Origin of the sequence: Modicisalibacter xianhensis (assembly GCF_900113605.1) — a bacterium.
GTDB classification, from domain to species: Bacteria; Pseudomonadota; Gammaproteobacteria; order Pseudomonadales; family Halomonadaceae; genus Modicisalibacter; species Modicisalibacter xianhensis.
Map to the genome: position 1 here is coordinate 1 of NZ_FOPY01000018.1, position 57,671 is coordinate 57,671.

The 57,671-nt window shown below is 62.0% G+C and carries 51 protein-coding genes and 1 tRNA gene (1 of these 52 running past the window's edge); 18 read left to right on the plus strand and 34 right to left on the minus strand.

Annotation, left to right across the window (positions count from 1 at the left end; all coding sequences use genetic code 11):
* Nucleotides 1-628: 628 nt before the first annotated feature.
* Complete coding sequence (gene pssA / locus BM194_RS17720) at nucleotides 629-1,495, minus strand: CDP-diacylglycerol--serine O-phosphatidyltransferase (protein ID WP_092849598.1); 867 nt, start codon at nucleotides 1,493-1,495, stop codon at nucleotides 629-631.
* A 157-nt stretch (nucleotides 1,496-1,652) separates the two neighbouring features.
* On the minus strand, nucleotides 1,653-2,669 hold the full coding sequence (ilvC, locus tag BM194_RS17725) for a ketol-acid reductoisomerase (protein ID WP_092849600.1): 1,017 nt from the start codon (nucleotides 2,667-2,669) through the stop codon (nucleotides 1,653-1,655).
* 158 nt (nucleotides 2,670-2,827) lie between these two features.
* Between ilvC and ilvY the strand changes: the two genes are divergently transcribed.
* On the plus strand, nucleotides 2,828-3,712 hold the full coding sequence (gene ilvY / locus BM194_RS17730) for an HTH-type transcriptional activator IlvY (protein WP_092849603.1): 885 nt from the start codon (nucleotides 2,828-2,830) through the stop codon (nucleotides 3,710-3,712).
* 61 nt (nucleotides 3,713-3,773) lie between these two features.
* Here the strand turns inward: ilvY and ilvN are convergent, their stop codons facing one another.
* Nucleotides 3,774-4,265, minus strand: a complete 492-nt coding sequence (gene ilvN / locus BM194_RS17735) for an acetolactate synthase small subunit (RefSeq protein WP_092849606.1) — start codon at nucleotides 4,263-4,265, stop codon at nucleotides 3,774-3,776.
* Nucleotides 4,265-5,989 carry an acetolactate synthase 3 large subunit gene (locus tag BM194_RS17740; protein ID WP_092849608.1) on the minus strand — a complete coding sequence of 575 codons (1,725 nt, stop codon included), beginning with the start codon at nucleotides 5,987-5,989 and terminating at the stop codon, nucleotides 4,265-4,267. Before BM194_RS17740 ends, ilvN begins: the two co-directional genes overlap by 1 nt.
* Before the next feature lie 486 nt (nucleotides 5,990-6,475).
* Here BM194_RS17740 and treF point away from each other — a divergent pair, with 486 nt between their 5' ends.
* Nucleotides 6,476-8,161, plus strand: coding sequence for an alpha,alpha-trehalase TreF (gene treF, locus BM194_RS17745; RefSeq protein ID WP_092849610.1), 1,686 nt, complete (start codon nucleotides 6,476-6,478; stop codon nucleotides 8,159-8,161).
* Nucleotides 8,162-8,393: 232 nt separating this feature from the next.
* Entirely contained in the window at nucleotides 8,394-9,767 is a 1,374-nt protein-coding gene (locus BM194_RS17750; protein WP_092849613.1) for a sugar porter family MFS transporter, read from the plus strand.
* 72 nt (nucleotides 9,768-9,839) lie between these two features.
* Here the strand turns inward: BM194_RS17750 and clpB are convergent, their stop codons facing one another.
* The 3 genes from clpB to rluD form a co-directional block, all read right to left on the minus strand.
* Nucleotides 9,840-12,428, minus strand: coding sequence for an ATP-dependent chaperone ClpB (clpB, locus tag BM194_RS17755; protein ID WP_092849615.1), 2,589 nt, complete (start codon nucleotides 12,426-12,428; stop codon nucleotides 9,840-9,842).
* A 166-nt stretch (nucleotides 12,429-12,594) separates the two neighbouring features.
* Nucleotides 12,595-13,350 (minus strand): peptidoglycan editing factor PgeF, encoded by a 756-nt coding sequence (gene pgeF / locus BM194_RS17760; RefSeq protein WP_092849617.1) that lies wholly within the window; start codon nucleotides 13,348-13,350, stop codon nucleotides 12,595-12,597.
* Nucleotides 13,347-14,306, minus strand: coding sequence for a 23S rRNA pseudouridine(1911/1915/1917) synthase RluD (gene rluD, locus BM194_RS17765; RefSeq protein ID WP_092849620.1), 960 nt, complete (start codon nucleotides 14,304-14,306; stop codon nucleotides 13,347-13,349). Before rluD ends, pgeF begins: the two co-directional genes overlap by 4 nt.
* A gap of 250 nt (nucleotides 14,307-14,556) precedes the next feature.
* Between rluD and BM194_RS17770 the strand changes: the two genes are divergently transcribed.
* Nucleotides 14,557-15,348: an outer membrane protein assembly factor BamD gene (locus tag BM194_RS17770; protein ID WP_092849713.1), complete on the plus strand. Its 792-nt coding sequence runs from the start codon at nucleotides 14,557-14,559 to the stop codon at nucleotides 15,346-15,348.
* A gap of 49 nt (nucleotides 15,349-15,397) precedes the next feature.
* Here the strand turns inward: BM194_RS17770 and BM194_RS17775 are convergent, their stop codons facing one another.
* Nucleotides 15,398-17,029 (minus strand): NAD+ synthase, encoded by a 1,632-nt coding sequence (locus tag BM194_RS17775; RefSeq protein WP_092849623.1) that lies wholly within the window; start codon nucleotides 17,027-17,029, stop codon nucleotides 15,398-15,400.
* A gap of 132 nt (nucleotides 17,030-17,161) precedes the next feature.
* Here BM194_RS17775 and BM194_RS17780 point away from each other — a divergent pair, with 132 nt between their 5' ends.
* The gene (locus tag BM194_RS17780) at nucleotides 17,162-17,422 is read left to right on the plus strand and encodes a PP0621 family protein (protein WP_092849627.1); all 261 of its coding nucleotides are present in this window, start codon (nucleotides 17,162-17,164) and stop codon (nucleotides 17,420-17,422) included.
* 24 nt (nucleotides 17,423-17,446) lie between these two features.
* Here the strand turns inward: BM194_RS17780 and thiO are convergent, their stop codons facing one another.
* Nucleotides 17,447-18,532 carry a glycine oxidase ThiO gene (gene thiO / locus BM194_RS17785; protein ID WP_092849630.1) on the minus strand — a complete coding sequence of 362 codons (1,086 nt, stop codon included), beginning with the start codon at nucleotides 18,530-18,532 and terminating at the stop codon, nucleotides 17,447-17,449.
* A gap of 104 nt (nucleotides 18,533-18,636) precedes the next feature.
* On the opposite strand from thiO, the gene BM194_RS17790 reads away from it, so the two are divergent.
* On the plus strand, nucleotides 18,637-19,164 hold the full coding sequence (locus BM194_RS17790) for a GspH/FimT family pseudopilin (RefSeq protein WP_177223462.1): 528 nt from the start codon (nucleotides 18,637-18,639) through the stop codon (nucleotides 19,162-19,164).
* An 8-nt stretch (nucleotides 19,165-19,172) separates the two neighbouring features.
* Here the strand turns inward: BM194_RS17790 and BM194_RS17795 are convergent, their stop codons facing one another.
* The 16 genes from BM194_RS17795 to rplU all read right to left on the minus strand — a co-directional run bounded on the left by BM194_RS17795 (nucleotide 19,173) and on the right by rplU (nucleotide 33,587).
* A complete protein-coding gene (locus tag BM194_RS17795; protein ID WP_143097622.1) occupies nucleotides 19,173-20,282 on the minus strand; it encodes a pilus assembly PilX family protein in 1,110 nt (369 codons plus the stop codon).
* A gap of 16 nt (nucleotides 20,283-20,298) precedes the next feature.
* Entirely contained in the window at nucleotides 20,299-20,874 is a 576-nt protein-coding gene (locus BM194_RS17800) for a PilW family protein (RefSeq protein WP_218155424.1), read from the minus strand.
* Nucleotides 20,871-21,299, minus strand: coding sequence for a type IV pilus modification PilV family protein (locus BM194_RS17805; protein WP_244891004.1), 429 nt, complete (start codon nucleotides 21,297-21,299; stop codon nucleotides 20,871-20,873). Before BM194_RS17805 ends, BM194_RS17800 begins: the two co-directional genes overlap by 4 nt.
* Complete coding sequence (locus BM194_RS17810; RefSeq protein WP_092849636.1) at nucleotides 21,292-21,798, minus strand: GspH/FimT family pseudopilin; 507 nt, start codon at nucleotides 21,796-21,798, stop codon at nucleotides 21,292-21,294. The genes BM194_RS17805 and BM194_RS17810 overlap by 8 nt, the downstream gene beginning before the upstream one ends.
* Entirely contained in the window at nucleotides 21,782-22,159 is a 378-nt protein-coding gene (locus BM194_RS17815) for a type IV pilin protein (RefSeq protein WP_092849722.1), read from the minus strand. Before BM194_RS17815 ends, BM194_RS17810 begins: the two co-directional genes overlap by 17 nt.
* 123 nt (nucleotides 22,160-22,282) lie before the next feature.
* Entirely contained in the window at nucleotides 22,283-23,236 is a 954-nt protein-coding gene (gene ispH / locus BM194_RS17820; RefSeq protein WP_092849638.1) for a 4-hydroxy-3-methylbut-2-enyl diphosphate reductase, read from the minus strand.
* A 49-nt stretch (nucleotides 23,237-23,285) separates the two neighbouring features.
* Nucleotides 23,286-23,732 (minus strand): FKBP-type peptidyl-prolyl cis-trans isomerase, encoded by a 447-nt coding sequence (gene fkpB / locus BM194_RS17825; protein ID WP_092849641.1) that lies wholly within the window; start codon nucleotides 23,730-23,732, stop codon nucleotides 23,286-23,288.
* Between the two features lie 22 nt (nucleotides 23,733-23,754).
* Nucleotides 23,755-24,273, minus strand: a complete 519-nt coding sequence (gene lspA, locus BM194_RS17830) for a signal peptidase II (protein WP_092849643.1) — start codon at nucleotides 24,271-24,273, stop codon at nucleotides 23,755-23,757.
* Nucleotides 24,266-27,118, minus strand: a complete 2,853-nt coding sequence (gene ileS / locus BM194_RS17835) for an isoleucine--tRNA ligase (protein WP_092849646.1) — start codon at nucleotides 27,116-27,118, stop codon at nucleotides 24,266-24,268. Before ileS ends, lspA begins: the two co-directional genes overlap by 8 nt.
* A complete protein-coding gene (ribF, locus tag BM194_RS17840; protein ID WP_092849651.1) occupies nucleotides 27,115-28,188 on the minus strand; it encodes a bifunctional riboflavin kinase/FAD synthetase in 1,074 nt (357 codons plus the stop codon). The genes ileS and ribF overlap by 4 nt, the downstream gene beginning before the upstream one ends.
* 78 nt (nucleotides 28,189-28,266) lie before the next feature.
* Nucleotides 28,267-29,790 (minus strand): murein biosynthesis integral membrane protein MurJ, encoded by a 1,524-nt coding sequence (gene murJ / locus BM194_RS17845; RefSeq protein ID WP_177223464.1) that lies wholly within the window; start codon nucleotides 29,788-29,790, stop codon nucleotides 28,267-28,269.
* Nucleotides 29,791-30,087: 297 nt separating this feature from the next.
* Nucleotides 30,088-30,354 (minus strand): 30S ribosomal protein S20, encoded by a 267-nt coding sequence (gene rpsT / locus BM194_RS17850; RefSeq protein ID WP_092849656.1) that lies wholly within the window; start codon nucleotides 30,352-30,354, stop codon nucleotides 30,088-30,090.
* 162 nt (nucleotides 30,355-30,516) lie between these two features.
* Nucleotides 30,517-31,656, minus strand: coding sequence for a glutamate 5-kinase (gene proB, locus BM194_RS17855; protein ID WP_092849659.1), 1,140 nt, complete (start codon nucleotides 31,654-31,656; stop codon nucleotides 30,517-30,519).
* A gap of 8 nt (nucleotides 31,657-31,664) precedes the next feature.
* Entirely contained in the window at nucleotides 31,665-32,852 is a 1,188-nt protein-coding gene (cgtA, locus tag BM194_RS17860) for an Obg family GTPase CgtA (protein WP_092849661.1), read from the minus strand.
* 130 nt (nucleotides 32,853-32,982) lie between these two features.
* Nucleotides 32,983-33,240: a 50S ribosomal protein L27 gene (rpmA, locus tag BM194_RS17865; RefSeq protein WP_092849663.1), complete on the minus strand. Its 258-nt coding sequence runs from the start codon at nucleotides 33,238-33,240 to the stop codon at nucleotides 32,983-32,985.
* A gap of 35 nt (nucleotides 33,241-33,275) precedes the next feature.
* Nucleotides 33,276-33,587, minus strand: coding sequence for a 50S ribosomal protein L21 (gene rplU / locus BM194_RS17870; RefSeq protein ID WP_092849665.1), 312 nt, complete (start codon nucleotides 33,585-33,587; stop codon nucleotides 33,276-33,278).
* Nucleotides 33,588-33,853: 266 nt separating this feature from the next.
* Between rplU and ispB the strand changes: the two genes are divergently transcribed.
* Nucleotides 33,854-34,828: an octaprenyl diphosphate synthase gene (ispB, locus tag BM194_RS17875; RefSeq protein WP_092849668.1), complete on the plus strand. Its 975-nt coding sequence runs from the start codon at nucleotides 33,854-33,856 to the stop codon at nucleotides 34,826-34,828.
* Nucleotides 34,829-34,903: 75 nt separating this feature from the next.
* Nucleotides 34,904-34,980: transfer RNA gene (locus BM194_RS17880), tRNA-Pro, on the plus strand.
* Nucleotides 34,981-35,044: 64 nt separating this feature from the next.
* Here BM194_RS17880 and BM194_RS17885 read toward each other — a convergent pair.
* Entirely contained in the window at nucleotides 35,045-36,292 is a 1,248-nt protein-coding gene (locus BM194_RS17885) for a cation:proton antiporter (protein WP_092849670.1), read from the minus strand.
* Nucleotides 36,293-36,526: 234 nt separating this feature from the next.
* Here BM194_RS17885 and BM194_RS17890 point away from each other — a divergent pair, with 234 nt between their 5' ends.
* Nucleotides 36,527-36,946, plus strand: coding sequence for a VOC family protein (locus tag BM194_RS17890; protein WP_218155425.1), 420 nt, complete (start codon nucleotides 36,527-36,529; stop codon nucleotides 36,944-36,946).
* Nucleotides 36,947-36,950: 4 nt separating this feature from the next.
* Here the strand turns inward: BM194_RS17890 and BM194_RS17895 are convergent, their stop codons facing one another.
* Nucleotides 36,951-37,196: a hypothetical protein gene (locus BM194_RS17895; protein WP_092849674.1), complete on the minus strand. Its 246-nt coding sequence runs from the start codon at nucleotides 37,194-37,196 to the stop codon at nucleotides 36,951-36,953.
* Nucleotides 37,197-37,328: 132 nt separating this feature from the next.
* Between BM194_RS17895 and BM194_RS17900 the strand changes: the two genes are divergently transcribed.
* Both BM194_RS17900 and rapA read left to right on the plus strand, forming a co-directional pair.
* Entirely contained in the window at nucleotides 37,329-38,126 is a 798-nt protein-coding gene (locus BM194_RS17900; protein WP_092849677.1) for a TlpA disulfide reductase family protein, read from the plus strand.
* Nucleotides 38,127-38,274: 148 nt separating this feature from the next.
* On the plus strand, nucleotides 38,275-41,211 hold the full coding sequence (rapA, locus tag BM194_RS17905; protein ID WP_092849679.1) for an RNA polymerase-associated protein RapA: 2,937 nt from the start codon (nucleotides 38,275-38,277) through the stop codon (nucleotides 41,209-41,211).
* Nucleotides 41,212-41,214: 3 nt separating this feature from the next.
* Here the strand turns inward: rapA and BM194_RS17910 are convergent, their stop codons facing one another.
* Nucleotides 41,215-42,111 (minus strand): TIGR01777 family oxidoreductase, encoded by an 897-nt coding sequence (locus BM194_RS17910; protein ID WP_092849681.1) that lies wholly within the window; start codon nucleotides 42,109-42,111, stop codon nucleotides 41,215-41,217.
* Between the two features lie 303 nt (nucleotides 42,112-42,414).
* On the opposite strand from BM194_RS17910, the gene BM194_RS17915 reads away from it, so the two are divergent.
* Entirely contained in the window at nucleotides 42,415-43,329 is a 915-nt protein-coding gene (locus BM194_RS17915; protein ID WP_092849684.1) for a MerR family transcriptional regulator, read from the plus strand.
* Between the two features lie 28 nt (nucleotides 43,330-43,357).
* A complete protein-coding gene (phrB, locus tag BM194_RS17920; protein ID WP_092849686.1) occupies nucleotides 43,358-44,794 on the plus strand; it encodes a deoxyribodipyrimidine photo-lyase in 1,437 nt (478 codons plus the stop codon).
* On the opposite strand, the gene BM194_RS17925 is transcribed toward phrB, so the two are convergent.
* Complete coding sequence (locus BM194_RS17925) at nucleotides 44,787-46,619, minus strand: putative bifunctional diguanylate cyclase/phosphodiesterase (protein WP_092849688.1); 1,833 nt, start codon at nucleotides 46,617-46,619, stop codon at nucleotides 44,787-44,789. The genes phrB and BM194_RS17925 overlap by 8 nt on opposite strands.
* 267 nt (nucleotides 46,620-46,886) lie before the next feature.
* On the opposite strand from BM194_RS17925, the gene fabA reads away from it, so the two are divergent.
* Together fabA and fabB are read left to right on the plus strand one after the other, a co-directional pair.
* A complete protein-coding gene (gene fabA, locus BM194_RS17930) occupies nucleotides 46,887-47,402 on the plus strand; it encodes a 3-hydroxyacyl-[acyl-carrier-protein] dehydratase FabA (RefSeq protein ID WP_092849689.1) in 516 nt (171 codons plus the stop codon).
* A gap of 13 nt (nucleotides 47,403-47,415) precedes the next feature.
* Nucleotides 47,416-48,630, plus strand: coding sequence for a beta-ketoacyl-ACP synthase I (fabB, locus tag BM194_RS17935; protein ID WP_092849692.1), 1,215 nt, complete (start codon nucleotides 47,416-47,418; stop codon nucleotides 48,628-48,630).
* Between the two features lie 81 nt (nucleotides 48,631-48,711).
* Here fabB and BM194_RS17940 read toward each other — a convergent pair whose 3' ends face one another.
* Together BM194_RS17940 and BM194_RS17945 are read right to left on the minus strand one after the other, a co-directional pair.
* The gene (locus tag BM194_RS17940; protein ID WP_092849694.1) at nucleotides 48,712-49,470 is read right to left on the minus strand and encodes a lysophospholipid acyltransferase family protein; all 759 of its coding nucleotides are present in this window, start codon (nucleotides 49,468-49,470) and stop codon (nucleotides 48,712-48,714) included.
* Nucleotides 49,467-50,342 (minus strand): sugar nucleotide-binding protein, encoded by an 876-nt coding sequence (locus BM194_RS17945; protein WP_092849696.1) that lies wholly within the window; start codon nucleotides 50,340-50,342, stop codon nucleotides 49,467-49,469. Before BM194_RS17945 ends, BM194_RS17940 begins: the two co-directional genes overlap by 4 nt.
* 178 nt (nucleotides 50,343-50,520) lie before the next feature.
* On the opposite strand from BM194_RS17945, the gene BM194_RS17950 reads away from it, so the two are divergent.
* Both BM194_RS17950 and BM194_RS17955 read left to right on the plus strand, forming a co-directional pair.
* Nucleotides 50,521-51,381, plus strand: coding sequence for an SMP-30/gluconolactonase/LRE family protein (locus BM194_RS17950; protein ID WP_092849700.1), 861 nt, complete (start codon nucleotides 50,521-50,523; stop codon nucleotides 51,379-51,381).
* A complete protein-coding gene (locus tag BM194_RS17955; protein ID WP_092849703.1) occupies nucleotides 51,374-51,961 on the plus strand; it encodes a DNA-3-methyladenine glycosylase in 588 nt (195 codons plus the stop codon). Before BM194_RS17950 ends, BM194_RS17955 begins: the two co-directional genes overlap by 8 nt.
* Before the next feature lie 3 nt (nucleotides 51,962-51,964).
* Here the strand turns inward: BM194_RS17955 and BM194_RS17960 are convergent, their stop codons facing one another.
* The 3 genes from BM194_RS17960 to BM194_RS17970 form a co-directional block, all read right to left on the minus strand.
* Nucleotides 51,965-52,429 carry a YqhA family protein gene (locus BM194_RS17960; RefSeq protein ID WP_166671114.1) on the minus strand — a complete coding sequence of 155 codons (465 nt, stop codon included), beginning with the start codon at nucleotides 52,427-52,429 and terminating at the stop codon, nucleotides 51,965-51,967.
* Between the two features lie 141 nt (nucleotides 52,430-52,570).
* Nucleotides 52,571-53,143, minus strand: coding sequence for a single-stranded DNA-binding protein (gene ssb, locus BM194_RS17965; protein WP_092849707.1), 573 nt, complete (start codon nucleotides 53,141-53,143; stop codon nucleotides 52,571-52,573).
* Nucleotides 53,144-53,230: 87 nt separating this feature from the next.
* Nucleotides 53,231-54,613 carry an MFS transporter gene (locus tag BM194_RS17970; RefSeq protein WP_177223463.1) on the minus strand — a complete coding sequence of 461 codons (1,383 nt, stop codon included), beginning with the start codon at nucleotides 54,611-54,613 and terminating at the stop codon, nucleotides 53,231-53,233.
* Nucleotides 54,614-54,838: 225 nt separating this feature from the next.
* Between BM194_RS17970 and uvrA the strand changes: the two genes are divergently transcribed.
* A protein-coding gene (gene uvrA / locus BM194_RS17975; protein ID WP_092849710.1) for an excinuclease ABC subunit UvrA crosses the window boundary here: on the plus strand, nucleotides 54,839-57,671 show its 5' portion. The gene runs 17 nt beyond the window's last position; 2,833 of the gene's 2,850 nt are visible here — the first part of the coding sequence; its start codon is at nucleotides 54,839-54,841; the stop codon falls past the right edge of the window.

The following is a 57,671-nucleotide window of genomic DNA, read 5'->3' on the forward strand; positions in this document are numbered from 1 at the left end:
ACCAAACTTGGCTCAAGGTTCAAACGTCTCTTTGACGAGTCGCTTGCCTTGATGATCGGTGACTGGTCACCGCCTCATCGACAAGCGCCCACATGAATTACCTGATCGATTGTTAAAGAGCGGCTCCGGGCTCTTATAAAGAGTGGAGCGTCGCAACCAAAGCGAGTCACTTGACTTTCGCTTCTCGCCCTGTCAGGGCGGCCTCGCTGCGAGAGAGGCGTATTCTACCGATCCGGGCCGCGCTGTCAAGCGCCGTGTTCGCCGTCATTTGCCAGCCTCAACCGGCCTGCCAGGCGAACCCCGTGTCGTGGCGGCGCAGTCTATCAGACCGGGCGTTTCCGTCAACCCGCGATCGTCACCGATGCGAGAAAAACCCCAACGAAAACAGCGCCTTGCGCCACTTTCACCGCCAGCGACGTGTGCCCGTCGTCAGCAGCGGATGCGTACTCTACGCGTCCCGATCGGGCCTGACAAGCCCTGTGTCATAAAAATTTGTCGGACGCGTCATGCGCCGGTCATCTTTCCGCCCGCCACGTTATCCACACCCCACTCGGCAGCCACGAGCCAAGACCGGCTGTGGATAACAAAACGCCCGCGCGAGGCGGGCGTCAACTGGAAGGTTAACCGTTCATTCACTCGGCTTTTCGGAAGCCACCTGATCGGGTGCTGGCTTGCCCTTGAGCTTGCGCATCGTCGCCATCACCGGGCCGGACGCCACATAGCAGCCGAAGAGAATCAGCAACATCACCGAGGGCTCCAGGGAGATCACCACGAAGCCCAGCACGATGGCAAGCAACGCAACAAAGGGTACAGGGCCCTTCAGGTCGATCTCCTTGAAGCTGTAATAGCGAATATTGCTAACCATCAATATCCCTGCGGCAGCCACGACCAACGTCATCAGCAGTTTGAAGGCAAACGCCTCGGCATCGAAATTATGAAACACCCAGACACAGCCAGCCACCAGCGCCGCTGCCGATGGGCTCGGTAGACCAATGAACCATTTCTTGTCAGTGGAGCCGATTTGCACGTTGAAGCGCGCCAGACGCAAGGCGGCACAGGCCACATAGACAAAAGCGGCAATCCAGCCAACCTTACCGACATCCTGAAGTATCCAGGTGAACGCGACCAACGCCGGAGCCACGCCGAATGAGAGCATATCCGCCAGACTGTCATATTCAGCCCCGAAAGCACTCTGGGTATTGGTCATCCGCGCCACGCGCCCGTCCAGGCCATCGAGCACCATCGAGACAAACACCGCGACAGCAGCGGCGGTGAAATCGCCATTGATAGCTGCAACCACCGCAAAGAAACCGGAAAACAAGGCCGAGGTCGTGAACAGGTTGGGCAGCAGGTAAATGCCTCGGCGCCGTATCTTCTTACCATTCTCCACCGTTTCCTCGACGACATCGGTTTCCCGAGCGAATTCAGAGAACTCGGAACTGAACTGATGATGCGCGGAGGAATCGGATTCGGGGTGCTTGCTGTCCTGGGTCATAAGGCCTCGTGGTCCGTTGCCATACTCGAGCATGAATTTGCATTCTACACTCTGCCGTCCCTAACGATAGGCGCTGACACGTTCCTTATGCCAACCTGAAACGATAAAGGCGCGGAAAATCCGCGCCTTTATCAGAGGTTGCCCAGCGAGTTTTCGCTCAGTTCTTGCTCTTGTCGACCAGCTGGTTGGCAGCGATCCAAGGCATCATGGAACGCAGCTTCTCGCCTACCTGCTCGATGGGATGCTCGGCGTTGAGACGACGACGGGCATGCATCGACGGATAGTTGGTGTTGCCTTCCTGGATGAACATCTTAGCGTATTCGCCAGTCTGGATGCGCTTGAGAGCATTGCGCATCGCGGCGCGAGATTCGTCATTGATGACCTCGGGACCAGTCACGTACTCGCCATACTCCGCATTGTTGGAGATGGAGTAGTTCATGTTGGCGATACCGCCTTCATACATCAGGTCGACGATCAGCTTGAGCTCATGCAGGCATTCGAAATAAGCCATTTCCGGCGCGTAGCCTGCTTCGGTCAGGGTCTCGAAACCGGCCTTGACCAGTTCGACCGCACCGCCGCACAACACGGCCTGTTCGCCGAACAGGTCGGTTTCGGTCTCATCCTTGAAGGTGGTCTCGATGATACCGGTACGCCCACCACCGATCGCCGCCGCGTAGGACAGGGCAATTTCCTTGGCCTGACCGGAGGCATCCTGCTGGATGGCAATCAGGTCGGGGATACCGCCACCCTTGGCGAACTCGGAGCGCACAGTGTGGCCCGGTGCCTTGGGAGCGATCATAATCACGTCGAGATCACTGCGTGGTACGATCTGGTTGTAGTGGATATTGAACCCGTGCGCGAAGGCCAGTGTCGCACCCTGCTTCAGGTTGGGCTCGATCTCGTTTTCGTAGATGGCCTTCTGATTCTCGTCGGGCGCCAGCACCATGACGACATCCGCCTCACGGCTGGCGTCGGCAACCGTGGCGACCTTGAGACCAGCGGCTTCGGCCTTGTTGGCGGAAGACGATCCGGCACGCAGGGCGACGGTCACGTCAACACCGGATTCCTTGAGGTTGTTGGCATGGGCATGGCCCTGGGAACCGTAACCGACGATCGCCACCTTCTTGGCCTGGATGAGCGAGAGGTCACAATCCTTATCGTAGTAAACGCGCATGTCTGGACTCCAATCGGCTAAGTGGGAAACGTGTCAGCGTTGATGGCCGCGCCGTCTTGTGCAGCGCTGGTGTTTTCATTGGCAGCCACGATACGCCAGGCACGGCATTGCGTAAAACGCTATATTTGCAATGCAACGATTCATAAAGTGAAATACAAATGGACATTCGCCCGTTACGCCACTTTCTGACGCTGGCCGATACGCTGCATTTCGGACGTGCCAGCGATGCCTGCCACGTCAGCCCATCCACGCTCAGCCGAACCGTTCAACAACTGGAGGATAGCTTGGGTGTGCGGCTTTTCGAGCGTGACAACCGGACGGTGCACTTGACGCGTGAAGGCCGCCTGTTCCAGCAGTACGCGCGCGATGCTCTCGAGCAATGGGAATTGCTGCGTCATTCCCTGATGGTGGAAGCCGGCGAGCTCGCCGGCGAGATCAGCATTTACTGCTCGGTCACTGCAAGCTACAGCTTTCTGTACGAGTTATTGAGCGAGTTTCGCCTGCGCTATCCGCGTATCGAACTTAAGTTGCATACCGGTGATCCTGCCGACGCCATAGGCCGCGTCCTGGGCGGTGAGGAGGATATGGCCATCACGGCGCGTCCCGAGACTCTGCCCGCCCAGCTCGCCTTCAAGCCCATCGCCGTATCGCCTCTGGTCTTCATCGCGCCCAGCGAAGCCGCCGACTGGCTACCGGCCTCGACGGCCCGCCCCAGCGCGGAGGAGTGGGCGCGTGCCCCAATGATACTCTCGGAATCGGGGTTGGCGCGCGAGCGTGCCGATGCCTGGTTTCGCCAGTTGGGTGTCAAGCCGCGTATCTATGCCCAGGTTGCTGGCAACGAGGCGATCGTCAGCATGGTAGGCCTGGGGTTCGGCATCGGCGTGGTTCCCAAGATCGTGCTCGACAACAGCCCCTTGGCCGATCGTGTGCGCCTGCTCGACGTCCAGCCGGAGTTGCCACCCTATGATGTGGGCCTGTGCGTCACCGAAAAGAAGTTGCGCAACCCCCTGATACGCGCCCTGTGGGAGCAGACGGCCGCCTGAACCGACGGGCACGAAAAAGCCGCCCCGAAGAGCGGCTTGAAGCTTGAAACAGGCATTGTCCTCAGAGGCTGAGGATCTTGTCGCCTCGCGATATCCCCGACACACCGGTACGTGCCACTTCGAGGATACCGATGGGAGCCATCGCCTGCAGGAAGGCATCCAGCTTGCCCGCATCGCCCGTGATCTGGACGGTATAGACACTCGGCGTAACGTCGACGATCTGGGCGCGAAAGATATCCGCCGTGCGCTTGACCTCGTCACGCTGTGCTCCCAGCGCCTTGACCTTGACCAGCATCAGCTCGCGCTCGATGTGGTTGCCTTCGGTCAGGTCGACCAACTTGACCACATCGATCAGCTTGTTGAGCTGCTTGGTGATCTGCTCGATGACCCGGTCGTCGCCTACCGTGGTCACGGTCAAACGCGATAGCGTACTGTCTTCCGTGGGTGCCACGTTCAGCGATTCGATGTTGAAGTTGCGTTGGGAGAACAGCCCCACCACGCGGGACAGGGCGCCAGGTTCGTTCTCCATCAGGATCGAGATGATATGGCGCATCAGGTCCGCTCCGTCTTCGAAAGCAGCATGTCACGCATGGAGCCCAGGGGCACCTGCATCGGATAGACGTGTTCGCGCGGGTCGACATAGATGTCGAGGAACACCAGCTCGTCCTTGTTGGCGAAAGCCCGCTCGAGCGCCGGCTCGAGATCCTCGGGACGCTCTACCTTCAGCGCGGTGAATCCGTAGGCCTCGATCAACTTCTGGAAGTCCGGCAACGACTCCATGTAGGAGTGGGCGTGTCGGGACTTGTAGTTCAAGTCCTGCCACTGGCGCACCATGCCCAGCGAACCGTTGTTGAGATTGACGATCTTCACGCCGACACCGAACTGCTTACAGGTCGACAGTTCCTGCATCATCATCTGGAAACTGCCTTCACCGGTAATACAGACCACGTCATCATCCGGATAACTGAGTTTGATGCCCATGGCCGCCGGGAAGCCGAAGCCCATGGTGCCCAGCCCGCCAGAAGTAATGAAGCGATTGGGCTTGTCGAACTTGTAGTATTGGGCCGCGAACATCTGGTGCTGACCGACATCCGTGGTCACGAACGCTTCGCCGCGGGTCATCCGACAGATCGTCTCGATCACCTGCTGGGGCTTGAGCGGCTCGCCGGGTTCGGCCGGCTCGTAGAGCTTGCCGCGCCGATCCTCGCGCCAGCCCTCGATCTTGTCCCACCATTCGCCGAGTGCCTCGGGATTGGCCGGCTCCCGCCCCTGTACGAGGCTGATCATCTCGTCGATGACGCTGCCCGCTGGACCAACGATGGGCACATCGGCGCGCACGGTCTTGGAAATCGAACTGGGGTCGATATCGACGTGAATGATCTTGGCGGTCGGACAGAACTTCGAGGTGTTGTTGGTGACGCGATCGTCGAAGCGCGCGCCAATGGCGATGATCAGGTCAGCATGGTGCATTGCCATGTTCGATTCGAACGAGCCATGCATGCCCAGCCAGCCCAGCGATTGACGGTCATTCTGTGGATAGGCACCAATGCCCATCAGCGTCGTGGTGATCGGGTACCCCAGGCGCTGCACGAGGTCGGTCAACCCTTCGCAGGCCTGCCCCGTTACCACGCCGCCACCGGTATAGAAGACCGGGCGACGCGCCTTGAGCATCATGTCCACGGCTTTCTTGATCTGGCCGGTATGACCGCGGGTGACCGGATTGTACGAGCGCAGCTTGACCTTCTTGGGATAGACGTACTCGTAGCGCTCGGTAGGGGCAGTCATGTCCTTGGGAATGTCGACTACCACCGGCCCGGGACGCCCCGATGCGGCCAAGTAGTATGCCTTCTTGAGGACCGTCGGGATTTCCGACGGGTGGCGAATCGAGAAGCTGTGCTTCACGATCGGCCGGGTCACCCCGATGATGTCGGTTTCCTGAAAGGCGTCTTCGCCGATCAGGTGGCTGGCGACCTGGCCACACAACACGACCATCGGAATCGAGTCCATGTAGGCCGTGGCAATCCCGGTCACGGCATTGGTCGCGCCGGGACCGGACGTCACCAGTACGGTGCCGGGCTTGCCCGAGGCCCGGGCATAGCCGTCCGCAGCATGGGTCGCAGCCTGTTCATGACGTACGAGGATATGTTTAACATCGTCCTGACGAAACAGCGCATCGTAGATATGCAACGCCGCTCCGCCCGGATAGCCGTAGATATATTCCACGCCCTCATCCTTCAGGAAGCGGGCGATCATATCGGCGCCGGAAAGCAGTTCCACAGTTGGTATCTCCCCTGGAGGTCTCGAGTGCCAATTCGCCCCCTGGCGCGGTGGCGAATATCGAGTGCGGCGGTACGCCGCTGCCGGCCCAATGCCGGCACCTGATGCCAAACCCTGGCGTTGTCCGACCCGGATAGGGCCTGCACTCTTCATCGCGACGGATCGCCGCGTCGGGGGTTAGGCCAGGCCAGGCGGTTAGCCCGGGCCCGGAAAGTCCTTAACAGGCGGGTAAAGGTCGACGGACCTACCCTTCACGCGGCATTCGGGGATCGCCCGTCAGCGCCACGCCCATGAATCAGGAACCGACAAGATTCCAATAGCCCCCGGCCAGTGTCAACCGCGAATCCATGGCCAGGCGTACAAAGCCTGGCCTTATCGGGGCATTGAATATGAACATTTCGCCATAAGCTTGAAGGCCAAACGGTCTTTCTCATATGTTGTCAGATATCACTTAGACGAAAGTCGAAACCCGAAGGGAGGTAAGTGATGCGGGGTGCGATGCAGAATCGGTGGCCACTCCAGACATTCGAAGCACCTCATGGCGGCACGGCCTGCATGCCGGGCCACCCTCAGGATGGCAGTGCCTGCGTCAAGCCCTTGGAGAGCCTCGCGGCACCTCTCGAGGCGCATATCACGCTCCCCCCCAACCTGCTGTGGGGCGAGTTGTTCTATGCTGTCCAGGAGTGCCAGATCTATTCGGACAGCAAAACTTTCGTGGATCTCGTCCCCAACAACACGCCCGAAGTGATTCTCGATGAGTTTCATCGGCTCAAGGGGGATCCCAGCTTCGATGATGCCGCCCTCAAGGCATTCGTCGATACGCACTTCACCTCGGATGCGCTGCCCGAAGAAGCCTACTGCGCCGAGCCGGGGCGCGCCATCGAAACGCATATCGATGCCTTGTGGTCGTCATTGACCCGCCATCCCCGGCGCGAGGCACCGCCGCTATCCTCACGCTTGCGCCTGCGCTACCCCTATCTGATCCCTGGTGGGCGATTCAACGAGATCTACTACTGGGACTCGTATTTCATCATGCTGGGTCTCGAGGAGAGTGGACGGCACGACCTGGCCTGCAACTTGGTGCACAACCTCGCGCACCTGATCCGGGAGTACGGTCATGTGCCTAATGGCAACCGCACCTACTACCTGACCCGCTCGCAGCCGCCCATGTTCGCGAGCATGGTCAAGCGCCTTGCCGAACGCCATGATCGCCACGCCTATCAGCGCTTTCTGCCGGAAATGGAACGGGAGTACGCCTATTGGATGGATGGCGAGGACAGCCTGGCACCCGGCCAGGCTCACCGGCGCCTGGTCAGGCTGGCCGACGGCACGTTGCTCAACCGCTACTGGGATGATCTGTGCATTCCCCGCCAGGAATCCCATCATGAAGACATCGGCACTGCCGAGGCCGGTACATGTCCGCATATCGACGTCTGGCGTAACTTGCGAGCCGGCGCGGAAAGTGGCTGGGACTATTCCTCGCGCTGGCTGGCTGACGATGCCGAACTGAGCACGATCCGTACGGTCGACATCTTGCCGGTGGATCTCAATACCTTGCTGCACCACCTCGAGACGACCCTGGCCCAGGCTTATACGCTAAACGGTCAACATGACCGTGCACGCCACTATCGTGACCGGGCCGACGCTCGCCGCGAGGCCATTCATGCCTATTGCTGGGACGAGGCCCAGGCACGTTTTGGCGATTACCTATGGCATGAAGGTGGCCTGACCCCCAGTATCCATGGTGCCATCGCCTTCCCGCTGTATTACGGGATTGCCACGCCCCATCAGGCAGAGCTGACGGCCAGGCTACTCGAGCGCGAACTGCTCCAGGCCGGGGGCCTGGCAGCGACAAACCGACATACCGGCCAGCAATGGGATGCGCCCAACGGCTGGGCCCCGCTGCAGTGGGTCGCCATCAACGGCCTGCGCGACTATGGCGAACACGCCCTGGCGCGGACCATCGCCGAACGCTGGATCGCCACCAACCTGCAGCGCTATACCCTGGAGCACAAGCTGCTCGAGAAATACGACGTCTTTACCAACCGCCACGCTGGCGGCGGTGAATATCCCGCCCAGGACGGGTTCGGCTGGACCAACGGCGTGCTGCGCAAGCTGATGGCGCTTTATCCCCAGACGCAGACGATCCCCGACCCCATCTTGCTCGCCTAGTGCCAACCGGAGCGAAGCCAGCCTTGGGCTTCGCCTTCTTTCTGCTCCGATCCTCTTGGAACTCCTGACTAAAGTCTAAGGAATTGGGTTCGCATCCCGTTCGGGTTACTGCTGTAATCAGGTGGGTGACACGATTCATCTAACACAAACAAGCACTAGGCCCCGCGGAGGGGCTTTTACAGCAGCACACGGTGACACGATTCACTTAAAACAATACATACGGGGGATACCCATGTCTCGCATCATACAATGGTCGATTACGGTTGCATTGGCCGGCTTTCTATTCGGCTTCGATACCGCCGTGATCTCGGGAGCCGACAAGCCCATCCAGACCCTATGGGGTCTTAGCGATTTTCAGCACGGCCTGATCATCATGTCGATGGCCTTATGGGGGACAGTCATTGGCGCCATCTTTGGCAACTGGCCTACTGACCGCCTGGGCCGCCGCACCACGCTGCTCCTGATTGGCCTGCTCTACCTGGTTTCGGCCCTGGGCTCGGCCCTGGCCACCGACCCTTACGTATTTTCGTTCTTCCGTTTCATCGGAGGCCTGGGCGTAGGAGCCTCATCCGTGGCAGCGCCAGCCTACATTTCCGAAATCGCCCCCGAAAAACATCGCGGCAAGCTGGTCGGGCTGTACCAGTTCAACATCGTGTTCGGCATCCTGATGGCTTTCGTATCGAATTACTTTATCGGCTTCATGGGCGAAGGAGCCTGGCGGTGGATGCTGGGTATCGAAGCCGTGCCGGCACTGCTTTACACGCTGATGATTGTCCGAGTGCCGCGCAGCCCACGCTGGCTGCTGCTGCAGCGTAACGACGCGGCCGGCGCTGCCGAAATCATTCGCCAGATCGATCCCGAATGCGATGTCGATGAGGCGATTGCCACCATGCGAGCCTCATCAAGTAGTGATCGGCACCAGGCTGCACCCTTGTTTACCATGCGTCATCACCTGCCGATCCTGTTCGCCTTCCTCATCGCCTTCTTCAATCAATTTTCAGGTATCAATTTCATCATTTATTACGCACCTCGTATCCTCGAGTCCGCCGGGCTGGGCAGTAGCGCTGCCCTGCTCTCTTCCGCCGGGATCGGGGTTATCAATCTGATATTCACCCTGCTGGGCATGGCCCTGATCGACCGCCTCGGTCGGCGCACACTGATTTTCATCGGATCGATCGGCTACCTGATCTCACTGACTCTGGTCTCTCGCGCCTTCTTCCTGGAGGACTTTGGTGGGCCGGGTGTACCGATGCTGCTGGGCCTGTTCATCGCGGCCCATGCCATTGGCCAGGGTGCCGTGATCTGGGTATTCATTGCCGAAATATTTCCCAACCACCTACGCGCTCGTGGCCAGTCGTTCGGCAGCTCAGTGCACTGGGTCTGCGCGGCCCTGATTACCTTAGTGATGCCGTGGGTTCTGAGTACCTTCAGCGGCGGGCCGGTGTTCGCCTTTTTCGCGGTAATGATGTTGCTGCAGCTGGTCTTCGTGCTGTTCTTCATGCCCGAAACCAAAGGGGTATCTCTCGAGGCGCTTCAGCAGCGCCTGCTCCAGGGCCCACTTGCCGGGACAGCAATGGCTAAGGCCAGAACACCTGCCGGCGAATGAGCCTGTCACGTAAGCATAAAAAGGCCCGCCATCAGGCGGGCCGAGCAGGTCGTAGGACGCGACCGGAAGGGGTTACTTGGTAAAGACAAGATGGCCGTCTTCGGCTGTCACGCGGATCGTGTCGCCGGGAGCAAACCGCCCTGCCAGCAGATCCTGCGCCAGCGGGTTCTCGATGCGGCTCTGGATTGCTCGCTTGAGCGGACGTGCGCCAAAGACCGGGTCGAAGCCCACCACTGCCAGCTGGGCCATGGCATCGTCGCTAACCTCGAGCTTGAGTTCGCGCTCGGCCAGGCGGGCACGCAAGCGGTCGAGCTGGATGCTGGCGATCGCCTGGATCTGATCCTGTCCCAGGGCATGGAAGACCACCACCTCATCGATGCGGTTGATCAGTTCGGGGCGGAAGTGAGCGCCCACCACCTCCATGACCGCATCCTTCATCCGAGTGTAGTCGCTATCGTCGCCCCCAAAGCGCTGGATGATATCGGAGCCCATGTTCGAGGTCATGACGATTACCGTATTGCGGAAGTCCACGGTGCGTCCCTGACCGTCGGTCAGGCGCCCGTCCTCCAACACTTGCAGCAGGATGTTGAAGACATCCGGATGCGCCTTCTCGACCTCGTCGAGCAGTAGCACCGAATAGGGCTTGCGACGCACGGCCTCGGTCAGGTAACCGCCCTCCTCGTAGCCGACATAGCCCGGCGGCGCCCCGATCAGCCGCGCCACGGAGTGCTTCTCCATGAACTCGGACATGTCGATGCGCACCATGGCCTCCTCGGTATCGAAGAGGAAATTGGCCAGCGACTTGCACAGCTCGGTCTTGCCGACACCGGTCGGGCCGAGGAACAGGAACGAGCCGTTGGGGCGGTTGGGGTCGGCGAGGCCCGCCCGCGAGCGGCGTACCGCGTTGGCCACGGCATTGACCGCCTCGTCCTGGCCAATGACTCGCTCGTGCAGCGCCTCTTCCATGCGCAGCAGTTTCTCGCGCTCGCCCTCGAGCATCTTGGCCACCGGGATGCCGGTCCAGCGTGATACGACTTCGGCAATCTCTTCCTCGGTGACATTGGAACGCAACAGCACGTGCTGCGAGGTATCAGTGGATCCATCGCCTTCACCGGCCTCGGCGATCTTCTTCTCGAGCGAGGGAATCACCCCGTACTGCAGTTCGGACATGCGGCCCAGATCCCCCTGGCGACGTGCCGCCTCGAGGTCGATGCGCGCCTGTTCGAGTTCCGCCTTGTACTGGGCTGCCCCCTGAATGCTGGCTTTCTCGGCCTTCCAGACTTCCTCGAGATCGGCATACTCACGCTCGAGCTCGCCAATCTGCTCCTCGAGCCCTTCGAGTCGCTTGCGCGAGGCCTCGTCGGTCTCCTTCTTGAGCGCCTCGCGCTCCATCTTGAGCTGGATCAGGCGCCGGTCGAGGCGATCCATTTCTTCCGGCTTGGAGTCGAGCTCCATACGAATGCGCGACGCTGCCTCGTCGATCAGATCGATGGCCTTGTCGGGCAACTGGCGGTCGGTGATGTAACGCTGCGACAGCTTGGCAGCGGCAATGATCGCGCCATCGGTGATGTCCACACCATGGTGCACCTCGTAGCGCTCCTTGAGGCCACGCAGGATGGCGATGGTGTCCTCTTCCGTAGGCTCGTCGACCAGCACCTTCTGGAAACGACGCTCCAGCGCGGCATCCTTCTCGATGTACTTGCGGTACTCATCGAGGGTGGTCGCGCCCACGCAGTGCAGTTCGCCGCGCGCCAGCGCCGGCTTGAGCATATTGCCGGCATCCATGGCGCCTTCGGCCTTGCCGGCACCGACCATGGTGTGCAGCTCGTCGATGAATAGAATGACCCGGCCTTCTTCCTTGGCCAGCTCGTTGAGTACCGCCTTCAGGCGTTCCTCGAATTCACCGCGGAACTTGGCCCCGGCCAGCAGCGCGCCCATGTCCAGCGCCAGCACGCGCTTGTCCTTGAGTCCTTCCGGCACTTCGCCGTTGATGATGCGCTGGGCCAAACCCTCGACGATGGCTGTCTTGCCCACCCCGGGCTCGCCGATCAGCACCGGGTTGTTCTTGGTACGCCGCTGCAGTACCTGGATGGTGCGACGGATCTCGTCGTCGCGACCGATGACCGGATCGAGCTTGCCGTCGGCAGCCCGCGCAGTCAGGTCGAGGGTATACTTGTCGAGCGCCTCGCGGTTGTCCTCGGCGCCGGCATCGTCGACCTTGGCGCCACCACGCAGGCTGTCGATGGCAGCGACCACAGCCTTCTTTGTCAGGCCGGCCTGGGTCAGCACCTTGCTGACCGCATGGTTCATTTCCAGCGCCGCGAGTAGGACCAATTCGCTGGCGATGTACTGGTCACCACGCGCCTGGGCTTCGCGATCGGCCAGGTTGAACAGCCGGGCCAGGTCCTGGCTCATGGTCACGTTGCCATCGAACTGGCCTACCTTGGGCAGGTTGTCGAGATACTCGACCAGACCGTCACGCAGGCGCGCGACATCGCCGCCGGCCTTCTGGACGAGCCCCTTGATGCCGCTGTCGCGGGCATCGAGCAGGGCTACCAGTACATGGCCCGGATCGAGCTGATTATGTCCACGGCCTACGGCGAGCGATTGCGCCTCGGCCAGAGCGTTCTGCAACTTGCTGGTCATGCGATCGATTCGCATCGAAAACCTCCATTGGGGTGATGGTGCGTTCGGACGCGCCACAGTCCCTGATTCATGTTGACTTACTCTATGGAGGTATGGTGGATGCGTTTCAAGTCGTTCGGCCGGGAAAAGAATTCACCCTTGATTGGGATCAAGGGTGAGGCACAAGGGAAATATCTCGTGCTCAGCGCAGCCAGATGACGCTGGCCATTCGTCCCGTCACGCCGTCATCCCGCCGATGGGAGTAGAAGCGCGATTCGCTTGCCGTGCAGAAATGCCCACCGCTGATGTGCGAGACGCCCAGGCGCTCGAGACGCAGTCGCGCCAGGCGGTAGAGGTCTCCCATGTAGTGCCCCAGGCGGTAGGGGCTATGGTCGAAGGCACTGGCGGCTTCGGGCTGGACCGCGACGAAGGCGTCGAAGACCTCCTTGCCGACTTCAAACTGGGCGTTGGAGATAGCCGGGCCGAGCCAGGCCATGACGTCGTCTGGAGGACAACCCAACGCCGCCACACTTGCCTCCAGCACACCGCCGGCAAGACTGCGCCAGCCAGCATGTGCCAGGCCAACCCGGGTACCGCGTCGGTCGCACAGGAACACCGGCAGGCAATCGGCGGTAAGAATCACGCAGGCATGCCGTTTATCGAACGCCACGGCAGCATCGGCCTTGGGCGGCGCCTCGGCGAACTCGGGCTGGTACTGCTGGACGACGTTGGCGCCATGCACCTGGTCGAGCCACAGCAGGGGACGCCGGTCATCGAGTTGCTCGATGAGCAAGTCGCGACACAGCGCGACCGTCGCGGGGTCGTCACCGACATGCATGGCCGGATTGAAGGCAGCATAAGGCCCCTGGCTGGGGCCAGTCTCCCGGGTGGTGACGAACGCGCCGACGGTACTAGGGGCCGGCCAGTCAGGCAGCAGCAGGGTCGGCTGGTTGCTCATGTGCGCTCCTCGCTATCGACTCGCAGGTAATCGAGCAGCATCAGCAGATCGTCGGGCAAGTCGGCGCGAAATTCCACTGTCTCGCCATGACGCGGGTGAATGAAGGCCAGCTTGCGCGCATGCAATGCCTGACGCGGGAATTCACGGAGGATTTCCTTGAGCGTCTCCGAGGCACCGGCAGGCACCTTGAAGCGTCCGCTGTAGAGCGCATCGCCGATCAGCGGAAAGCGCCGATAGGCCATGTGGACGCGAATCTGGTGAGTACGTCCGGTTTCGAGTCGGCAGCGCACGTGCGTATGTCCGCGAAAGCGTTCGACGACCCGGTAGTGGGTCACCGCCGGCTTACCCGACTCGGTGACCGCCTGACGCTTGCGGTCCTTGGGATGGCGGCCGATGGGCGCATCCACGGTCCCGCCGGCCGTCATCACGCCAATGGCTACGGCGTCGTACTCCCGCGACACGGTGCGCGCCTGGAGTTGTTCGACCAGCGATGTCTGCGCCGGCAATGTCTTGGCCACGACCATCAGGCCACTGGTGTCCTTGTCGAGGCGATGCACGATCCCCGCACGGGGTACCGCTGCCAGCGACGGGCAATGATGCAGCAAGGCGTTGAGCAGTGTGCCATCCGGGTTGCCTGCAGCCGGATGCACCACCAGGCCCGGCGGCTTGTTGATGACCAGTACATCCTCGTCCTCGTGCACGATCTCCAGGTCGATGGCCTGGGGCTCCCAGCGCACCTCGGACTCCAGAACGGCATCAAGCGTCAGGCGCTCGCCGCCGTAGACCTTATCCTTGGGGCGGGCCTGGGCGCCGTCCAGGGTCAGCGCGCCCTGCTTGATCCAGCTCTTGAGACGCTCGCGGGAATAGTCGGGAAACAGCTCCGCTGCGGCCTGATCGAGGCGCATGCCGACCATGGCATCGGGGATACGTTCGTCGCGATGAAGGGTTTCTGACATAGTGGGCGGATTGCCTGTGAGTTTCGCCCCTGCGGGCCTTTGCTTTATAGTGAGCCGGATTCGGCCGATTCGAGGCCCTGTACGACGCTCGGCGAACATTGGCCAGACGAGGCAAAAGACAGCGAAAAAGCGGAGTTTACCTGAGGTGAACGCGTATTTTGAGCCGTTTTTCCCTGCCATAGGGTCGGGCGTAAACGATTCGTACACAGCCTAGCATGGCCCACGTAGATTGCTCGATACGAGGATGATGATGCGCGTTTCTTCCCTTGCTGCCGTGGCGCTGACTGCCGCCCTCCTGGCCGGCTGCGCCAGCACCGAGGTCGCCCCCGACCTGCAGGAACAGGAGCTCTACCAAGAGGCTCAGTCCTCCCTGGATGCCGGGCGCTATACCCGGGCCGTCGAGCAGCTCGAAGCCCTGGATACCCGTTTTCCCTTCGGCAACTACGCCGAGCAGGCTCAACTCGAACTGATTTACGCCTATTACCAGGTCGACAACTGGGAAGCCGCCCGCGCCGCCGCCAGCCGTTTCATCCGCCTGCACCCGGACCACCCCCAGGTGGACTACGCCTATTACATGCGTGGCCTGGCCGCCTACCAGGCGGGCCGCTTCAGTCTCGAGGGCATGGAGCTGATCGACATCTCCAAGCGCGACCTGGGCGCATCGCGGGATGCCTACGTGGACTTCGGCGAACTGGTGCGCCGCTATCCCGACAGCCCGTATGCCGCCGATGCACGCCAGCGCATCATCTACCTGCGCAATGTCATGGCGCGTCACGAGCTACAGGTGGCCGACTTCTACCTGCGCAAGGGAGCCTATGTCGCCGCTGTCGAGCGCGGGCGCTGGGTGATCGAGCACTACCCGCAGGCCACCGCCACACGCGATGCTCTGGCGGTGATGGTCGAAGGCTACCTGGGCATGGGGATGCGCGACCGCGCCAGGGAGGTACTGGCCACGCTGATCGAGAACGATCCTGACAACGAACGACTCGACGGCAATACCTTCGAACCCGAGCACGTCGACGCCGACCCGCTCAGGCTGTAATCACGTCGCCTCCTTCGGCTTCGGCGGCCTGGTCCGCCGAAGCCGTCATTCATTCGCCGGGCTGCCAGCCATTGACCACCGGGTAGCGCCTGTCGCGACCAAAACCGCGCACCGTGACACGCACGCCGATCGGCGCCTGCCGCCGCTTGTACTCGCTGCGATCGACCAGCTTCACGACCTTGTAGACGTCTTCGGAGGCAAAGCCTGCGTCAATGATAGCCTCCGCGCTCATGTCGCCCTCGATGTATCGTTCGAGAATGGCATCGAGAACGTCGTAACCGGGTAGTGAATCGCTGTCTTGCTGGTCGGGAGCCAGTTCCGCCGACGGCGGACGTGTGATGACCCGCTCGGGAATTGTCGCACCTTGGGTGTTACGCCACCTGGCCAGGCGATAGACCCACGTCTTGTAGACGTCCTTCAGTGCGTTATAGCCTCCCACCATGTCGCCGTAGAGCGTGGCGTAGCCGACCGCCATCTCGCTCTTGTTACCAGTGGTCAGGACCATTAATCCCTTCTTGTTGGAGATGGCCATCAGCAGCACGCCGCGGCAACGTGACTGCAAATTTTCCTCGGTGGTGTCCTTCTCCGTACCGGCGAAGCTGTCGGCCAGTGTCTCGGTGAATGCCTCGACCATCGGCGCGATCGGCAGCACTTCGTAGTGCACGCCAAGCATGCGCGCCTGTTCGGCGGCATCGGCCTGGGAGATGTCCGCCGTGTAGTGGTAGGGCATCATCACGGCATGGACACGCTCAGGTCCCAGCGCATCCACGGCGATGGCCAGCGACAGGGCTGAATCGATGCCTCCCGAGAGACCAAGCACGACGCCCTGAAAACCGCTCTTGTTGACGTAGTCGCGCAGCCCGGTGACCAATGCGCAGTACAGGTTGTCTTCGGCCTCAGCCACAGGCTCGCACTCGCCAGGCTCGGGGTACCACGCGCCGTCGCGTTGCACGAGGCGCACGGGCATCAGCCCGACCTGCCAGTGTGGTGCCTGCACGCATAGCTTGCCCTGGGCATCGATCACCAATGAGCCGCCATCGAATACCAGCTCGTCCTGACCGCCAATCTGATTGACATAGACCAGCGGACGCTGAACCTCCTGCGCCCGGCCGGCGAGCAACTTGATGCGTTCGGTGGGCTTGTCCTGATGGAAGGGCGAGGCATTGAGGGTAATCAGCACGTCGGCCCCTGCTTCCTCGGCCTGTCGCACCGGTTTACCTTCCCAGATATCCTCGCAGATCAGGATGCCCAGGCGGGCGCCACGATGCTTGATAACCAGCGGGCGCTCACCTGAGGTGAAGTAGCGACGTTCATCGAATACCTGATAGTTGGGCAATGCCTGCTTGGCATATTCGCCCTGCCACTCGCCATTGAGAAGCACGCCTGCCAAGTTGTAGTAGCCGCCCTCCCTACGCCCCGGATAACCGACGATCACCATTACATCCCGGGCCACCTTTTCGGCCATGCGCTGGCGGGCCTCGGCCAGCCGGGTTTCCATCGAGGCGCGCAGTAGCAGATCCTCCGGGGGATAACCGGTCAGGAACAGTTCGGGCAACACCACGACATCGGCCTTGTGTTCGATGCGCGCCTCGCGGACGGCCTCGATGGCGCGGTCGGTATTGCCGGGAATGTCACCGACCAGGGGATCCAGCTGGGCCATTACCAGGGTCAGGTCTTGCATGGCGGGTTGCTTCCTTGAATTGGCTGGGACGTGCGAGGTCTATAAGATAAGCGTCTCGACTCATTGTCCCGCAAGGGCTGCGCGGAGGCAAAAACGCCTGCCGGTCACAGGTCCACAGGGGGTCAACCTAGGATGAATCTCTTGATTATACGTCTGGTCATCTTCGTGGTGCTTTTCTGGGCCGGTTTGAAGCTCTACCGAATGTACCGCGACTGGAAGCTAGAGCAGGACGAAGAGACCCGGCGCCAGCAACAACTCGACAACGGCCGAATGGTGCGCTGCAGCTTGTGCCGGGTTCACCTGCCAGAGGACGAAGCACTGAGCCAGGACGGGCGCTGGTTCTGCAGCCGCGAGCATCGCGACCGCTACCTCGAACAGCAGCCCCCGGCCTGACAGGCTCGCTTCGACAGTTCCGATCTAGGCCGGCAGCCGGTACGGTTCGGGATCGACAATTGGTGTGCGTCCCAGCAACGCATCCACCAGCAGTCGCGTCGATGCCGGTGCCAGCACCAGCCCATTACGGTAATGACCGGCGTTGACGGAAAGCCCCTGAAGCCCCGGCGCGGCACCGATGAAGGGAATGCCATCCGGCGATCCCGGCCGCAGCCCTGCCCAGTGGTGTTCCACCGGGCACTGCGCCAAGGCGGGGATGATGCATAGAGCACTGGCATGGAGTGATTCGCGCGCCTCGGCGGTAGTGGCCTTGTCGTACCCCACGTCCTCGAGTGTCGATCCGGCCAGGATTCGACCGTCATTGCGAGGAATGACGTAGCGACCGTCCATCAGCACGACTCGCTCCACCAGCCCCGGTGGGGCCTTGAAGAGAATCATCTGCCCCTTGACCGGGCGCACCGGCAGATCGATGCCGACCGTTCCCAGCAGTTGCCCGGCCCAGGCCCCACCGCACACGATAGTGTGTTCGGCGCTCAACTGCCCGTCGCGGCTAGCCACACCTACCACCCGGTCTCCCTCGGTCAACAGACGTTCGACCGCCACGCCCTCACGCAATTCGACCTTCGGCATCGCTTCCAGACGGGCCCGCAAGGCCTGCACCAGCCGCGGGTTGCGAATACTACCCAAGGTCGGCATCCACAGGCCGTTCTCGAATCCCGGCGCTGCCTGGGGCTCCTTGGCATAGAGGAAATCGGCGCCGACCCGCTCCAGGGGCTTGCCGACCTCGCGGGCCCACTCGAGTGCACGGGCTTCATCGTCGACGCGCAGATAGAGCAGCCCCTTCTGGCGATATTCCGGGTCGATGCCCGTTTCTTCCAGCAGGCGCAGCGACAGTTCGGGATAGAACCCTTCGGACCAGCGTGACAATTGCGAAATGGGCATGCTGTAGCGCCAGGGATACAACGGTGAGACGATCCCGCCCCCCGCCCAGGAGGCTTCGCGCCCACACTCGCCCCGCTCGACCAGTGTGACCCGGTGGCCAGCATCAGCCAATTGCAGAGTCGTCATCATGCCGATGACGCCACCGCCCACTACCAGAAAATCTCTCACGACAGGTTCCGCCCTCGCTTACATGGATTACACCCTGCATCCCGCACAATGCAGCGATGCCAAACGATACCACTCACGCCCCGCGGATGCGCCCGGGTGCGACAATGCGCAACCGGTGCCAATCGCGTCGCCACGCTCATGCCGGCTTCACGCTGATCGAACTGCTGGTGGCCATTGCTGTGCTCGTCATCATGGCGACCTGGGCGGTGCCCAGCTACCAGCAGTTCGTGGCACGCAACGAAGTAGCCGTCGAGGTCATGCGCCTGAGGACAGCACTGGCCCAGGCCAGGAACACAGCCGTCACGCGCCGGCGAACGATCACGGTCTGCCCGAGCCATGACCAGGTGGAATGCCTGGCGGACTGGACGGCACCGCTGATGATTCTGGATGGGCTTGCCGACGGCGGCTATCGGAAAGGGAGCGAAACGCTATTGAAGGTCCTCCCGGCGAGTGACGTTGCCAGCCTCACCTTTCGCAACGACTACCGGTTCGTGCGCTTTCCCTCGACGGGTTGGCCACGAGGGTATAATGGGACATTTACTGTGTGCGGGCATGACGGACGAGGGGCTCAACTCATCATGAGCAATTTGGGACGGGTCAGAACGACGTCACTCGACGTCTGCAACGAGTAACTGGCTCTTCATGTCGAAACCACCTCTTGCCAACTATCTCGCACAACCTGGCTGGGCACGACTTCGACACTGATATCCGAGTTAGATATGAAAGTGAATCCCCCATTCAGCGTCATTGCTCCTCCGGAAATCATGGACCCTCCTATCACAGAACTGCCATTCTGCGTTATGTCCCCATCGGCCCAGAAAACACCATACGCATCATTTTTTCCGTTAAACGCAATACTGCCAGTAGAAAACATGGCCACATCGACAGACTGTTGGTCACTTAAGTTAGACGCTCCATTATGGTCGATATTGCCATTAGCAAATAGCGTCACGTTATTAAAGCTACCAGAAACCGTCAGTTCGCCATTGCAAAAGTATGTCTTACCCCCCATATCCCCACTACCCAAAAAATCACAACTACTATCACTAGCATCCAATATTACAAAATCCTCACCCGCCACCTTATTATAAACATTGGAACTATCAAAAAATTCTGAAACAAGTGGCACATCTTTCTCTTCAGCGCCAGAGGATGAAGTCACATTTTCGTACCCTTCACCTATTACTGGCGCCTCTCCTACCGCTGTAATATTACTGACACTTTCGGCATCAATTTTGACACTAACGTTACTGTTTGAATGAACATTTCCAAATAGCAGCGCTCCTCCGTTAACAGTGACGTTGCCGTGCGCGAGCATTCCTTGAGTAAACGCAGGCAGCAGCTCACTTTCAAACTGGACAGCAATGATCCTTTCCATCTCATCGCCACGGCCTTTTATTGCACCATGTACAAGCACGGTGATTTCGGAGCCATAACAAGCCAACTCGTATTGATAGGAAATCACCGGTCCGGCATAACTCTCAGACGACGCAATATCCACAGCCGGTTCTATGCGCTCATGACTTGGAACACATGAAGCAATGAAGCTACCGTCAGATATCGGCAGTGCCAATACTTCGTCTCTTGACGCTCCATACTCCGCAGCCATTAGGGAAAGCGCGGCCATGCGCTGATTGCCTGCCATAGCCTCCTCCAACCGAGATAATTGGAAACTACTGAGGCCAAGCATCAAGGCAACCGTCAGGAATACGAGACTGACCAGCAAAGCGGCCCCTTTCTGTTGCTGCATCGTCATGCCCCCGTGATTAGCTCCCAGCATTAACCTGGGCAATGATGGCGGACCGACTTGCCGCCCTGAACATGACCTCTCGGCCTGTTGTAGCTTCGCTGTCTAGCGCAGAAAAACGTACAGAAATATCTATATACGCAACGCTTCCATTGACATTCCCTGAGGTAAAACTTACCAAATCAAGGTTCGATACCAAAGGCTCCTCAATGGGATCAACTCCACTGCAATGTGTCGTCAGAGACAATGTCGATGTTTCAACCACAAATTGATAGTCCACTCGCTCCAAGTTTCCGCCGGAACAGTAAGGGTCCTCAGAGCGACTTTCTCCATAGCGAAGAATCAAAGTACTTCCAGTATTCGTGACTGCCATATTGTTATCTGCAGTCCTGATATCCAGCGAGACCGAATCCGCCAGGAATCGAAGTATCTCCTGTCGGTCATTCAATTGATCGACACGCTCAAATGTCTGACGGCTCGCAAGGAATACCTGCGAGGCGCCAAGCAGAATAACCAGCCCTATAACCATGGCAATCATCAGCTCGATGAGGGTAAAGCCTCCCTGCCTCATGCCACTTCGCTCGCGCATGCTCATGGGGCTGCTGCCTCTTCCGGCAACCGCGTATAGTAAGTCAGCGTCGAGACATCGCCTTCGTCAGCGAATCGATCCTCGTCCCAGGTGACAGTAATCAGAAACTCACAGTCCCCTTGGACTCCAATCGAGCTTTCACTCAGCCCAGGCAACTTGGCCCCCCAATGGGTACGCCATTGTTCTTGTACCTCAGCACCAGTAGGGCAAGTACCCCCCGTGCCGGCCAAGGCAGTCCATAATCGTTCATTGGCATCCATGGCGATGACAGTTGCAAGCGAGCGCTGGTAGGACATATGGGCGCCCTGCATGGCCTTCAACTGCATGGCCGCCACGCCCAATAATCCCAAGGATAGGACCAGAATGGCGACCAAAGCTTCGACAAGGGTGAAACCCTTTTGGATGCCCCCATTCAAGCCGCGGTCACGCACATGTTTTCCCTATCCGGCCCATCAGGCCGATTTTGATGGATTCGCTTTGCCCTTGATGATTCAGTTCTACCGCCTGACAGGAGCTTTCCGTCAAGCGGCCCAGCGAGTTGAATGTCACCTGACGGGCACTGCTTTCCGAGAGTGCCACAGGTGTTGAGTCGGCATTCCTATATAGCAGGCACTCGGTTTGTGTGGTGTCGGTACAATCGATACTCGTCAAGGCTGTTCCATCATCGACCTTGACCTCTAGTCGCCAACCGGAATCTCCTAAACGCGTAATCTCGGCAGTTACCGCCTCACGGCGCTTGACGGCTTCGCTGCGTGCCAGGTTCAGACCTGCCAGTAGTTCGTTATGGTCGGCTGTCAGCCGGCTTGTGGCGATCAGGTTCTGAAAGCCGGGCACGGCGACGGTTGCCATGATGACAATTACTGCCAATGTGACCAATAGTTCGATCAGGGTTAGCCCCGCCTGCTTGGCTGAACTACCACCGACAGACATCGGCGCCCCCCACCCCCCTGGCCCCGGTTTGTGTCAGGGTAAAGCTTCCACAATCATCCCCTGCCTGATCCCCTTGCGGCGCGGCCGTCAGGGTAAAAGTGGAGGTGGTCAGCGCACCGGTAATTGCATAATGTCCGTCCGGTGACGCACTGCGGAAACTGCAATCGGTATAGGCACTATTGACCGTATAGCAACGCTCCAGTTGTTGCGCCGCTTCCATCAGGCCTGCCTGGCCGTCGGTACGTCGGGCCCTCTCGACATAACCGGTATATAACGGGTAAGCAATGGACGCGAGAATGCCGATGATCACCACGGTAATCATCAACTCTATCAGGGTGAAGCCCCTTTCGCGTCTCTGCATCACGCTACCTATGCCAATTAGTTTTGTTTCAGTATGTATCAGTCTATACGAGCCTGTCAGCCGACCATCCATAAAAAAGTCGGGCCGAAGCCCGACTTTTCGTTGAATTGCCAATGAGCCTTCTCAGCCACTGACGATGACCTGCTCGCGCAGCTCGCGCGGCATCGAGAACACAATGGTTTCCTCGCGGCCTTCAAGTTCCTGGGGCAATTCGGCACCCAGTTCACGCAGGCGCTCGATCACGCCTTGCACGAGCACCTCGGGCGCACTGGCTCCGGCGGTAATGCCGATCGTCTCGACGCCCTTCATCCAGCTTGCGTCGATAACGCTAGCGTCATCGATCAGTTGGGCCGGCGTACCCATACGCTCGGCCAGCTCGCGCAGGCGGTTGGAGTTGGAACTGTTGACGCTGCCCACCACCAGCACCAAGTCGCTTTCCGCCGCCAACTGGCGTACGGCATCCTGGCGATTCTGGGTGGCGTAGCAGATGTCGTCCTTGCGCGGCCCCTGGATTGCCGGGAACTTGGCACGCAGCGCATCGATAACCTTGGCCGTGTCGTCCATCGACAGCGTGGTCTGGGTGACGAAGGCCAGGGCCTCGGGATCTTTCACCTCAAGCGCCTCGACATCGGCCTCGTCCTCGACCAGGTAGATGTCACCGCCATGCGAGGTGTCGTAGCGGCCCATGGTGCCCTCCACCTCGGGATGGCCGGCATGCCCGATGAGGATGCACTCCTGGCCACGCTTGGCGTAGCGCAGGACCTCCATGTGCACCTTGGTCACCAGGGGACACGTCGCATCGAACACCTTGAGCCCACGCCGCTCGGCTTCCTGCTGGACGGCCCGCGACACGCCATGCGCCGAGAAAATGACGGTGACGTCATCGGGCACTTCGTGGAGTTCTTCAACGAAGATTGCGCCGCGTTCGCGCAATGTCTCCACCACGAAGCGGTTATGCACCACTTCATGACGCACGTAGATGGGCGGTCCCAGCACGTCCAGGGCGCGATTGACGATCTCGATGGCACGGTCGACACCGGCACAGAAGCCGCGGGGGTTGGCCAGCTTGATCTGCATGTAGAGCCTCGCTTGATACGCTCGGGTATCGTTGCGGATAAATTCAGTGTCAGTGGGTCGTTACCGGCTTCACTTCGAGCACCTCCACTTCGAAGGTCAGGGTACGCCCCGCCAGCGGATGGTTGAAGTCGACATCCACATGGGTGTCGTCAATGCTGACGATCACACCCGGCAGCTCGCCACCTGCCGCGTCGGCAAACGACATCACCAGCCCCTCTTCCAGCTCCGGTCCCTCGAAGCTGTCCCGCGGAATGCGTTGTACGTTCTGCGGATTGTGCTGACCGAAGGCGTGTTCCGGCGGGATCGTGTAGCTGCCGGTGTCACCGTCGGTCAGCCCCTTGATCGGCGACTCGAATCCTGGCGGCAGGTTACCGTCACCGTACTGGAACGTCGCCGGCTGCTTGTCGCGGGTCGAATCGATCACCGACCCATCCTCCAGCTTGAGGGTAAAGTGCAGCGTCACTTCCATGCCGTCGCCAATACGATATTCGCTCATCTTTGCGTTCCTGTGTTCGGGATCAAGACCGCGAGGTCTTGTCGCGTTCCCCGCGTGCATCGCGCAGGGACTCGAGAATCATGCCGATGGCTCCCAGCGTGATGGCCGTATCGGCCAGATTGAAGGCCGGGAAGTAATGGTTTTGCCAATGGAAGGATAGGAAATCCACCACGTAGCCGTGAACCACTCGGTCATACAGATTGCCCAGCGCCCCGCCGATGACCAGCGCCAGCGACGCGGCCATCAGTTTCTCGTGGGCCCGCAGGCGAGTCAGCCACACGGTAAGGCCGATACTGGCACCGACGGCGATCACCGCGAACAGCCAGCGCTGCCAGCCGTCATGCTCCGCCAGGAAACTGAATGCGGCCCCAGTATTGTGCAGCAGCGTCAGGTTGAAGACCGGCAATACCACCACCGGCTGGCCATAGACCAGCAGGCTGCTGGCCAAGGCCTTGGCACCAAGATCAAGTACGATCACCGCGACCGACAGCCACAGCCAGCGCAGTGGATGGGTCATTGGCGGAGTCTGCGCCTCAGGCATAATGACGCTCTTCACCGGGGCCTTCCGGCAGGTTGCTGATGCAGCGCCCGCACAGGTCGGGATGCTCGGCATGGCTGCCGACATCCTCGCGATGGTGCCAGCAGCGCTCGCACTTGGCATGCGAGCTGGCCGTCACTGCCACCTTGAGGCCAGTCAGCTCGGTCGTTTCAGCATTCTTGGCCTCGGCGCTATCCAGCGATGCCAGATGCACCTCGCTGGTCAGCAGCACGAAACGAAGCTCGCTGCCCAAGCGGCCCAGCGACTCGCGCAGGGCGTCGTTGACATAGAGTGTCACCTCGGCAGCCAGGCCACTCTTGATGACCTTGGCGTTGCGCGCATCTTCCAGGCACTTGTTGACGGCCTGCTTGACCTCCAGCACCTGCTCCCAGAAGTCGCGACCGAACACGGCATCGTCAGCCAGGGTGTTCAGGTCCGTGTAGAAGGTCTCGAGCAGCACACTGGCCTTGCGCTCGCCGGGGATGTGCTCGTAGATTTCCTCGGCCGTGAACGACAGGATCGGCGCCACCCAGCGCGCCAGCGCCTCGACGACACGATAGAGCGCCGTCTGGCAGCTGCGCCGTGCCAGGGAGTCTGCCTGCGTGGTGTACTGGCGGTCCTTGATCACGTCGAGGTAGAAACCGCCCAGCTCGCGGGCACAGAAGGTGTGCACCTGCTGGTAGACCTCGAGGAAGCGGTAGTCGGCATAGGCCTTCTCGATGCGTGCCTGGAGCTGCGCCGCCCGGTCGACCACCCACTGGTCCAGCGCCAGCATGTCCTCGAAGGGTACTGCGTCGCGCTGGGCATCGAAGCCATTCAGGTTGGCCAGCAGAAAGCGCGAGGTATTGCGGATGCGCCGGTAGACGTCTGCGGTGCGCTTGAGGATCTCGTCTGAGACCGCCATTTCGCCAGAATAGTCGGTGGAAGCGACCCACAGGCGCAGGATGTCCGCACCCAGCTTGTCCATTACCTCCTGCGGCGCAACCACGTTGCCTACCGACTTGGACATCTTGCGGCCCTGGGCATCGACGGTGAAGCCGTGGGTCAGCAGGCCCTTGTACGGCGGATGACCGTCGATGGCGCAACCGGTCAGCAGCGAGGAGTGGAACCAGCCACGATGCTGGTCGGAGCCTTCCAGATACAGATCGGCAGCCGGCCCTTCGCCCTGCTCGGGATGATCGAAGACCGCTGCGTGAGAGCCGCGCAGCACATGCCAATGCGTCGTACCGGAATCGAACCACACGTCGAGCGTGTCGGTGACCTTTTCGTAGAGGGCAGATTCATCTCCCAGCAGCTCGGCAGGGTCGAGGCGGAACCAGGCATCGATACCTTCTTTCTCGATACGGCTTGCCACTTCTTCCATCAACTCGACGGTACGCGGATGCAGCTCGCCGCTGGCACGATCGAGGAAGAACGGGATCGGCACCCCCCAGTTGCGCTGGCGCGAGATGCACCAGTCCGGCCGGTTGGCGATCATCGAGTGCAGGCGCGCCTTGCCCCAGCTCGGCACGAACTGGGTCGCCTCGATACCGTCCAGTGCACGCTGACGCAGCGTCCGGCCATCCTGCCCCTCGATATCCATGCCCACGAACCACTGGGCGGTGGCACGGTAGATTACCGGCGTCTTGTGGCGCCAGCAGTGCATGTAGCTATGGGTGATCTTCTCGTGGGCCAGCAGTGCGCCGACTTCCTCGAGTTTGGCGACGATCTGTGGATTGGCCTTCCAGATCATCTGCCCGCCGAAGAACGGCAGGTCATCGACGTAGACACCATCGCCCATGACCGGATTCTGGATTGCCTCGAACTCCATGCCGTAGGCGCGACAGGTGACGAAGTCATCCACGCCGTAGGCCGGGGCAGAATGGACGATGCCGGTGCCGGCATCGGTTTCCACGTAGTCGCCCAGATAGACCGGCGAGAGGCGGTCGTAGAACGGGTGGCGGAACTGCAGATTCTCGAGCTTGGCCCCGGCCGTGGTGGCCGTCACCTCGCCCTGCAGATCGAAGCGCTGCAGGCAGCTCTCGACCAGCGCCTCGGCCAGCACCAGCAGGCGTTCACCGGTGTCGACCAGTGCATAGTCAACGTCGGGGTGCACGTTGAGCGCCTGGTTGGCGGGAATGGTCCAGGGCGTAGTGGTCCAGATCACCACGGCGGCCGGCTTGGAAAGCCGCTCGAGCCCGAAGGCCGCAGCCAGCGCCGAGGAGTCTTCCGCGGCGAAGGCCACATCAATGGCATCCGACTTCTTGTCGGCATATTCGACCTCGGCCTCGGCCAGTGCCGAGCCGCAATCGAAGCACCAGTTGACCGGCTTGAGTCCCTTGAACACGTAGCCATGTCGGACCATCTCGGCCAGCGCACGGACTTCGCCGGCCTCGTTGACGAAGTCCATGGTGCGGTAAGGGCGCTCCCAATCACCGATCACGCCAAGACGCACGAAGTCGGTCATCTGGCCCTGGATCTGCTCGGCGGCGTACTCGCGGCACAGCGCCCGCGCCTCGTCGGGCGGCAGGTGCTTGCCGTGGGTCGTCTCGACCTTGTGCTCGATGGGCAAGCCATGGCAGTCCCAGCCCGGCACATAGGGTGCATCGAACCCGGCCAGGCCCTTCGACTTGACGATGATGTCCTTGAGGATCTTGTTGACAGCGTGCCCGATGTGGATGCTGCCGTTGGCATAGGGCGGGCCGTCATGCAGCACAAACGTCTTGCGGCCCTGGCCCGCCTCGCGCAGGCGCTGATAGAGATCGATCTCCTGCCAGCGCTGAATACGTGCCGGCTCGCGCTTGGGCAGGTTGCCGCGCATGGGAAAATCGGTTTCAGGCAGGTTCAGGGTATGCTTGTAGTCGCTCATGGGGTTCCATCATCGTCGCGTCCGACGGGCGACGAGCCCGCCGGGGAGTCAGTATTCACTGCAATCGGGGCCAGAGGCGCCGATGCCAGATAACGTGTCCAGTCCTGCTTGTCATTACCGGCCAAGGCGTTCCGGTCCCGGTACCAGCCCTCGAAATAATGTCGCGCCCGCACCTGATCGGCATGAATCTGGCGCTTGAGGGCATCCAACCCATCGAAGGTCATTTCCCCACGCAGCCGGGCACAGGGAACTACCTCGAGCCGCTGACCGTAAAGATCGCCATCGAAATCGAACAGATGCACCTCGAGTACGGGCCGCCTGGCGCCCACCGTGGGCCGCCACCCCACATTGGCCACCCCGGCAACCTCGCGGCCGTCGGCCAGGCGAGAGATCACCGCATAGACACCGCGCAGTGCCAGTGGACCGGGCAACAGCGGGAGGTTGGCGGTGGGTACACCTATCGTACGACCCAGTTTCTGATCGGCCACGACACGCCCGCAGAACCGATAGGGGCATCCCAGCATACGGGCTGCCTGGGCAAAGTTACCGCTCGCCAGCAGGGTGCGCACCCGGGAACTCGATACCCGCTCGTCGTCGAGCTGGAAGGTACGCGTATGTTCCACGCCGAAGCCGCATTCCCTGCCTACCTGCGCCAGCAATTCGAAATCACCGAGCCGGTCACAACCGAACCGGAAATCGTCCCCGACCACCAGATGACGTACGTCGAGCCCCTGCAGCAGGATACGGTCGATGAACTGGCGTGCCGTCAGGCTGCGCAAGGCATCGTTAAACGGAAGGCAGAGAATGCGCTCGGCCCCGTACGAGGCCAGCAGCCAGGCCTTGTCACGCAGGCGGGTCAGGCGCGGCGGGGCCTGGTCACCGGCGAAGAATTCCCGCGGCTGGGGCTCGAAGACCACGACCGTCACCGGCAGGCCGAGCGCCTCGGCCTGGCCACGCAACTGATCGAGAATCGCCTGGTGACCGCGATGCACCCCATCGAAGTTGCCGATGGTGGCGACGCAGCCGCGATGATGCTCGCGCAGATTGTGCAAACCGCGGATCAGTTCCATGCGTCGTTCACGAGTCGATAAAAGGGTCAATTATAACGAAGGGGCCGGACCTTGACAGCCGCACTCCCGCTTCTTGCCTCAGCCATTCAGTCGAAAGTGCCGCAGGCGAATACCACAGGCCGCCAGCCAGGCGAAATAGATGCCCGCCCCACCGATGACCAGCCCGCCCAGCACCAGCGCACGTTGCCACACGCTCCATGCCAACCAGGCTTGCCAATCCGGCGAGAACCACCACAATCCGGCAGTCAGCACAGCACAGCCACCGCCCAGTTGCCAGGCATAGCGCCCCCAGCCGGGCTGGAATATCAGCACCCCCTGACGGCGCAGTCCTCGCGCCAGCAACCCTGCATTCAGGAAGGCAGACAACGCCGTGGCCAAGGCCAGTCCGGCATGCGCCAACGGCAGGATCAGCGCCAGATTGAAGGCCATGTTGGCGACCATGGCAATCATGCCGATCTTGACCGGCGTGGCAGTGTCCTGCCGCGCAAAGTAACCGGGAGCCAGGACCTTGATCAGCATGAAGGCAATCAGGCCCAGGGCGTAGGCCCTCAGGCTCATGGCTGCCATGGCAATATCACGATCAGTCATCGCACCATAGTGGAACAGGCTGATCAGCAGTGGCTCGGCCAGCACCGCCAGCGCCAACGCTGCCGGCAAGCCGATCAGCAGTACCGCCCGAATCGCCCAGTCGAGCATTTTGGCGAAATGTTCGGTGGATTGTTCCGCATGCCGCTTCGACAGGGCCGGCAGGATCACTGTGGCAATCGCAATCCCGAAGACTCCCAGCGGTAGCTCCACCAGGCGATCGGAATAGTACAGCCACGACACGCTGCCCGCGGCAAGGAACGAGGCCAGCACGGTATCCAGCAATAGATTGATCTGTGACACCGAGACCCCGAACAGCGCGGGTGTCATCAGCTTGAGGATACGCCGCACCCCGGGATGGCGAAACTTGGGCCATGGTGTCGGCATCAATCCCAGGCGCATGAGGAACGGCACCTGAAAAGCCAGTTGCGCCGCGCCGGCAATCAGAACGCCCCAGGCCAGCGCCATTGACGGTATCGACACCCAGGGTGTCAGCCACAATGCTGCCCCAATCAACGAAATATTGAGCAGTACCGGCGTAAAGGCCGGGATCGCGAAGCGGTTCCAGGTATTGAGCACGCTCCCCGAGAATGCCGTTAGCGAGATCAGCAGCAAATAGGGAAACGTCAGCTGCAGCATCTCGGCGGTCAGCGCCAGCTTCTCGGGGTCGCGCGCGAACCCCGGCGCGAACAGCCAGGCCAGCCAGGGCGACAACCCGATGGCAGCCGCGGTGATCAATGCCAGCACCACCGCCAGGCTACCCGACACGGCATCGAGCAACTCCCGCACCTCTGCCCGTGAACGCTGGGTGGCGTACTCGGAGAGCACCGGCACGAACGCCTGGTTGAACGCCCCTTCGGCAAATAGCCGGCGCATGAAGTTTGGAATCTTGAAGGCGACGAAGAAGGCGTCCGCCCCACTGCCCGCGCCAAACAGCGCTGCAATGACCACATCGCGAGCCAACCCGAGCACGCGCGAGAGCATGGTCATCATGCTGACGACCAGTCCGGAGCGCAGCAGGCCGGCGCGCGGTGCCCGCTCACCTTCGGGGGGGACGGCCTCCGCCTGTCCCGGTACCGAGGCAGGGCTGCCCGATGCCCAGTCGCCCGCCGAGGGCGATGATGACGCCCCGGCATCCAATTGCGCATTTTCCTGGGCTGCAGGCGGTGTCTTGCGACTATCGTCAGGCTGCACTGCCGTCTCCTTACATGCAGGCCGGAATATCATGCACAAAAAAACCGGCCGAGGCCGGTTTTTCTGCCGAGAACCCAGACCCGACGCGATGCGCCGGCGGCGTTTCCCGTGGCGACCGGCTTACGCAGCCAGTGCCTTGATACGCTTGTTCAAGCGGCTCTTGATGCGAGCGGCCTTCTTCTTGGACAGTGCGTCCTTGTCGGCAATGCGGTCGATGACCGGCTGGGCTGCCTTGAACTCGGCCATGGCGTTCGCATGGTCGCCGCCCTGGATAGCCTTGATCACGCGCTTGATGTAAGTGCGGACCATGGAACGCTGACTGGCATTGTGCTTGCGACGCTGTTCCGCCTGACGCGCGCGCTTCTGAGCTTGCTTGGTATTCGCCACCGTAATCTCCTTGGAGAATCTGAAACCGAAGTTTCGGTGTTAGTTCGGAATAAGTCGTTGACCAGGCTTGGCTTTTACCATCTCCAAGCCGGTTTGGCCGTTAAAGAATCACGGGCCATGTCTGAGAGGATGCGGCATTCTATCATGCTGCCCCCGGCCTTGCTACAGCACCACCAGGTTGTCGCGATGAATCAGTTCCGGCGCTTCCATGTAGCCCAGAATCGCCTCGATCTGGTGGCTCGGCTGGCCGAGAATACGCATCGCCTCGTCGCTGCCGTAGTTGACCAGCCCCTTGGCGACCCTCTCCCCCTGCTCGTCGACACAGACCACCATGTCGCCGCGCACGAAACGCCCCTCCAGCGCCTTGACCCCCACCGGCAGCAGGCTCGATCCGCGGCTGCGCAACACGCTGACGGCTCCTGCATCCAGGGTGAGCGTGCCACGCACCTGCAACTGCCCGGCCAGCCAGCGTTTGCGGGCGGCCAGTGGGGCATGCTCTGGCCGCAGCAGGGTGCCCAGCCGCTCACCATCGACCAGGCGAGGCAGCACATCGGGCTGGCGACCACTGGCAATCGCCGTCACCGCCCCGGAGCGCGCTGCGAGGCGCGCCGCACGTACCTTGGTGGTCATGCCCCCCCGCCCAAGCGCGCCGCCGTCACCCGCCATGGCCGCCAGGCCGGGGTCGTCGGCGCGGCCTTCATAAACCAGCTGCGCCTGCGGATTGTGGCGGGGGTCGGCATCAAACAGGCCTTCCTGGTCGGTGAGGATGACAAGGGCATCGGCCTCGAGCAGGTTGGCGACCAGCGCACCCAATGTATCGTTATCACCGAAGCGGATCTCGTCGGTGACCACCGTGTCGTTCTCGTTGATCACCGGCACCACCCTCAGCCCGACCAGGGTGCGCAGTGCCGAACGCGCGTTGAGGTAGCGCTTTCGGTTGGACAAGTCGTCGTGAGTCAACAGCACCTGGGCACTGCGCAACCCATGCCGCGCGAAATGGCCCTCGTAGCACTGCGCCAGCCCGGTCTGCCCTACGGCAGCCGCTGCCTGCAGTTCATGCACCGCCGAGGGCCTGACATTCCAGCCCAGGCGCACCATGCCGGCCGCTACAGCGCCGGACGACACCAGCACCACCTCAATGCCGCGGGCATGCAAGGCGGCGATCTGATCGACCCAGCCACCAATGGCGGCTTCATCGAGACCGCGCCCATCGTTGGTCAGCAAGGCACTACCGATCTTGACCACGATCCGCCGCGCCTCGGTCAGCGCCTCCCGGCCAGGCATTCGTTCGCTATACGCCATGCTGCGCCCTATTGCACATACTCGACCTCGACATCGTAGTCGTCGTCATCGAAGTCATCGTCCTCGTCTTCATCACGCTTGCGCTTGCGGCTGAGTCGCGACTCGGCCCGCGCCACTGCCTCGGCCTCCATGCGGGCTCGCATGTCGCGCTCGTGCTCGGCCGCCGTCTCGTCCTCGGCTTCCAGGCGGCGCTGCTCGGTCAGCCAGCGATACACGGCTTGCACCAGCGCCTGGGTACCGTCACCGCTGATCGCCGAAATACGATGCACCGGCCCGTCCCAGGCCAGCCGAGAGACGATGTCCGCGACGCGCGACTCGCGCTCGTCCTCAGGCAATAGATCGAGCTTGTTGAGCACCAGCCAGCGCGGGCGCTCGGCAAGCGTCGCCGAGAATTGCTCGAGTTCATTGATGATGGCCTGGGCCGCATCGACGGGATCGGACTCGTCGAACGGAGCCACATCGACCACATGCAGCAGCAGGCGCGTCCGCGTCAGATGCTTGAGAAAGCGCAACCCGAGCCCGGCGCCTTCCGACGCTCCCTCGATGAGGCCCGGCACATCGGCCATCACGAAATGCTCGTGCATGCCCAGCTTGACCACGCCGAGGTTGGGCACCAGGGTGGTGAAGGGATAATTGGCCACCTTGGGCTTGGCAGCCGAGACCGAGCGGATCAGCGTCGACTTGCCGGCGTTGGGCATGCCCAGCAATCCGACATCGGCCATCACCTTCATCTCCAGACGCAGGTTACGACGCTCGCCTTCGGTACCCGGCGTCGTCCGGCGCGGGGCGCGATTGGTCGATGATTTGAAATGGATATTGCCCAGGCCGCGCCGCCCACCCTGGGCAACCAGCACCACCTGACCGGGCTCGGTCACGTCGGCGATAACCTCCAGGGTATCTTCGTCGATCAGCGTGGTACCCACCGGCACCTTGACGTGAAGATCGTCGCCGCCCTTGCCGCTCATCTGCCGGCCCTGGCCCGGCTGGCCGTTCTGGGCCTTGTAGAATCGCTGGTACTTGAAATCGATCAGGGTATTCAGCGACTCGTCACCGATCAGGTAGACGCTGCCACCATGGCCGCCGTCACCACCGTCGGGACCGCCCTTGGGCACGAACTTCTCGCGACGGAAGCTCAGGCAACCGTTGCCGCCCTTGCCGGCTTCCACGATGATCGAGGCTTCATCGACGAACTGCATCTGTCTTTCTCCCGACGGCCAACCTGCCATCATACGAAAAGGCCCCGCATCGCGGGGCCTTTTTCTGCCACGGTGGAACGGCTGCGCCTGGCAACCCTTCGCCCCGGTGGCGATACTGGTGCATCCCGCCTCAGGCGGAGACGACACTCACGAACTTGCGGTTCTTCGGACCCTTGGTCTCGAACTTGACCACGCCTTCGTTCAGAGCGAACAGGGTGTGGTCCTTGCCGATGCCGACACCGGTACCAGCGTGGAAACGCGTGCCACGCTGACGCACGATGATGTTGCCCGGGGTCACGACCTGGCCGCCGAACAGCTTGACACCAAGGCGCTTGGATTCAGAATCGCGACCGTTACGGGAACTACCCGCTGCCTTCTTATGAGCCATTGCTAACTCCTCGCTCGTTCAGGGGGAGGTTCCGCTCAGGCGGAAATCCCGGTGATCTTGACTTCAGTGTACCACTGACGGTGGCCCTGACGACGCATGGAATGCTTGCGACGACGGAACTTGATGATGCGGACCTTCTCGCCACGACCGTGCGACACGACTTCGGCGGACACCTTGGCACCGTCGACCAGCGGCGCGCCGACCTTGACGTCGTCGCCATCGGCAACCAGCAGCACCTGATCGAAGTCCAGGCTGTCGCCGGTGGCCACTTCAAGCTTCTCGAGCTTCAGGGTCTGGCCTTCCTGGACACGGTACTGCTTACCGCCGCTCTTGATAACTGCGTACATAACTCACTCTCCAGACACTCATCGGGGTGGGCTCTTCATCGACCTGCTGCGAGTGGCGCCCCTTCCGGCAGCCATCTGACAGGGAGCATGATGAGTAGGGTCGCGGATTATAACGGCTCGCGCGCGACACCACAAGGCCATTGCCATCGGGGCAGCAACTTGCCTTGACGCCCTGCAAAGGGGCTCATAGCATAACCCCACCCAAGGCCGGCCCCACCCGTGGCGTGGTACTTCTAAGCGGCCCAATTCCTTTATAGAAAGCCAACATGCAGCCTAACGCATCGCCAATCCATGCGGCGGTGGCAGAGGACTTCGCTGCCGTCGATCGCACCATCCTCGCCCAGCTCGGCTCCCGTGTCCCGCTCGTCGAAAGCATCGGCCACTACATCATCGAGAGCGGCGGCAAGCGCTTGCGCCCACTGCTGGTGCTGCTGGCCGCGCGTGCGCTGGACTACGGCGGTGATCGCCATGTCACCCTGGCCGCCCTGATCGAGTTCATGCATACCTCTACCCTGCTGCATGACGACGTGGTCGACGAATCGAGCATGCGCCGCGGCCGCAAGACGGCCAACGAGAACTGGGGCAACGCGCCTTCCGTCCTGGTCGGCGACTTCCTTTATTCCCGCTCGTTCCAGATGATGGTCGACGTCGGCTCGATGCGGGTCATGGAGATTCTCTCCGCCGCCACCTGCACCATTGCCGAGGGCGAAGTCCTGCAGCTGACCAACATCGGCAACCCCGACGTCGACGAGGCCGCCTACTTCGAGACCATCCAGGGCAAGACGGCCATGCTCTTCGAGGCGGCGACACACTGCGGCGCCGTGCTTGCCGAGGCCGACCCCGAGCGGGAGACAGCGCTGCAGCTCTACGGCCGCTACCTGGGCCTGGCCTTCCAGCTCACCGACGACCTGCTCGATTACCAGGGCGATGTGCAGACCATGGGCAAGAATGTCGGCGACGACCTCGCCGAAGGCAAGCCCACCCTGCCACTGATCCGCGCCATGGCCTGCGGCACGCCTGACCAGGCGCAGCTGATCCGCCGGGCGATACGCAAGGGCGGCCTGGACCAGCTCGACGAGGTGCTGGCCATCGTCGCAGAGACCGGCGCACTCGATTATACCCGCCAGCGCGCCGAGGAAATGTCGCGCCGCGCCCTGAGCCAGCTCGACGTGCTGCCCGACAGCCGTTTTCGCGACACACTGGCCACCCTGGCGCGGCTCGCCGTCGACCGTCAGGCCTGAATCGAGCGCGAGGGGTTGCGCGCACCAGCACGATGGGTATAATGCAGCACCGTTGAGGCGCAAGCCCAACCATGTCGGAGTGTAGCTCAGCTTGGTAGAGCACTGTCTTCGGGAGGCAGGGGTCGTAGGTTCAAATCCTATCACTCCGACCAGAATGTCCCGCAAACCGCCACCCTTGGGCTTCGCCCGGGTGGCGGTTTTCGTTTCACCCCTCCGCTACTGCGCGCCCAGCGATTTGGCCTCGATCTCCCGCCGCCGGTCCATCCAGCCCATGAGTGGCGCGGAAAGCATGCCGTACGACACGATCGAGATCAGCACGACGAGGGTGACCAGCGTCCAGACCGTGTCGACCTCGCCGAAGTCCTCGATTTTGGTGGCATAGGCCAGATAGTAGAACGAGCCGACACCGCGAATGCCGAACAGGCTGACGATCGAGCGTTCGCAGCGGTACATGCCACTACCTGCCAGGCTCAGCATGCCGATTACCGGTCGGATCACGAACAGCACGACAATGGCCGCCGCAAAGATCGGCCAGGTCAGGCCGTCGAGCAGCGTGCCGGCCAGGCTTCCCCCAAAGAGAACCAGCAAGGTCATCATCAGCAGGTGCTCGGCCTGCTCGGTGAAGTCGTAGAGTCGATGATTGTATTCGTTGTGATTATCCCGCCGCCGCATGACCAGCGCCGCCACGAATACGGCAATGAAGCCATAGCCATGGATCAGCTCCGCCCCGGCATAAGCCACGAAGGTAATGCCCAGCGATGCGAACCCCTGGCCGGTACGCGCGATGATCTTGTGTCGCACGCGATAGACGATATTGCCCAGCACGCTGCCCACCACCCATCCTGCGGCGCAGCCGGCGGCCACTCGCCAGACAACATCGAGAAGCAGCCACTCCCAGGTCCACGCACCCCAGCCAACCCCATGCGACGCCAGGCCGATGGCCAGAAAGATGAACGGGAATGCCAATCCATCGTTGAGACCCGCTTCCGAGGTCAGGCTGAAGCGCACCTCGTCCTCCGGCTCCGCCTGGGGCGGCCCTACGCGGACATCTGCCGCCAGTACCGGGTCGGTTGGGGCCAGCGCCGCCCCGAGCAATGCCGCCGCCTCCCAGGGCAACCCGAGGAAGAACGCGCCCAGCGCGGCAATTGCCGCAATGGAAAGCGGCATGGCCAACCCGATGAGCCGGGCGGTATTGGCCCACTCCCGCCACCGCAGCCGCTTGTCGATACTCAGCCCGGCTCCGGTGAGCGAAACGATGATGGTCAGTTCGGTCAGAAACGTCAGGGCAGCCGGATAGTCTCGAGGATTCAAGCCCTCCTCGCCCGCTACGGCGAAAATGGCGTAGCCGACCGCCACACAGATGATCGGCAAGGTCAACGGCAGATTACGGATGAAGATGGGAAACCAGGCCACCAGCAAGATCAGCAGCCCGAAGCCTCCCAACACATAGATATGCGATTCCACGCCAGCAGCCCTCCCTGGACATTTCGGCTTCACGCAGGCTCGCGTCCGTGAGCCTCGGTCACGTGAAACCAATCATTGTGCATGCCTACAGCTTAGCGACCCGTGCGGTGAGTGACACTGACAGCCTTTTGATAGCTCCAGGCTATCGAAACAGTGAACAGGTTCAAACGGCAAAAATCCCCACGCCAAGCCATCGTGACAGGTAAACCGAACAACAGGAATCAAGGTCGCGCCATGCAACGACTCTCTCTGGATACAGGTATCCTAAGGGTGAGGAACCTGACTGCCATGAAGGCATTCTGGGTCGACATGTTACGCCTGCCCGTGCTGGTGGAAACCGCCTCGACAGTCACCTTCGAGCTCGGTACGGATGCTCGCGGACACACCCAGGTCTTCATGCTGCTCGCCGATGAGCAGGCCGATACGCCGCGCCGCCTGACCCTGGAAGTCAGCGACAGGGAGTTTCCGATCTTCTGCGAGCACTTGCGACAGCGTGGCGCTTACCTGTTCCAGAGCGAGGACAGCAGCGCCCCGGGCTGTGCCTGGCGCATCCTGAGCTGCAATGCGCCCGAAGGCCATCGCCTGATCATCATTGGCATCGATCCGACACGTTGCGCCCCCTCATCGCCTATCTTTTCCATGCCACGGCAATGATGACTCAATCCGACATCCAGGTTTCCGCCGCCTTGCGTGCCCGCTCGACAGCTGCCTTACGCGCCTTGTTACGACGATAGCGACGCACCAGCGCCACGCCCACCGCCACCAGCAGCATGGCCCCCAGCGTGACACCCTGCCAGGGCCGTGCAGCATCGCCCAGCACCGTTTCCAGCGTGATAATCAGCACGAATCCGAGCGCCTGGCTGGCAATCGCCAAGGCGCGCAGCGGATCGAAAGACTTGCCCATGACAGTACTCCGGCAGCGCATACGCCGCATGATGACAGGAACGAACGACAACAGTAGGCTGACAGCATTGTAACCGGCGCCATGCGCCGCACGAAAACCCGTTCCCGCTACCCGAAGGACACCTGGCCCGTCATGGACGCCCTTGCGCTTGGCCCGTTACTGATTCCCCTGCCCCGCCTGTACGCCTTCATTGCCGCCCTGGTCCTGCTGCTGGCCAGCCTGCCAGTGCTGCGCCTGGCCACCCCCCTGCGCACCCGCTGGTTCAACGGCCTGTTGCTGGCCTGGCTGGTTGCCGCCCGCCTGGGCCATGTCCTCATGCACTGGGATAGCTATTCGGCCTCTCCGCTGGATGGCCTGAAGTTCTGGCAACCCGGCTACAGCGCCACCTGGGGGCTGCTTGGCGCAGCGGCATGGAGCGCGTGGATACTGCGCCATCGCCTGGTCACGCTGATCACCTCGCAAGTCCTGCTGGCCACCGCCTTTGCCCTGTGGCTGGGGCTTTCCCTGTGGAATCCGCTAGCCGGCGATCAACAGATACAGGCACTGCCCGAACTGGCGCTGGACAACCTCGACGGTGAGCACGTGGCGCTGTCATCACTTCAGGGCGAGACGGTCATTCTCAACCTCTGGGCAAGCTGGTGCCCACCCTGTCGGCGCGAGATGCCCCTGCTTGCCCAGGCCGATGCCCGTGACGGTGTTCAGGTAGTCGTGGCCAACCAGGGCGAAACCCTGCTGGAAGTGACACGCTACCTGGATACCCATGGCCTGTTCTTCGAACACGCACTGCTCGACCCACGACAGCAGCTCATGGCATTGACCGCCGCCCCGGGCTTGCCCACCACTCTGCTTTTCGATGCTTCCGGCCGACTCGCCGACCAGCATGTCGGTGAACTGTCGCGCGCGCAGCTCGAAGCCTGGCTATCCCGCTAGTGCCTGCCGTTCACGCCACTGGCGGCCTTGCGACAACGCTTAATCGTCCACTGCATTTCCTGTAAGATACCGCGCCCCGTCGCTGCCATCGCGGCTTGGCAGGATGGATTGCGGCGGGCGAGCACCGTTTTTCGAGCATCGAGGCACCATGAGCGAATTCATTCCCGGCCAGCGCTGGATCAGCGACGGCGAGGCCGAACTGGGCCTGGGCACTATCCTGAACGTCGATTTCCGCAGCGTGACCGTCCTGTTCGCCGCCAGCCAGGAGACGCGCACCTACAGCGTGCGGCAGGCACCGCTGACCCGCGTGGTCTTCGGCAGCGGCGACCGCATCGATGCCGCCGATGGCTGGCAGTTGATCGTCGACGACACCAAGGAGATCGACGGGCTGATCGTTTATATCGGCGAAACCGACGACGGCGAGCTGCGCGAGCTGTCGGAGGCCCAGATCGCCGACAGCATGCAGTTCAACCAGGCACGCGATCGCCTGTTGACCGGTCAGGTCGACCGCAACGACTGGTTCGATCTGCGCTTCCGCACCCTGCACCATTTCCATCGTATCGAGCAGAATCCGGCGCTGGGCCTGGCCGGCCCCAAGATCGACCTGATCCCGCACCAGTTGTATATCGCCGATGAAGTCTCGCGGCGCCATGCCCCGCGCGTACTGCTCGCCGACGAGGTGGGGCTGGGCAAGACCATCGAGGCGGGCCTGATCCTGCATCGCCTGCTGCTCACCGGCCGCGCCCAGCGTGCGCTGATCCTGGTGCCCGACAGCCTCACTCATCAGTGGCTGGTGGAACTGCTGCGCCGCTTCGGCCTGGAAGTCACCCTGCTCGACGAGCAGCAGAGCCAGGCCTATGGCGATGCCAACCCCTTCGAGGCCGGCCAGTTGGTCCTGGCCAGCCAGCAGTGGCTATTCGCCAATCCGCACCGCCAGTCCCAGGCCGACGACAGCCACTGGGACATGCTGATCGTCGACGAGGCACACCATCTTGACTGGTCGCCGGAGGGCAGCGGGCCAGGGTATGCCTGTGTCGAGCGACTGGCCCATGCCACGCCCGGCCTGTTGCTGCTCACCGCCACGCCGGAACAGATGGGCGTGGAAAGCCATTTCGCCCGCCTGCGCCTGCTCGACCCGGACCGCTACCATGACCTTGCCGCCTTCAAGGCCGAAGAAGCCGGCTATATTGAGGTCGCCACCGCCATCGATGCGCTCGATTCCCTGCCCGGCGAAAGCGCTGCCTTTACGGCGGTCGAGCGTGTCATTGACGATAGCGACAGCCAGGCGCTGCTAGAGACTCTGGTCGATGCCGAGAGTGGCGAGGCGCAGCGCGACGCCGCACGCCGTCAATTGCGCGAACAACTGCTCGATCGCCATGGCACCGGCCGGGTGATGTTCCGCAACAGCCGTCGCCATGTTGCCGGCTTCCCCGAACGTCGTCTTCATACTGCCTCGCTGGAACTGCCCTCGGCCTATCGGCGCTTGCTGCGCAAGCTGGGCCGCGACGAGGATGCCCTCGATGAACTGTTGATCGAGACCGGCCTCGACCACCCCGACGTATTGCTGTATCTCGACACCACCTACCGAGCCCTGTCCGACGACCCGCTCAACGCCGAGCCTTGGTGGCAGATCGATCCACGCGTGACCTGGCTGCTGGAACTGCTTACCGATGCCGGCCGAGACAAGGTACTGGTAATCGCCCATGACCGTGAAACGGCCACCGATCTCGCGGAAGCGCTGCGTGTGCTGGGTGGCATGCATGCCCCAGTCTTTCACGAGGGCATGAGCCTGGTCGAGCGCGACCGTGCAGCCGCCGATTTCTCTGACGAGGAAGAAGGTAGCCAGGTCATGGTGTGCTCGGAGATCGGCTCGGAAGGACGCAATTTCCAGTTCTGTCGCCACCTGGTGATGTTCGATCTGCCGCAACATCCCGATCAGCTCGAGCAGCGTATCGGCCGCCTCGATCGTATCGGTCAGCGCCACGCCATTGAAATTCACGTGCCGGTCTTCGCCGACAGCCCCGGAGAGCGCCTGCTGCGCTGGTATCAGGAAGGGATGGACGCCTTCAGCGCGCCGCATGGCGTGGGCAGCGACTTGTACGACGCCTTCGGTGATGCCCTGGCCGATGCCCTGCTCGATCCGGAGAGCCTCGACGCGATCATCGCCGAGACCCGTGCCTTGTTCGAGACACGCCTGGCCGAACGTGACGCCGGCCGCAACCGCCTGCTGGAGCTCAACGCCTGCCGTCACGAGCGTGCCGAGACTGTTGCCAGCGCCATCCGCGAGCTGGACACGGACAAGGCCCTGCCACGCTATCTCGACCAGGCCTTCGACATTTTCGGCATCGATAGCCAGGACCTGGGCGGCGATATGAACCATCTGCGTGCCGGCCCACACATGCTGGACGGCCTGCCAGGCCTGGCCAAGGGAGAGGAGGGCTTCACGGCTACCACCTCGCGCAGCCGCGCCCTGACACGCGACGATGTCCAGCACCTGTCCTGGGAACATCCACTTGTGCGCGAAATCGTGGGCCGAATCCTCGATGGCGCAATGGGCAATACCGCCCTGGCCCTGCTCAATCATCCGGCGATCCCCGCCGGCCGGCTGATGGTCGAGCTGGTGTTCCGTACCTACTGCCCGGCGCCCTCGCGCCTGCACGTCAATCGCTTCCTGCCGCCCACGGCAATTCGCGTACTGCTCGACGAGTCCGGTGCCAACCTGTCGGACAAGGTGTCCTTCACCGGGCTTGCCAAGAACCTCAAGAAGGTCAAGAAAGCTGTGGCACGCGATCTCATCAAGTCGCGCCATGATCAATTGCGGGAGTTGCTGACTCAGGGCGAAGGTGAGGCCGATCGCGAGCTGCCGACCATCATCGAGACGGCTCAGCAACGCATGCGTGATGAGCTCGATGGCGAGCTTACCCGCCTGCAGGCGCTTGCCCGCCACAACCCGGCCGTCCGCGACGACGAGATCCAGGCCCTGCGCGACGAACGCCAGGCCCTCGATACGGCCATCGAGGGCACCCGCTTGCGTCTGGATGCCGTGCGGGTGATCGTGACCGTGGATAATGAAACGCGGCGCTAAGCCTCACCGACCCAGGATCGCGGACAAGGCCTCGTCCAGAGTCGGATAGACGAACGTGAACCCTGCCTCCTCGAGCCGCCGGGGCCGCATGTCGGCCCCGGTCAGCAACAGGCGGGACATCTCCCCCAGGGCCATTCTCAATAACGGCGCCGGGGCCGGGATCAGCGCCGGACGCTGCAGATGCTTGGCCAGGGTGCGCGTGAATTCGGCATTGGTTACCGGGTGGGGTGCCGAACCGTTAAAAGGCCCTTCCAGTGCCGCCTCGCGCAGGAGAAACTCGATACTGCGCACCAGGTCTAGCCGATGAATCCAGGGCATGAACTGCTGCCCTTTCCCCATGCGTCCGCCCAGCCCCAGCCGGAAGGCGGGCAGCATCTTTTGCAGCGCTCCACCGCCGGCATCCAGCACCAGACCAGTGCGCAGCAGTGCCACCCGCACACCATAACGTTCGGCGCCACGTGCCGCCGCCTCCCATTCGGCGCATAGCCGGTGCGCAAACTCGTCGTGGGGCTCGGTATCCTCATCGACCTGGCGACGCGCCTGATCGCCGTAATAGCCCATCGCCGAGCCCGAAACCATCACTTCGGGCGGTGTCGGGAGTTTCGAGCATAGCGTTACGAGATCTTGCGTGATCGTCAGCCGGGACTCGCGCAGGCGCTGTTTCTGTGCCTCGCTCCAGCGCCGACCGGCAATCGATTCACCCGCGAGATTGACGATGGCTTCCGGCGAGGTGTCAGTGAAATCGAGCACGCGCTGGCGAATATCGCATCCGGAAGGCAACTGCCGGCGCGCCTTGTCCGGTGAACGGGACACGACCGACAACGCATGGCCCCGCTCCTGAAGATAGCGGCATAGCAGCTGCCCGACGAAGCCACTGCCTCCGGTAATCAGAATACGCATGACGCCTCCCCACTTGCCCAAGGTTTATACAAATATTCTACACAACTGCTAACCTAGTAAGTCTAGCCACGCTGTTTGGCCCTGTGGCGGTCCTGTATCAAGAGAACGGTGAAAAATGTCGGCAAAACGACATCCACAAACCGCATTCAGGGTAGCTGTCGATTGCGGGTAGCCGGGGTTGTACAATCCAAGGGCCTTGTACAATATAGATGACCGACATCCTGTCGAGGCTAAACGCACTGCCGGCCTCGCCATCGCCAAAGCGCGGCAGTCAAGCTTTTCCAGCAAGAGGAATGCGTGTGCATGAATGACAAGGCGATGAACCCGGCCGATGCGCCGCTCTACCCGATACGTGAGGTGTCCCGGCTGACCGGCGTCAACTCGGTCACACTGCGCGCCTGGGAGCGCCGCTATGGGTTGATTCGCCCCCAGCGCACCCCCAAGGGGCATCGCCTTTATGCCCGCGACGATATCGCGCGTATTGAGCGCATCCTGCAGTGGCTGGGCCGCGGCGTCCCGGTCAGCCAGGTACGTGACCTGATTGATCAGCCTGAAACCGCCACGCCTGCGCCCGACACCGAAAGCGGGGACTGGGACAGTCAGCGCCAGCAACTGATTGCCGCCGTGGAAGCGCTGGATCTTTCCCGGCTCGAGGCCCTGTTCAACCAGAGCCTGGCCCTTTACCCGGTCAATGTCGCCCTGGCGGAGCTATGGCACCCCGCGCTGGCCCAGCTCGAGGAAGCCTGGGGCGACAAGCTGGGGGCAGGGCTGCAGCGCAGCCTGCTCGAAGCCTTCCTGCGCACTCGGGTGGGCACTCGCCTCTACCATGCCAACCATGTCGCGCGCGGTCCACGTCTGCTGGTGTCACGCCTCCCCGAGGAAACCCACCAGTTGGGTTCGCTGTTGCTGGCGCTGGCAGCCTCGCACGAAGGCTATCGCGTGGTACTGCTGGATGATGCACCGCCGCTCAACGAACTGTCTCTGGCCGTCGACCGCTTGCATATCGCCGCGGTGGTGCTGGTCAGCGCGCAAGCGGAACGCTCCGAACTGATGCGTCGGCAATTACCACGCTTGGCCGAACAACTGGCCATTCCCGTCTGCCTGGCTGGCCCCGTCACACGCATCCGTGCCGCAGACCTCGAAAACAGCGGCCTTGAAACACTGGGAGAAGACCCCGTGCAGTCAGCCAGCCGACTGGGCCCACTGCTCAGCCACTAATCGTATCGACCCCGGCAGGAGATCAGCGATGGCTCGCCAACTCGTCTGGTTTCGCAGCGACCTGCGTACGCTCGACAACACGGCCCTGGCCGCCGCCGCTGCCAAGGGCCCCGTGATCGCCGTATTCCTGCACTGCCCTTCCCAGTGGCAGGCACATGGCCACGGCGCCAACAAGATCGACTTTTGCCGGCGTGGCGTCGAAGCGTTGCGCGAGGCGCTTACCGGTTTGAACATTCCGCTTCTGCAGCGCAGTATTTCCCGCTTCAGCGAGGCACCGGACACATTACTGGCATTGGCACGCGAGCATGACATCGCCACGTTGCACTTCAACCGCGAATATCCGCTCAACGAATGGCGCCGCGATCAGGCCGTTGTCGAGACTTTCGGGCAGGCCGGCCTGGGCGTACAGGCACATACCGATGCCGTGGCCTTTGCCCCGGGCGAGCTGCTGACGGGCAAGAACGAGTTCTATCGGGTCTTCACCCCTTTTGCCAAGGCCTGGCACCGCGAAGTAGATCATCAACGCCTGGCCCTGCGCGACGACCCTGCGCCGCAGAAGCGCCTGGCACTCGACAGCGACCCCTTACCCAAACTGGCCGGCGAAGGCGCTGGGCACCCCATCGACGCCGGCCTCTGGCCTGCCGGCCAGGACGCCGCCGCCGGCCGACTGGAACGCTTTCTGCGCTACCGGGCCCGACACTACCGCGAGGCCCGAGACCAGCCTTCAGTGCACGGCACCAGCGAGCTTTCACCTTACCTGGCCCTGGGGATGATTTCCTACCGCCAGTGCCTGCAGGCAGTGATGAGCGAGAACGGCGGCCACCTGGCCGATGGCGATGCCGGTCTGACAGCCTGGGTCAACGAACTGATCTGGCGCGAGTTCTACCAGCATATTGCCTTTGGCTTTCCCGAGGTATGCCGACATCGGCCTTTTCAGGCGCATACGGCAGACCTGCCCTGGCGGGACGATGACGAAGGCTTCAAGGCCTGGTGCAACGGGCGCACCGGTTATCCGCTGGTCGATGCCGCCATGCGCCAGCTCGTGACGACGGGATGGATGCACAATCGGTTACGCATGGTCACCGCCATGTTCCTGAGCAAGCACCTGCTGATCGACTGGCGGCGCGGCGAAGCCTTCTTTCTCGAGCATCTGGTCGATGGCGAGTTCGGCGCCAACAACGGCGGCTGGCAATGGGCCGCTTCGACAGGCACCGATGCCGCGCCCTACTTTCGGATCTTCAATCCCATTACCCAGTCGCGACGCTTCGATGCCGAGGGCAGCTTCATCGCCGACTTCGTCCCCGAACTGGCCGAATTGTCGACAAAGGCTCGCCACGACCCGTCGGGTGAAGCACGTAAGACGGCGGGATATCCAGCAGCGATTGTCGACCACAAGGCCGCCCGCAAGCGGGCCCTGGACGCCTTCAAGTCACTACAGACGCCCCGAGCGGAGAGACTCAGTTGACTGTCTGGGACGCATTGAGATAGCGCGCCTCGATGGCATCGGCCGATTCGGGGCGGGCAAACAGGAAGCCTTGGGTCAGTGGACAGCCGTGCTCGATCAGGAAGTCGCACTGGGCCTGGTTCTCGACGCCTTCGGCGACCACTTCCAGATGTAATCCGCGTGCCATGGCCAGCACTGCCACGACGATGGCGGCATCGGCCCGGTCATCGGGCAGGGCTTGAACGAAGGCACGGTCGAGCTTGAGCTTGTCGACGGGGAGTCGCTTCAGATAAGCCATGGAAGAGTAGCCGGTTCCAAAATCGTCGATGGCGATCTGGTGGCCCTGGCTGCGCAGCGCTTCCAGGCGCGGCGAAATATCGCCGGCACGCTCGTCGAGCAGCACCGACTCGGTGAGTTCCAGTCCCAGCATGGCCGCCGGGACCTTGTGCTGGGCCAGCGAGGCAGCCAGCCGCGACTCCAGGTCGCCCTGAATCAACTGCAGCGCGGAAATATTGACCCAGATGGGCACTCGCGGCATGCCGCTGGCCCGCCAGCTGGCCTGCTGGGCCACGGCACGTTCGATCACCCAGTTACCCAAGGCGGTCATGAGCCCATGGCGCTCGGCCAAGGGGATGAAATCGGCCGGCGAGATCATGCCCTGTTCCGGGTGCCGCCAGCGCAGCAGGGCCTCCATGCCCACCAGCGCACCGTCGATCAAGCGGTGCTGGGTCTGGTAGAACAGCTCGAGCTGACCGCCCTGCGCCAGGGCACGGCGCAACTCGTTGACCAATGCCAACTGACGATCGCCTTCGACTTCGAGCGAGGGACGAAAGCGCCTGTCGTGATTGCGCCCGTGACGCTTGGCGCTGTAGAGCGCCGATTCCAGGCGCTGGAAGAGGATGCCTGAATCGCTGCCATCCTCCGGGGCTCGACAGCTGCCGATGGTCAGGCCCAGGCGCAGGGAGTTGCCATTGAGTTCGAAGGGTTCGCTCAAGTGCTCGCGCAGGCTGGTAATCCATTTCTCGTGATCGTCGAACGTCGTGGTTCGGATGACCATGAATTCGTCACCGCCCAGGCGGCCAACCACCCCACCGGCCACGAATGCGGCAAGACGCTGCCCGAATCTCGCCAGCAGCCGGTCGCCATTGTCTACGCCCAAGCCATCGTTGACTGCCTTGAAGCCATCGATATCAATCAGTGCCAGATCGAGCCCCTCGCCGGCGCGCAGGCGCTGCAAGCGTGAAGTCAGCATGTCGTGCAGGCGGCGACGATTGGGCAGACCGGTCAGCGGATCCTCGAAACCGATGCGGCGCAGGTCCTGCTCGCGGGCCTTGTGTCGTGAAATATCGGTAAACAGGCCGACATAATGCGTGACGTGCCCGCGCTCATCGGGGCAGGACTGGACCCGTAGCCACTCGGGAAACTGGTCGCCATGCTTGCGCTGGTTCCAGATCTCGCCCTCCCAGCGGCCGGTGGCATGCAACGTCTGCCAGTAACGGTCATAGAAAGCCTTGTCGTGACGCCCCGCCGATAGTGCGGACGAGTCCAGGCCGTGCACTTCATCGTGTGTATAGCCGGTAATCTGGGTGAAAGCGGGGTTGACGGTCACGATACGATTGCGACTATCGGTAATGACCACACCATCCTCGGAGAGCTTGAGTGCCTCTTCGCTGAGCTGGCGGCGCCGGTGCTCGCGGCGCACCTGTCGCCAGCAATCGACCAGGCCGACGACTACGATGGCCAGCGCCGCCAGTCGCAGCGAAGCGAATGGCAGCCAGGCCATTGCCATCAGGGCGGCCAGGCCCATCCAGGCCAAAGGTCGATTAAGCGAAAAGGAAGGCCACATGGTATCTCATCGTTGGTTTCGGTAGCCGACATCAGCGGGCATCATGCCCCGCGGGGGAAGTTGGGCGCAAGCCGAAAGCGCTCAACGGCTGGCGTTGCGCCGGCCTGGTCAGCGAACTATGGTGATTGACATGTCGCCAAACGCCGTCAGTAATGGTGCGCATGGCGTGCATTCGCCGCGCGCTACCAGTAGACTAGGCCCGTCCAGTAGACTAGGCCCGTCTGCGCAGGGCGCACGATGCTCAATTCTGACTCTCGGAACGATTCAGTGACCAAGCAACACTCCTTTAGCTACGAAGAGCTGCTGGCATGCAGCAGAGGCGATCTGTTCGGCCCGGGCAATGCCCAGTTGCCGGCACCCAATATGCTGATGCTCGACCGCATCACTCGGATCTACGAGGATGGCGGCAGGTATGGCAAGGGGGAACTGGTGGCCGAACTGGATATCCGCCCCGACCTGTGGTTCTTCGGTTGCCATTTCCCTGGTGATCCGGTCATGCCCGGTTGCCTGGGCCTGGATGCCATGTGGCAACTGGTCGGTTTCTACCTGGGCTGGCTGGGTCATCCCGGGCGCGGCCGGGCACTGGGCTGCGGCGAGGTCAAGTTCTCGGGGCAAGTCATGCCCGATGCCGGCAAGGTCACCTATCACATTCACATGAAGCGGGTGATCACACGCCGGCTGATCCTGGGCATCGCCGATGGCACCGTGGCCGTCGACGGTAACGAGATCTACCAGGCCAATGACCTGCGTGTCGGCCTGTTCACCTCCACTGCGAATTTCTGATCAGGAGGCTTGCATGCGACGAGTGGTAGTCACCGGCCTGGGCATCGTTTCCTGTCTCGGCAATGACCAGCACCAGGTGCTGGATGCCCTCAAGTCCGGTAGGTCAGGCATTCGCTTCAAGGAAGAGTATGCCGAACGAGGTTTCCGCAGCCAGGTTGCCGGCACGGTCGACATCGACCTCGATGCATTGGTCGACCGCAAGCAGCGCCGCTTCATGGGCGATGCTGCTGCTTATGCCTACGTCTCCATGGCTCAGGCCATCGAAGACGCCGGCCTGACGCCCGAGCAGGTATCCAACGACCGCACTGGCCTGATCGCCGGTTCTGGCGGCGCTTCCAGCGCCAATCAGGTGGAAGCGGCCGATGTGCTGCGCGAGAAGGGCCTGCGTCGTGTCGGCCCCTACCGCGTCACCCGCACCATGGGCAGCACGGTGTCGGCGTGTCTGGCGACCCCCTTCCAGATCAAAGGCATCAACTATTCCATTTCCTCGGCCTGCGCCACGTCCGCGCATTGCATCGGCAATGCCGTCGAGCAGATCCAGCTCGGCAAGCAGGATGTCGTGTTTGCTGGCGGTGGCGAGGAGGAACACTGGACGCTGTCATGCCTGTTCGATGCCATGGGCGCCCTGTCAACCGGCTACAATGACACCCCCGAAAAGGCCTCGCGCCCCTACGACAAGGCCCGTGACGGCTTCGTCATTGCCGGTGGCGGCGGCATGCTGGTGCTGGAGGAACTCGAGCACGCCAAGGCACGTGGCGCCAAGATCTATGGCGAAGTGGTCGGCTACAGCGCCACCTCGGACGGCTACGATATGGTCGCCCCATCCGGTGAAGGTGCCGTGCGCTGCATGCGCCAGGCCATGCATGGCCTCGAAGGCGGGCTCGACTACATCAACACCCACGGCACCTCCACGCCGGTCGGTGACCTCGCCGAACTCAAGGCGATCCGCGAGGTGTTCGGTGGTGCCACCCCGCCGATGAGCTCCACCAAGTCGCTGACTGGCCATTCGCTGGGTGCCACTGGCGTGCAGGAGGCCATCTACTCGCTGTTGATGATGGAACACGGTTTCATCGCTGCCTCGGCCAACATCGAGCAACTCGATGAGCAGGCCGAAGGCTTCGATATCGTGACGACGCGTCGCGACGTCCCCGTCAATCGTATTCTTTCCAACAGTTTTGGCTTCGGCGGCACCAACGCTTGCCTGGTCATGGAAAAGCTGCGCGACTGATCCCGGGCACGAACTCACCGTACCCACGCGAAACGGGCGCCCTTGCAGGCGCCCGTTTTCATGCCAGTTCCGCCATCCAGTTCAGGCCGGCATGCGTGGCGATGGCGACTGCGCCCGCTCGGGACGCGGCACCTCCGATATTTCCTCTAGCTGAGCCTCGATCCACTGCTCGACCTCGCGCAGCACGTCTTCCGGCGTTCTGCCCTCGGTAGGGATGGGTTCGCCCACCACCAGCGACAGGCGGCCGGGGTTCTTGACCCAGTGCCGGCCCGGCCAGCGCTCGCCGGCATTGTGAGCCACCGGCAATACCGGCACGCCGGCCCGGCAGGCAATCACCGCACCGCTCTTGTTGTAGCGACGCCGCTGACCGGGATCGACTCGCGTCCCTTCGGGAAAGATCAATACCGAGAGACCTTCCTCAAGACGCTGCGGCCCCTGGCTCAGGACCTGTTTCAACGCTTTGGAGGGCCGTGAACGATCCAGCGCAATCGGGTGCAGCAGGCGCAGCGCCCAGCCGAACAGCGGCAGGCGCAGCAGTTCCTGCTTGAGTACAGTGCATACCGGTGGCTTGAGAATCTGCAGGTAGATGGTCTCCCACTCGCACTGGTGATTGGAGAGGATGACCATGGGACCTTCGCGCAGCCGCTCATGACCACGCACGTCATAACGAATGCCGCAAACCCAGGAAAACCAGGCAATGATGAAGTGGTTATAGAGGTTCAGTAGTCGGTAGCGCGACGTTAACGGCAACAGTGGCGCTATCGGTAGGCAAAGCAGGCCGAAGAACAAAATGGCAAGAAAATAGCCCAGATAGAAGATCACGCTTCGCAGCGCATTCATGCGTTCTCCCCCTGTGTCTTGTAGGCCTGGCACCAGGTATCCAGCATGCGCCCCAACTCCAGCCGCCAGGGTTTCTGATGCACGCCGAAGACGTCCAACACCCGACGGCAATTGAGGACCCGCCGCAGGGGTTGGTCGTGGTGATGGTTGAGGGCAACCAATTGGCCTAGCTCGGCCATCTCTCCCAGGCCTTCGAGACGTGTCGCCAGTTGCGTGCGCACCACCGACGTGAAGGTATAGGCGCTGACCGGTTCCGTACCGGCCAGGTGATAGGCGCCCCAGGCATTGGCGCCACAGGCCTGCTGCTGCAACATGCCAATCAGCGCCATGGAGACCGAATCCGCTGATGTCGGACAGAAGATGACATCCTCGGCGGCCCGCACTTCCCGGCCGGTCAGCAGGTTGTCGAGCAACTCGGTCAACCAGGCGCCAGCGCCTTCCAGGGCGAACAGCGGGCCCAACCGCACGATCAGATGCCGGGCATGCTGTTCGCGGATACGGTTACCGGTCAGGATCAACCGCTGCAGGCTTTCATCTCGCGGTGCCGGGATGACATGCTCGTCGATGGGCGCTTCGGCGCCATCTTCATAGAGCTGATCCGAGACGCACCACACCATCGGCAATCCAGTCTGCCGGCAGGCATCCAGGCAGGTCTCGACCGCCTCGGCATGTGCCGTCACCGCCGAGGGGTCGGCATTGATCGGCTGAGCCAAGGGCGGGATCACCAGGGCATCGGGAGCCACCTCCTCAAGGTGCTCGAGGCTCACCGCCACATTTTCCTCGATTTCCAGCACGGTATCACCGCGCCGGTTGGCCTCGCGGGCCAGTGCCAGGCTCAGACAATGCCCGGCATCCAGAATCAACAGCTTCACGGCGCTTCCTTTTATCGCAATCTCGCCCGAGGCAAACGGGCAACGGGCCGGCAACCCTCCCTGGTCTAGGGGGCCCATACTTAGCATGTCACCTGGGCGCTGTCATCACCGCCATTCTCATCGCAGCCGCTTTGCGGCACCATGCCCGATAACCATTCATCACCCATCGAGGCACTCCATGACCGAGACCGCTCACTGCGTCTGGTCCGGCCGCGCGCAACTTGGCGAAGGCCCGCTGTGGTCGACCGAGCACCGACTCCTGCTATTCGTCGACATCCGTGGCAGTCGCCTGCTTGCGTACTCTCCGGATGACGGTTCAACCCGCGACTGGCCCATGGCGGAAGCCTGTTGCTGGCTGGTGCCGCATGTCCAGGGCGGCTTCATTGCAGGCCTTCGCTCACGGCTGGTCCGCCTCCAGTTGGGTCCCGACGGCCCCTGTATCGTCGAGACGCTGGCTCGCCCGCTCACCGGGCGGTCGGGACAGCGTCTCAACGACGGCAAGGCTGACCCGTCAGGGCGGTTGTGGTTCGGCACCATGGACGATGCCGAGCGGGAAGCCAATGGCAGCTTCTACCGCTTCGACCGCCAGGGCCTGCATGAGGCCGATATGGGCTACGGCGTTCCCAATGGCCCCGCGATCACCGCCGATGGCGCCACGCTTTATCATACCGACAGCCCCTCAGGCACTGTTTATGCCTTCGATGTGACGGACGGCAAGCTCGCCAACAAGCGAGTCCATTTACGCTTCGACGCCGACAAGGACGGCTACCCGGACGGCATGACCCTCGACACCGAGGGCGGCCTGTGGGTCGCTCACTGGGGCGGCGGTCGTCTCAGCCGGTTTCTGCCGGACGGCACGCTGGACCGCCAGGTTTCTCTTCCCGCTTCGCGGGTTACCAGTTGCGCCTTCGGCGGTGATGATCTCGCCACGCTATATATTACCACTGCCGGTGTGGACCGTGATGCCGAGCCACAGGCAGGCGCCCTATTTGCGTTCCGCCCCGGGGTGACCGGCCACGCACCCTGCTCTTATGAATGAAGCATCGGTTCCGCTATCGCGCGAGTTCTATGCACGCCCGGCTCTGGAAGTCGCCCGCGACCTGCTCGGCAGACACGTGGTACGCCGCATCGGCGAGAAGGCTCTGGTGGGCCGTATCATAGAGGCCGAGGCCTATGGCGGTGCACTGGATTCCGCCAGCCACGCCTCAAGGGGCCTGACGCCACGTACAGCCCCGATGTTCGGCCCACCCGGCCATGCCTACGTCTACCTCATATACGGCCTGCACGACATGCTCAACGTGGTGACCGGCCCCGAGGGCGAGCCAAGCGCCGTCTTGCTCAGGGCCATGACCCCGGTTCGAGGTGAGGCGCAGATGATCGCCCATCGTGGCGGTCGGCGCGGACGCGTACTCAGCGATGGTCCTGGCAAGCTGGCCCAGGCCATGAACGTCAGCGTGAGCGAGCTCAACCGTCACGACCTGTGCCTTGGCGAACGGTTATGGCTGGCGCCGGGCGAGCCGGTACCCGATGCTCGCGTCACGGCCGGCCCACGCATCGGCATAGATTATGCTGAACCACAGGATCGGGATGCCCCATGGCGCTTCATCATTGCCCGCTGAACGTCACTTCTTCTCTGGGCGAATCGCCCAACCAGCGGCAGCGATCACGACGGCGATAGCGATCCCCAGCTCCAGTATCTCGCGCCCGGCGCCAAGCCGGACGGCGTTTTCCACGAAGAAGATCACCAGCACGATGCTGGCAATGTTGACCAGAGAATGCTTGAGATCCTTGAAGCTCGAGACGTGCAACGGGCCTTCACTGGAGTAGGAGGATTGAATAAACAGGCGGTACATACCGTGAGCCATGATCTGAAAACTCGCTGCAATGAGTAGAAGATCCATCATTTTGAGCAGGCCGACCGAACTGGCCTTGATGGTCTCGCTATCCCAGAAATGGCCACTGAGCGTGTTCCATACCACCTGGACGAACACAATCCCGGCAAAGATGTACAGTAACAGGGCGGCCAGCATGGCAAGGATGACGGTGACATAAGTCAGTGTACGGCTGCGTGACAACCACTTTTCCATGACAGGCTCCTGCGTCGATACGACCAGTTTTCTTATCGCATATACGTAACCTGCCGGCTCAAGACAAGCCATCCATGCTTCCCCGCATGAAAAAGCCCGCAAGAAGCGGGCTTTTTCATGCTTGTCATGAGATCGGGCTGACTAGAAGGGGATCTCGTCGTCGAAATCATCGAAACTGCCAGGGTTCGGCGCGCCGTAGTTGCCGCCCCCCTGCTGGCCGCCGGCCGGGGGCTGCTGTGGCGGGCGCTGCTGTGGCTGACCACCACCGCCCTGGGGCGCATTGCCATAACCGCCCTGCTGGCCGTAACCGCCCTGCGGCGCACCGTAGTTGTTCTGCGGCGCCTGGCCATAATCGGCACCGCCGCCACCCTGGCCGCCCCGCGAGTCGAGCATCTGCATGTCATTGGCAACGATCTCGGTACTGTAACGATCCTGACCATCCTGTCCCTGCCACTTGCGGGTCTGCAGGCGACCTTCGATATAGATTCGCGAGCCTTTCTTGACGTATTGCTGGGCGATCTCGGCCAGCTTGTTGAACAGCACAACTGAGTGCCATTCGGTACGCTCCTGGCGCTGACCGCTCTGGCGATCGGTCCAGCTGTCGGTAGTTGCGATACGCAGGTTCGCCACCGGGTTGCCCGACGGCAGGAAACGCACATCGGGATCCTGCCCCAGGTTACCGATCAGAATGACCTTGTTTACACCACGGGCCATGGTTGACTCCTTACATGATCTTGGAATTGAGAGACCTGAGACAGGCCACGTGAAACGTCCCGCCGATGCGACGCCTGACTGACAGGCTCAGGCGCCGCGGTGCGTATGCCGCGAACCTGCCACCCGGGCCAGGGCATCTGCATCGAGCCGCTGCCGATCCACCTTGAGATAGGCGACTCGCTCTTCAGGCACCACGAGCACGTCTTCCACGCCCGCCACACTGGCAAAACGCGCCATCAGCGTATCCAGCGCATCGCCTTCCTGCTCCTCCAGCGCCACCACCTCGCTCGACAGGTGACGCGGCGCCGGCATGCCCCAGATCACCATCAGCCATACGGCGGCAAGCAGGGCGGTGCCGAGAAATACTGCATCATAACCGAAACGCTGCGCGAGAGCGCCCCCGAGCACCCCGCCCAGAAACGCCCCCAGAAACTGGCTGGTCGAGTAGATGCCCATGGCAGTGCCCTTGGCACCGGCCGGCGCCAGCTTGCTGATCATCGACGGCAGTGTCGCCTCGAGCAGGTTGAATGCCACGAAGAAGGCCAACAACAGGCCGATCAGCACCCAGCGCTGATGCCCCAGTTCGCCCAGCAGCAGCAATACCAAGGTCATCGCGGCCACGGTGCCAAGGAAGGTCACCTTCATACGGCGATATTTTTCCGCCACGATCACCAGCGGCACCATAAATACGAAGGCCATCCCCATCACTGCGAGATAGACCCAACCTTGATGCTCGGCCTCGATACCCACGTCCACCAGTCGGAATGGCAATGCCACGAAGGCGGCCATGAGAATGAGGTGCAGCGAGAAGATCGAGAAATCCAGGCGCAGCAGGTCGCTGCGTGTCAGGGTCGAGCGCAGTTGGCTGCGGTCCAGGCCTACATCACGATGCTGCGCACGGCGCGGAGCAGCCGGGACCAGGCGCCACAGCACGACCAGACTCAGGATGGCCAACACTGCCGTGAACCAGAACACACCAGAAAGCCCGAAGGACGACGCGATCAACGGCCCGACCACCATCGCGATGGCGAATGCCACACCGATCGACAGCCCGATGGTAGCCATGGCAGCGGTACGCACCTGTTCGCGGGTCTGGTCAGCCAGCAATGCCATTATCGCTCCTGCCACGGCGCCACTGCCCTGCAGGCAGCGCCCGACAATGATCTCCCCGATCGTCGTCGCCTGCGCAGCAACGAGGCTACCCACGATGAACAGCACCAGTCCACCGGCGATGACAACCTTGCGCCCGATCCGATCGGACAACAGCCCAAAGGGGATCTGCAGCACGGCCTGGGTCAGGCCATACGCACCCAGCGCCAACCCGACCAGCAGGGGCGTGGCCCCGGCAAGGTCCTCGGCATACAGCGCCAGGACCGGAAGCACCATGAACAGGCCCAGCATTCGGGTGGCATACAGGCCGGCCAGGCCGGTAATGGCACGACGTTCAGTGGCAAGCAGACGAGAGCTCATGAGCGGGATCGCATACAGATGGAAGCGGTTTGCAAAGCGGCGGCTCATGCACAGGCAGCCGTCAGCGGGGCTGATATTCTACCGGCCCGAGCGGGCGGAGGAAAAGCATAGTGTTGTTTTGCCGCGCCTGCCCACCTCCCGGGCCGGCACACTTCCACTGGCGTGCTATGGTGAAGGCGGCCTAGATCGTATAATTGAAACTTTTGCGATGCGTATGAGGTGGGAATGGACAAGATCCAGGTCAGGGGTGCCCGAACGCACAACCTCAAGAACATCGATGTCGAGTTGCCACGCGACAAGCTGATCGTGGTGACCGGTCTGTCCGGGTCCGGCAAGTCGTCGCTGGCCTTTGACACGCTGTACGCCGAGGGGCAACGCCGCTATGTCGAGTCGCTTTCCACCTATGCCCGACAGTTCCTGTCGATGATGGAAAAGCCCGACGTGGATCACATCGAAGGTCTGTCGCCGGCAATTTCCATCGAGCAGAAATCCACCTCGCACAATCCACGCTCCACGGTCGGCACGATCACCGAGATCTACGACTATCTGCGCCTGCTGTTTGCCCGTGCCGGTACGCCGCGCTGCCCCGAACACGGCACCGACCTTGAGGCCCAGACGGTCTCGCAAATGGTCGACCAGGTGCTGACGCTCCCCGAGGGCAGCCGCCTGATGCTGATGGCGCCGGTAGTCTCGGGACGCAAGGGTGAACACCTGCAACTGATTGCCGAACTGCGCGCGCAAGGCTTCGTGCGCGCCATGGTCGATGGCAATGTGGTCGAACTCGACGATGTGCCTGCCCTGGAAAAGAACAAGAAGCACGACATCAGCGTGATCGTTGACCGCATCAAGGTACGTGACGACCTCCAGCAGCGTCTGGCGGAGTCCTTCGAGACCGCACTGAACCTTTCCGACGGTATCGCCGTGGTGCATTTCATGGATGGCGAGCGGGAAGACCTGACCTTTTCGGCGCGTTTCGCCTGCCCCGTCTGCGGTTACTCCATCGCCGAACTTGAGCCGCGGATGTTCTCGTTCAACAATCCGGCAGGTGCCTGCCCGTCCTGCGACGGGCTGGGTGTACAGCAATTTTTTGACGCCGACAAGCTGATCAGCCACCCCGAACTGTCGTTGGCTGAAGGCGTGATCAAGGGCTGGGACAGGCGCAGCGTCTATTACTTCAATCAGCTCGAGGCCGTGGCCAAGCATTACCGCTTCAAGCTGGAGACGCCATGGAACGAGCTCGCCCGGCATGAGCGCGAGGTCATCCTGCATGGTAGCGGGCATGATGCCGTCGCTTTCAGTTATGTGAACGACCGTGGCCGCAAGGTGACCCGCGAGCACCCCTTCGAGGGTGTGCTACCCAATATGCAGCGTCGCTATCGGGAAACCGAGTCGAACATGGTCCGCGAGGACCTTGCCAAGTACCTGGCGGTACAGCCCTGCCCCACCTGCCACGGCAGCCGCCTGCGCCGGGAATCGCGCAACGTCTTCATCGACGATCATACCCTGCCCGACATCGTGCATTTCCCGATCGGTGAGGCCTGGAACTACTTTCGCCAGCTTGAATTGCCAGGGCGCAAGGGCGAGATCGCCGTCAAGATCATCCACGAGATCCACGCGCGCCTGGAATTTCTGGTCAACGTCGGTCTCGATTACCTGAACCTGGAGCGCAGCGCCGATACCCTGTCGGGCGGCGAGGCCCAGCGCATCCGTTTGGCGAGCCAGATCGGTGCCGGCCTGGTCGGGGTCATGTACATCCTTGACGAGCCATCCATTGGCCTGCACCAGCGCGACAACGACCGACTGCTCAAGACGCTCGAGCATCTGCGCAATCTCGGTAATACAGTGATCGTCGTCGAACATGACGAGGACGCCATTCGTGCTGCCGATCATGTTCTCGACATCGGTCCCGGCGCTGGCGTACATGGCGGCACGATCGTGGCCCAAGGCACTCCGAAGGACATCCAGCGCAACACGGCATCACTGACCGGCCAGTACCTGGCCGGCACACGACGAATTGAGGTGCCACCCCATCGCATTCCCGGCAATCCAGAAAAAACGCTGTGCCTGACCGGCGCACGCGGCAACAATCTTCAGAACGTCGACCTGGAATTACCACTGGGGCTCTTCATCTGCGTCACGGGGGTATCCGGTTCGGGCAAGTCGACGCTGATCAATTCGACGCTAATGCCGATCGCGGCTCGCGAGCTCAACCGTGCAACGACGCTGACCCCCGAGCCCTACACGCATATCGAGGGGCTCGATCAGCTCGACAAGATCATCGACATCGACCAGAGTCCCATTGGCCGCACGCCGCGCTCGAACCCGGCAACCTATACCGGCATCTTCACGCCGATCCGCGAACTGTTCGCTGGCACCCAGGAGGCGCGATCGCGCGGTTACAAGCCTGGCCGCTTCAGCTTCAACGTCAAGGGCGGACGCTGCGAAGCCTGCCAGGGTGAGGGCATGATCAAGGTCGAGATGCATTTTCTGCCCGACATTTACGTCCCCTGCGATGTCTGTAAAGGCAAGCGCTACAATCGCGAGACGCTCGAGGTCAAGTACAAGGATCGCAGCATCCATGAAGTGCTCGAGATGACCGTGGAGGAAGCGCTCGACTTCTTCAGCCCGGTCCCAGCCATTGCCCGCCGGCTACAGACGCTGATGGATGTCGGCCTGTCCTACGTGCGTCTCGGCCAAAGCGCCACCACGCTCTCCGGTGGCGAAGCGCAGCGTGTCAAGCTTGCCCGCGAGTTGGCCAAACGTGACACAGGCAAGACGCTGTACATTCTCGATGAACCGACAACCGGGCTGCACTTCGAGGACATTCGTCAGTTGCTGACCGTCCTGCATCGCTTACGCGATCATGGCAACACCATCGTGGTAATCGAGCACAACCTGGACGTGATCAAGACCGCCGACTGGTTGGTGGACCTTGGACCCGAAGGGGGATCCGGCGGTGGGCGCATCATTGCCGAGGGCACACCAGAGCAGGTTGCAGCAATGTCACATTCGCACACGGGGCGCTTTCTGCAACCGCTACTCGAGCGGAAAACCGTGG

Excerpts from the sequence above, each read along its gene's own strand:
- pssA (WP_092849598.1), bottom strand. The coding sequence starts at position 1,495 with ATGACCCAGGACAGCAAGCACCCCGAATCCGATTCCTCCGCGCATCAT.
- ilvC (WP_092849600.1), bottom strand. The coding sequence starts at position 2,669 with ATGCGCGTTTACTACGATAAGGATTGTGACCTCTCGCTCATCCAGGCC.
- ilvY (WP_092849603.1), top strand. The coding sequence starts at position 2,828 with ATGGACATTCGCCCGTTACGCCACTTTCTGACGCTGGCCGATACGCTG.
- ilvN (WP_092849606.1), bottom strand. The coding sequence starts at position 4,265 with ATGCGCCATATCATCTCGATCCTGATGGAGAACGAACCTGGCGCCCTG.
- treF (WP_092849610.1), top strand. The coding sequence starts at position 6,476 with ATGCGGGGTGCGATGCAGAATCGGTGGCCACTCCAGACATTCGAAGCA.
- BM194_RS17750 (WP_092849613.1), top strand. The coding sequence starts at position 8,394 with ATGTCTCGCATCATACAATGGTCGATTACGGTTGCATTGGCCGGCTTT.
- clpB (WP_092849615.1), bottom strand. The coding sequence starts at position 12,428 with ATGCGAATCGATCGCATGACCAGCAAGTTGCAGAACGCTCTGGCCGAG.
- pgeF (WP_092849617.1), bottom strand. The coding sequence starts at position 13,350 with ATGAGCAACCAGCCGACCCTGCTGCTGCCTGACTGGCCGGCCCCTAGT.
- rluD (WP_092849620.1), bottom strand. The coding sequence starts at position 14,306 with ATGTCAGAAACCCTTCATCGCGACGAACGTATCCCCGATGCCATGGTC.
- BM194_RS17770 (WP_092849713.1), top strand. The coding sequence starts at position 14,557 with ATGCGCGTTTCTTCCCTTGCTGCCGTGGCGCTGACTGCCGCCCTCCTG.
- BM194_RS17775 (WP_092849623.1), bottom strand. The coding sequence starts at position 17,029 with ATGCAAGACCTGACCCTGGTAATGGCCCAGCTGGATCCCCTGGTCGGT.
- BM194_RS17780 (WP_092849627.1), top strand. The coding sequence starts at position 17,162 with ATGAATCTCTTGATTATACGTCTGGTCATCTTCGTGGTGCTTTTCTGG.
- BM194_RS17790 (WP_177223462.1), top strand. The coding sequence starts at position 18,637 with ATGCGCAACCGGTGCCAATCGCGTCGCCACGCTCATGCCGGCTTCACG.
- BM194_RS17795 (WP_143097622.1), bottom strand. The coding sequence starts at position 20,282 with ATGCAGCAACAGAAAGGGGCCGCTTTGCTGGTCAGTCTCGTATTCCTG.
- BM194_RS17800 (WP_218155424.1), bottom strand. The coding sequence starts at position 20,874 with ATGAGCATGCGCGAGCGAAGTGGCATGAGGCAGGGAGGCTTTACCCTC.
- BM194_RS17810 (WP_092849636.1), bottom strand. The coding sequence starts at position 21,798 with ATGTCTGTCGGTGGTAGTTCAGCCAAGCAGGCGGGGCTAACCCTGATC.
- BM194_RS17815 (WP_092849722.1), bottom strand. The coding sequence starts at position 22,159 with ATGCAGAGACGCGAAAGGGGCTTCACCCTGATAGAGTTGATGATTACC.
- ispH (WP_092849638.1), bottom strand. The coding sequence starts at position 23,236 with ATGCAGATCAAGCTGGCCAACCCCCGCGGCTTCTGTGCCGGTGTCGAC.
- fkpB (WP_092849641.1), bottom strand. The coding sequence starts at position 23,732 with ATGAGCGAATATCGTATTGGCGACGGCATGGAAGTGACGCTGCACTTT.
- lspA (WP_092849643.1), bottom strand. The coding sequence starts at position 24,273 with ATGCCTGAGGCGCAGACTCCGCCAATGACCCATCCACTGCGCTGGCTG.
- ileS (WP_092849646.1), bottom strand. The coding sequence starts at position 27,118 with ATGAGCGACTACAAGCATACCCTGAACCTGCCTGAAACCGATTTTCCC.
- ribF (WP_092849651.1), bottom strand. The coding sequence starts at position 28,188 with ATGGAACTGATCCGCGGTTTGCACAATCTGCGCGAGCATCATCGCGGC.
- proB (WP_092849659.1), bottom strand. The coding sequence starts at position 31,656 with ATGGCGTATAGCGAACGAATGCCTGGCCGGGAGGCGCTGACCGAGGCG.
- cgtA (WP_092849661.1), bottom strand. The coding sequence starts at position 32,852 with ATGCAGTTCGTCGATGAAGCCTCGATCATCGTGGAAGCCGGCAAGGGC.
- rpmA (WP_092849663.1), bottom strand. The coding sequence starts at position 33,240 with ATGGCTCATAAGAAGGCAGCGGGTAGTTCCCGTAACGGTCGCGATTCT.
- rplU (WP_092849665.1), bottom strand. The coding sequence starts at position 33,587 with ATGTACGCAGTTATCAAGAGCGGCGGTAAGCAGTACCGTGTCCAGGAA.
- ispB (WP_092849668.1), top strand. The coding sequence starts at position 33,854 with ATGCAGCCTAACGCATCGCCAATCCATGCGGCGGTGGCAGAGGACTTC.
- BM194_RS17890 (WP_218155425.1), top strand. The coding sequence starts at position 36,527 with ATGCAACGACTCTCTCTGGATACAGGTATCCTAAGGGTGAGGAACCTG.
- BM194_RS17895 (WP_092849674.1), bottom strand. The coding sequence starts at position 37,196 with ATGGGCAAGTCTTTCGATCCGCTGCGCGCCTTGGCGATTGCCAGCCAG.
- BM194_RS17900 (WP_092849677.1), top strand. The coding sequence starts at position 37,329 with ATGGACGCCCTTGCGCTTGGCCCGTTACTGATTCCCCTGCCCCGCCTG.
- rapA (WP_092849679.1), top strand. The coding sequence starts at position 38,275 with ATGAGCGAATTCATTCCCGGCCAGCGCTGGATCAGCGACGGCGAGGCC.
- BM194_RS17910 (WP_092849681.1), bottom strand. The coding sequence starts at position 42,111 with ATGCGTATTCTGATTACCGGAGGCAGTGGCTTCGTCGGGCAGCTGCTA.
- BM194_RS17915 (WP_092849684.1), top strand. The coding sequence starts at position 42,415 with ATGAATGACAAGGCGATGAACCCGGCCGATGCGCCGCTCTACCCGATA.
- phrB (WP_092849686.1), top strand. The coding sequence starts at position 43,358 with ATGGCTCGCCAACTCGTCTGGTTTCGCAGCGACCTGCGTACGCTCGAC.
- BM194_RS17925 (WP_092849688.1), bottom strand. The coding sequence starts at position 46,619 with ATGTGGCCTTCCTTTTCGCTTAATCGACCTTTGGCCTGGATGGGCCTG.
- fabB (WP_092849692.1), top strand. The coding sequence starts at position 47,416 with ATGCGACGAGTGGTAGTCACCGGCCTGGGCATCGTTTCCTGTCTCGGC.
- BM194_RS17940 (WP_092849694.1), bottom strand. The coding sequence starts at position 49,470 with ATGAATGCGCTGCGAAGCGTGATCTTCTATCTGGGCTATTTTCTTGCC.
- BM194_RS17950 (WP_092849700.1), top strand. The coding sequence starts at position 50,521 with ATGACCGAGACCGCTCACTGCGTCTGGTCCGGCCGCGCGCAACTTGGC.
- BM194_RS17955 (WP_092849703.1), top strand. The coding sequence starts at position 51,374 with ATGAATGAAGCATCGGTTCCGCTATCGCGCGAGTTCTATGCACGCCCG.
- BM194_RS17960 (WP_166671114.1), bottom strand. The coding sequence starts at position 52,429 with ATGGAAAAGTGGTTGTCACGCAGCCGTACACTGACTTATGTCACCGTC.
- ssb (WP_092849707.1), bottom strand. The coding sequence starts at position 53,143 with ATGGCCCGTGGTGTAAACAAGGTCATTCTGATCGGTAACCTGGGGCAG.
- BM194_RS17970 (WP_177223463.1), bottom strand. The coding sequence starts at position 54,613 with ATGAGCTCTCGTCTGCTTGCCACTGAACGTCGTGCCATTACCGGCCTG.